48 protein-coding genes and 3 tRNA genes (1 of these 51 running past the window's edge) are annotated in these 57,671 nt (G+C 58.6%); 25 read left to right on the top strand and 26 right to left on the bottom strand.

Annotated features, from left to right (window positions below):
• Positions 1-460 carry the start of a proline--tRNA ligase gene (locus tag WG899_RS19630; protein WP_339597348.1) on the bottom strand. The gene continues 1,286 nt to the left of window position 1, outside the view, so only the first 460 of its 1,746 coding nucleotides appear in the window; its start codon is at positions 458-460; its stop codon lies beyond the left edge, outside the window.
• Between the two features lie 122 nt (positions 461-582).
• Between WG899_RS19630 and WG899_RS19625 the strand changes: the two genes are divergently transcribed.
• A complete protein-coding gene (locus WG899_RS19625) occupies positions 583-1,230 on the top strand; it encodes an RNA pyrophosphohydrolase (RefSeq protein WP_339597372.1) in 648 nt (215 codons plus the stop codon).
• A 51-nt stretch (positions 1,231-1,281) separates the two neighbouring features.
• On the opposite strand, the gene proB is transcribed toward WG899_RS19625, so the two are convergent.
• From proB to rplU, 4 genes are all read right to left on the bottom strand, one after another.
• Positions 1,282-2,400 (bottom strand): glutamate 5-kinase, encoded by a 1,119-nt coding sequence (gene proB / locus WG899_RS19620; RefSeq protein WP_339597347.1) that lies wholly within the window; start codon positions 2,398-2,400, stop codon positions 1,282-1,284.
• Positions 2,397-3,485, bottom strand: a complete 1,089-nt coding sequence (gene obgE, locus WG899_RS19615; RefSeq protein ID WP_339597346.1) for a GTPase ObgE — start codon at positions 3,483-3,485, stop codon at positions 2,397-2,399. Before obgE ends, proB begins: the two co-directional genes overlap by 4 nt.
• A gap of 173 nt (positions 3,486-3,658) precedes the next feature.
• Complete coding sequence (rpmA, locus tag WG899_RS19610) at positions 3,659-3,916, bottom strand: 50S ribosomal protein L27 (RefSeq protein WP_339597345.1); 258 nt, start codon at positions 3,914-3,916, stop codon at positions 3,659-3,661.
• A gap of 42 nt (positions 3,917-3,958) precedes the next feature.
• A complete protein-coding gene (rplU, locus tag WG899_RS19605) occupies positions 3,959-4,270 on the bottom strand; it encodes a 50S ribosomal protein L21 (RefSeq protein WP_263537902.1) in 312 nt (103 codons plus the stop codon).
• 271 nt (positions 4,271-4,541) lie between these two features.
• On the opposite strand from rplU, the gene ispB reads away from it, so the two are divergent.
• The 3 genes from ispB (at position 4,542) to WG899_RS19590 (ending at position 7,567) form a co-directional block, all read left to right on the top strand.
• Positions 4,542-5,546, top strand: coding sequence for an octaprenyl diphosphate synthase (ispB, locus tag WG899_RS19600; protein WP_339597344.1), 1,005 nt, complete (start codon positions 4,542-4,544; stop codon positions 5,544-5,546).
• A 97-nt stretch (positions 5,547-5,643) separates the two neighbouring features.
• Positions 5,644-5,720, top strand: a tRNA-Pro gene (locus tag WG899_RS19595).
• A gap of 497 nt (positions 5,721-6,217) precedes the next feature.
• The gene (locus WG899_RS19590; RefSeq protein ID WP_339597343.1) at positions 6,218-7,567 is read left to right on the top strand and encodes a tyrosine-type recombinase/integrase; all 1,350 of its coding nucleotides are present in this window, start codon (positions 6,218-6,220) and stop codon (positions 7,565-7,567) included.
• A gap of 257 nt (positions 7,568-7,824) precedes the next feature.
• Here the strand turns inward: WG899_RS19590 and WG899_RS19585 are convergent, their stop codons facing one another.
• Positions 7,825-8,520: a YuaM family protein gene (locus WG899_RS19585; RefSeq protein ID WP_339597342.1), complete on the bottom strand. Its 696-nt coding sequence runs from the start codon at positions 8,518-8,520 to the stop codon at positions 7,825-7,827.
• A 555-nt stretch (positions 8,521-9,075) separates the two neighbouring features.
• Between WG899_RS19585 and WG899_RS19580 the strand changes: the two genes are divergently transcribed.
• From WG899_RS19580 to WG899_RS19570, 3 genes are all read left to right on the top strand, one after another.
• Complete coding sequence (locus WG899_RS19580) at positions 9,076-10,917, top strand: ATP-dependent nuclease (RefSeq protein WP_339597341.1); 1,842 nt, start codon at positions 9,076-9,078, stop codon at positions 10,915-10,917.
• On the top strand, positions 10,914-12,677 hold the full coding sequence (locus tag WG899_RS19575; protein ID WP_339597340.1) for an ATP-dependent helicase: 1,764 nt from the start codon (positions 10,914-10,916) through the stop codon (positions 12,675-12,677). The genes WG899_RS19580 and WG899_RS19575 overlap by 4 nt, the downstream gene beginning before the upstream one ends.
• Before the next feature lie 70 nt (positions 12,678-12,747).
• Positions 12,748-13,656, top strand: a complete 909-nt coding sequence (locus tag WG899_RS19570) for an AbiJ-NTD4 domain-containing protein (RefSeq protein ID WP_339597339.1) — start codon at positions 12,748-12,750, stop codon at positions 13,654-13,656.
• 117 nt (positions 13,657-13,773) lie between these two features.
• Here the strand turns inward: WG899_RS19570 and WG899_RS19565 are convergent, their stop codons facing one another.
• From WG899_RS19565 to WG899_RS19535, 7 genes are read right to left on the bottom strand one after another with little or no spacing between them, the layout of a single operon-like run.
• Positions 13,774-14,601 carry a DUF3037 domain-containing protein gene (locus WG899_RS19565; protein ID WP_339597338.1) on the bottom strand — a complete coding sequence of 276 codons (828 nt, stop codon included), beginning with the start codon at positions 14,599-14,601 and terminating at the stop codon, positions 13,774-13,776.
• Positions 14,598-15,320 (bottom strand): HipA family kinase, encoded by a 723-nt coding sequence (locus WG899_RS19560; RefSeq protein WP_273598405.1) that lies wholly within the window; start codon positions 15,318-15,320, stop codon positions 14,598-14,600. The genes WG899_RS19565 and WG899_RS19560 overlap by 4 nt, the downstream gene beginning before the upstream one ends.
• Positions 15,321-15,355: 35 nt before the next feature.
• Positions 15,356-18,343, bottom strand: a complete 2,988-nt coding sequence (locus WG899_RS19555) for a type I restriction endonuclease subunit R (RefSeq protein ID WP_339597337.1) — start codon at positions 18,341-18,343, stop codon at positions 15,356-15,358.
• Positions 18,340-19,503: a restriction endonuclease subunit S gene (locus tag WG899_RS19550; protein ID WP_339597336.1), complete on the bottom strand. Its 1,164-nt coding sequence runs from the start codon at positions 19,501-19,503 to the stop codon at positions 18,340-18,342. The genes WG899_RS19555 and WG899_RS19550 overlap by 4 nt, the downstream gene beginning before the upstream one ends.
• Complete coding sequence (locus tag WG899_RS19545; RefSeq protein ID WP_339597335.1) at positions 19,496-21,010, bottom strand: type I restriction-modification system subunit M; 1,515 nt, start codon at positions 21,008-21,010, stop codon at positions 19,496-19,498. The genes WG899_RS19550 and WG899_RS19545 overlap by 8 nt, the downstream gene beginning before the upstream one ends.
• Positions 21,007-21,492, bottom strand: a complete 486-nt coding sequence (locus WG899_RS19540; protein ID WP_339597334.1) for a hypothetical protein — start codon at positions 21,490-21,492, stop codon at positions 21,007-21,009. Before WG899_RS19540 ends, WG899_RS19545 begins: the two co-directional genes overlap by 4 nt.
• On the bottom strand, positions 21,489-22,985 hold the full coding sequence (locus tag WG899_RS19535) for a type I restriction-modification system subunit M (protein WP_339597333.1): 1,497 nt from the start codon (positions 22,983-22,985) through the stop codon (positions 21,489-21,491). Before WG899_RS19535 ends, WG899_RS19540 begins: the two co-directional genes overlap by 4 nt.
• A 519-nt stretch (positions 22,986-23,504) precedes the next feature.
• Here WG899_RS19535 and WG899_RS19530 point away from each other — a divergent pair.
• From WG899_RS19530 to WG899_RS19515, 4 genes are all read left to right on the top strand, one after another.
• Positions 23,505-23,654, top strand: a complete 150-nt coding sequence (locus WG899_RS19530; RefSeq protein ID WP_295078332.1) for a hypothetical protein — start codon at positions 23,505-23,507, stop codon at positions 23,652-23,654.
• 483 nt (positions 23,655-24,137) lie between these two features.
• Positions 24,138-25,106 (top strand): DUF932 domain-containing protein, encoded by a 969-nt coding sequence (locus tag WG899_RS19525; protein WP_339597332.1) that lies wholly within the window; start codon positions 24,138-24,140, stop codon positions 25,104-25,106.
• Between the two features lie 118 nt (positions 25,107-25,224).
• Positions 25,225-26,226 (top strand): YqaJ viral recombinase family nuclease, encoded by a 1,002-nt coding sequence (locus WG899_RS19520; protein WP_339597371.1) that lies wholly within the window; start codon positions 25,225-25,227, stop codon positions 26,224-26,226.
• A 31-nt stretch (positions 26,227-26,257) separates the two neighbouring features.
• Positions 26,258-27,172 (top strand): recombination directionality factor, encoded by a 915-nt coding sequence (locus WG899_RS19515; RefSeq protein WP_339597331.1) that lies wholly within the window; start codon positions 26,258-26,260, stop codon positions 27,170-27,172.
• A 4-nt stretch (positions 27,173-27,176) separates the two neighbouring features.
• On the opposite strand, the gene WG899_RS19510 is transcribed toward WG899_RS19515, so the two are convergent.
• Positions 27,177-27,494 carry a helix-turn-helix domain-containing protein gene (locus WG899_RS19510; RefSeq protein ID WP_339597330.1) on the bottom strand — a complete coding sequence of 106 codons (318 nt, stop codon included), beginning with the start codon at positions 27,492-27,494 and terminating at the stop codon, positions 27,177-27,179.
• 168 nt (positions 27,495-27,662) lie between these two features.
• On the opposite strand from WG899_RS19510, the gene WG899_RS19505 reads away from it, so the two are divergent.
• From WG899_RS19505 to WG899_RS19495, 3 genes are all read left to right on the top strand, one after another.
• Entirely contained in the window at positions 27,663-28,439 is a 777-nt protein-coding gene (locus WG899_RS19505; RefSeq protein WP_339597329.1) for a DUF4339 domain-containing protein, read from the top strand.
• A gap of 69 nt (positions 28,440-28,508) precedes the next feature.
• Positions 28,509-29,489 (top strand): hypothetical protein, encoded by a 981-nt coding sequence (locus WG899_RS19500; RefSeq protein ID WP_339597328.1) that lies wholly within the window; start codon positions 28,509-28,511, stop codon positions 29,487-29,489.
• Positions 29,490-29,866: 377 nt separating this feature from the next.
• Positions 29,867-32,245, top strand: coding sequence for an AAA family ATPase (locus WG899_RS19495; RefSeq protein ID WP_339597327.1), 2,379 nt, complete (start codon positions 29,867-29,869; stop codon positions 32,243-32,245).
• A 120-nt stretch (positions 32,246-32,365) separates the two neighbouring features.
• On the opposite strand, the gene WG899_RS19490 is transcribed toward WG899_RS19495, so the two are convergent.
• Together WG899_RS19490 and WG899_RS19485 are read right to left on the bottom strand one after the other, a co-directional pair.
• Positions 32,366-34,486: a peptidase domain-containing ABC transporter gene (locus WG899_RS19490; protein WP_339597326.1), complete on the bottom strand. Its 2,121-nt coding sequence runs from the start codon at positions 34,484-34,486 to the stop codon at positions 32,366-32,368.
• 996 nt (positions 34,487-35,482) lie between these two features.
• Positions 35,483-36,652: an HlyD family secretion protein gene (locus WG899_RS19485; protein WP_339597325.1), complete on the bottom strand. Its 1,170-nt coding sequence runs from the start codon at positions 36,650-36,652 to the stop codon at positions 35,483-35,485.
• A gap of 769 nt (positions 36,653-37,421) precedes the next feature.
• On the opposite strand from WG899_RS19485, the gene WG899_RS19480 reads away from it, so the two are divergent.
• Positions 37,422-37,571, top strand: a complete 150-nt coding sequence (locus WG899_RS19480; RefSeq protein ID WP_339597324.1) for an IS3 family transposase — start codon at positions 37,422-37,424, stop codon at positions 37,569-37,571.
• Between the two features lie 165 nt (positions 37,572-37,736).
• Here WG899_RS19480 and WG899_RS19475 read toward each other — a convergent pair whose 3' ends face one another.
• From WG899_RS19475 to WG899_RS19455, 5 genes are all read right to left on the bottom strand, one after another.
• Positions 37,737-39,002 (bottom strand): rolling circle replication-associated protein, encoded by a 1,266-nt coding sequence (locus WG899_RS19475; protein ID WP_339597323.1) that lies wholly within the window; start codon positions 39,000-39,002, stop codon positions 37,737-37,739.
• Positions 39,003-39,471: 469 nt separating this feature from the next.
• Positions 39,472-40,527, bottom strand: a complete 1,056-nt coding sequence (locus tag WG899_RS19470; protein ID WP_339597322.1) for a hypothetical protein — start codon at positions 40,525-40,527, stop codon at positions 39,472-39,474.
• Positions 40,524-41,834: a hypothetical protein gene (locus tag WG899_RS19465; RefSeq protein ID WP_339597321.1), complete on the bottom strand. Its 1,311-nt coding sequence runs from the start codon at positions 41,832-41,834 to the stop codon at positions 40,524-40,526. Before WG899_RS19465 ends, WG899_RS19470 begins: the two co-directional genes overlap by 4 nt.
• A 174-nt stretch (positions 41,835-42,008) precedes the next feature.
• Positions 42,009-43,400 carry a DUF3987 domain-containing protein gene (locus WG899_RS19460; RefSeq protein ID WP_339597320.1) on the bottom strand — a complete coding sequence of 464 codons (1,392 nt, stop codon included), beginning with the start codon at positions 43,398-43,400 and terminating at the stop codon, positions 42,009-42,011.
• A 45-nt stretch (positions 43,401-43,445) separates the two neighbouring features.
• Positions 43,446-43,718 carry a hypothetical protein gene (locus WG899_RS19455; protein ID WP_339597319.1) on the bottom strand — a complete coding sequence of 91 codons (273 nt, stop codon included), beginning with the start codon at positions 43,716-43,718 and terminating at the stop codon, positions 43,446-43,448.
• Between the two features lie 94 nt (positions 43,719-43,812).
• On the opposite strand from WG899_RS19455, the gene WG899_RS19450 reads away from it, so the two are divergent.
• Positions 43,813-44,862, top strand: coding sequence for a hypothetical protein (locus WG899_RS19450; RefSeq protein ID WP_339597318.1), 1,050 nt, complete (start codon positions 43,813-43,815; stop codon positions 44,860-44,862).
• A gap of 122 nt (positions 44,863-44,984) precedes the next feature.
• Here the strand turns inward: WG899_RS19450 and WG899_RS19445 are convergent.
• Positions 44,985-45,061: transfer RNA gene (locus WG899_RS19445), tRNA-Ile, on the bottom strand.
• A gap of 65 nt (positions 45,062-45,126) precedes the next feature.
• Positions 45,127-46,146, bottom strand: a complete 1,020-nt coding sequence (hrcA, locus tag WG899_RS19440; protein WP_339597370.1) for a heat-inducible transcriptional repressor HrcA — start codon at positions 46,144-46,146, stop codon at positions 45,127-45,129.
• An 81-nt stretch (positions 46,147-46,227) separates the two neighbouring features.
• On the opposite strand from hrcA, the gene WG899_RS19435 reads away from it, so the two are divergent.
• The 3 genes from WG899_RS19435 to rapZ are packed head-to-tail and all read left to right on the top strand — an operon-like array spanning position 46,228 to position 49,771.
• Positions 46,228-47,103, top strand: coding sequence for an NAD kinase (locus WG899_RS19435; RefSeq protein ID WP_339597317.1), 876 nt, complete (start codon positions 46,228-46,230; stop codon positions 47,101-47,103).
• Complete coding sequence (recN, locus tag WG899_RS19430; protein ID WP_339597316.1) at positions 47,103-48,833, top strand: DNA repair protein RecN; 1,731 nt, start codon at positions 47,103-47,105, stop codon at positions 48,831-48,833. Before WG899_RS19435 ends, recN begins: the two co-directional genes overlap by 1 nt.
• Positions 48,830-49,771 (top strand): RNase adapter RapZ, encoded by a 942-nt coding sequence (gene rapZ, locus WG899_RS19425; RefSeq protein ID WP_339597315.1) that lies wholly within the window; start codon positions 48,830-48,832, stop codon positions 49,769-49,771. The genes recN and rapZ overlap by 4 nt, the downstream gene beginning before the upstream one ends.
• A gap of 65 nt (positions 49,772-49,836) precedes the next feature.
• On the opposite strand, the gene WG899_RS19420 is transcribed toward rapZ, so the two are convergent.
• From WG899_RS19420 to mutM, 3 genes are read right to left on the bottom strand one after another with little or no spacing between them, the layout of a single operon-like run.
• On the bottom strand, positions 49,837-50,145 hold the full coding sequence (locus WG899_RS19420) for a hypothetical protein (RefSeq protein WP_339597314.1): 309 nt from the start codon (positions 50,143-50,145) through the stop codon (positions 49,837-49,839).
• Positions 50,146-50,170: 25 nt separating this feature from the next.
• Positions 50,171-51,202, bottom strand: a complete 1,032-nt coding sequence (gene mutY / locus WG899_RS19415) for an A/G-specific adenine glycosylase (protein ID WP_339597313.1) — start codon at positions 51,200-51,202, stop codon at positions 50,171-50,173.
• Positions 51,187-52,020: a bifunctional DNA-formamidopyrimidine glycosylase/DNA-(apurinic or apyrimidinic site) lyase gene (gene mutM / locus WG899_RS19410; RefSeq protein ID WP_339597312.1), complete on the bottom strand. Its 834-nt coding sequence runs from the start codon at positions 52,018-52,020 to the stop codon at positions 51,187-51,189. Before mutM ends, mutY begins: the two co-directional genes overlap by 16 nt.
• A gap of 78 nt (positions 52,021-52,098) precedes the next feature.
• Between mutM and WG899_RS19405 the strand changes: the two genes are divergently transcribed.
• The 6 genes from WG899_RS19405 (at position 52,099) to WG899_RS19380 (ending at position 57,434) form a co-directional block, all read left to right on the top strand.
• Positions 52,099-53,907 carry a tetratricopeptide repeat protein gene (locus WG899_RS19405; protein WP_339597311.1) on the top strand — a complete coding sequence of 603 codons (1,809 nt, stop codon included), beginning with the start codon at positions 52,099-52,101 and terminating at the stop codon, positions 53,905-53,907.
• Positions 53,904-54,461: an outer membrane lipoprotein LolB gene (locus WG899_RS19400; RefSeq protein WP_339597310.1), complete on the top strand. Its 558-nt coding sequence runs from the start codon at positions 53,904-53,906 to the stop codon at positions 54,459-54,461. Before WG899_RS19405 ends, WG899_RS19400 begins: the two co-directional genes overlap by 4 nt.
• Before the next feature lie 26 nt (positions 54,462-54,487).
• Entirely contained in the window at positions 54,488-55,501 is a 1,014-nt protein-coding gene (ispE, locus tag WG899_RS19395) for a 4-(cytidine 5'-diphospho)-2-C-methyl-D-erythritol kinase (RefSeq protein WP_339597309.1), read from the top strand.
• A gap of 83 nt (positions 55,502-55,584) precedes the next feature.
• A tRNA-Gln gene (locus WG899_RS19390) sits at positions 55,585-55,661 on the top strand.
• A gap of 85 nt (positions 55,662-55,746) precedes the next feature.
• Positions 55,747-56,709, top strand: a complete 963-nt coding sequence (locus tag WG899_RS19385; RefSeq protein WP_318013463.1) for a ribose-phosphate pyrophosphokinase — start codon at positions 55,747-55,749, stop codon at positions 56,707-56,709.
• A gap of 98 nt (positions 56,710-56,807) precedes the next feature.
• Positions 56,808-57,434: a 50S ribosomal protein L25/general stress protein Ctc gene (locus WG899_RS19380; protein ID WP_339597308.1), complete on the top strand. Its 627-nt coding sequence runs from the start codon at positions 56,808-56,810 to the stop codon at positions 57,432-57,434.
• The last annotated feature ends 237 nt before the right edge of the window (positions 57,435-57,671 follow it).

Below are 57,671 nucleotides of genomic sequence, written 5' to 3'. Positions count from 1 at the left end.
CACGACCACGCATCACGCCAAAGCGCGGACGACGCTCGTCACGGAACTTGGTCTGGATGTGGAAGAAATTCTTCGGCAGCTGCTTGTAGCTGCGCAGCTCTTGGCGGGCGATGTCGGTCATCACCTCTTCAGAGGTGGGCTGGATGATGAAGTCGCGGCCATGGCGGTCCTTCACGCGCATCAACTCCGGGCCCATCTTGTCGAAGCGGCCGGTTTCTTGCCACAGTTCGGCCGGCTGAACCACCGGCATCAACAACTCCACCGCACCGGCACGGGTCATTTCCTCGCGGATGATGGCCTCGACCTTGCGGATCACCCGCAGGCCCATCGGCATGTAGTTGTAGATGCCGGCGCCGATCCGTTTGATCATGCCGGCCCGCATCATGAGCTTGTGGCTGACCACTTCGGCGTCGGCGGGGGCTTCCTTGAGGGTGGAGACGAAAAACTGGCTGGCTTTCATGGCGCTTCGCAAGGCTCGGCCGTCAAGGCCAAGCAGGGTTCGGGGTCTGAGGGTTAGCGAGGACGATGCCAGAGCGGCATCCCAATGCAATAATTGATCTAACTAAAGATTCGAGGTTGATTATGCTCGACCGTGACGGCTTCCGGCCCAACGTCGGCATCATCCTGCTCAACCACAGGAATGAAGTGTTTTGGGGTAAGCGTATCCGCACCCATTCCTGGCAGTTCCCGCAAGGGGGCATTAACTATGGTGAAACGCCCGAGCAGGCGATGTTTCGTGAGCTCCATGAAGAAGTGGGGCTTGTTCCTGACCATGTGCAGATCATCGCGCGCACGCGTGATTGGCTGCGCTATGAGGTGCCCGACCACTTCATCAGGCGTGATGCGCGCGGCCACTACCGCGGCCAAAAGCAAATCTGGTTCTTGCTTCAGTTGTTGGGGCGTGATTCCGATATGAATCTGCGCGCCACCAACCACCCGGAGTTCGATGCTTGGCGCTGGAACGATTACTGGGTGCCGCTGGAGGCCGTGATCGAGTTCAAGCGCGGGGTCTACGAGAACGCGCTGACCGAGTTGGCCCGCTACCTGCCGCGCATCAACCATCACAACCGCTATCTGCGCGGCGGCATGCGGCCACAGCAGCATCGGGGTGATCATGGCAACCATCCGCAAGGCGAACGGCAAGTTGACCAGCAGCCGAAGCCTACGATGGAAGCCGCGCAAAACCTGGCCCCATCCGACCTGCCAACCGAGCCGCCAAACAAGGACTGATTGAACTCGGAGTCACGGCCGCAACAAACACGGCGGCGACTCCGACTCAATTCAACTCAGCACCATATTGTCCCGGTGGATCAACTCGGGCTCGGCGGTGTAGCCGAGCACGCGCTCGAATTCACCGGAAGGCTTGCGGGCGATCAAGCGCGCCTCGGTGCTCGAGTAGTTGGTCAGGCCTCGCGCCATCTCTCGGCCAGAAGCGTCGCGCACCGCGATCACATCACCACGATGGAAGTCGCCCTGCACCTCGACCACGCCGATGGGCAGCAGGCTCTTGCCCTCGCCCTGTAACTTGGCCGCTGCGCCGGCATCGACGACGACGGAACCGCGCAACTGCAGATGATCGGCCATCCATTGCTTGCGCGCCGCAAGCTTTGGCGTGGACGCCATCAAGGCGGTGCCAATGGCCTCGCCGGCCGCCAAACGCAACAAGACATCGGGCTCGCGGCCCCAGGCAATCACCGTATTGGCGCCACTGCCGGCGGCGCGCTTGGCCGCCAATATCTTGGTGATCATGCCGCCGCGCCCCAAAGAGGAGCCGGCGCCACCCGCCATCTGCTCCAACTCGGGCGTGCCGGCCACGGCCTCATCGATGAATCGCGCATTCGGATCCCGGCGCGGGTCGGCCGAGTACAGCCCACGCTGATCGGTCAGGATGATCAGTGCATCGGCTTCGATCAGATTGGCGACCAGGGCACCCAAGGTGTCGTTGTCGCCGAACTTGATTTCGTCATTGACGACGGTGTCGTTCTCATTGATGACCGGCAGCACGCGATGTTGCAGCAGGGTCAGCAAGGTGGAGCGGGCATTCAGGTAGCGCTCGCGATCGGCAAGGTCGGCATGGGTCAGCAGCACCTGGGCACTGCCCATGCCCTGCTCACGCAGCTTGCTTTCATACATCTGCGCCAGGCCCATCTGCCCCACAGCAGCGGCGGCCTGCAGCTCATGCAACTCCTTGGGCCGAGTGGCCCAGCCCAGGCGCTTCATGCCTTCGGCAATTGCGCCACTGGAGACCATCACCAACTCGCGCCCATCGGCGGCCAAGGCCGCAAGCTGGCGGCACCAATTGCCAATGGCATCGGCATCAACGCCTCGGCCCTCGTTGGTAACCAGGCTCGAGCCGACCTTGACGACGATGCGCTTCGCGCCCTGGAGCGCCGCGCTCATTCCGCGTCGTCGGCCGCTGCCGCTGAGACAGGCTTACCCTCCGGGAAGCGCGGGTCAACCTCAACCAAGACCTTGTGCGCTGTGGCTACGTGGTCGTAGATGGCGTGAATCAAGGGCTGGCAACCATCGCGGGTCAGCGCCGAGATCTCGAAGACCGGGCCCTTCCACTTATAGCGCTTGACGAAGTCTTTGACGCGCTTAGCGCGCTCTTCCTCGGGCACCATGTCCAGCTTGTTCAAGACCAGCCAGCGAGGCTTGTCATACAACTCTTGGTCGTACTTCTTCAACTCGTTGACGATGGCCTTGGCTTCGGCAACCGGGTCGACTGCCGGATCAAAAGGCGCCAGATCGACCACATGCAAGAGCAGGCGGGTGCGCTGCAAGTGACGCAGGAACTGGTGACCCAAACCCGCACCTTCTGCGGCGCCTTCGATCAAGCCCGGAATGTCGGCGACGACAAAGCTCTTCTCGGGCCCAACGCGCACCACACCCAGATTCGGATGCAAGGTGGTGAAGGGGTAATCCGCGATCTTGGGTCGTGCATTCGACACGGCCGTGATCAATGTGGACTTGCCGGCATTGGGCTGACCCAACAAGCCGACGTCTGCCAACACGCGCAACTCCAGCTTGACCTTCTTGGCCTCACCCGGCCAGCCAGGCGTTTTTTGACGCGGCGCACGGTTGGTGCTGGTCTTGAAATGCAGATTACCGAAACCGCCATCGCCACCCTTGGCCAGCATGATTTTCTCGCCTGGCTCCAGCAACTCGGCGATCACCGTATCGGTTTCCAGATCGCGCACGATGGTGCCGACCGGCATGCGCAAGATGACGTCATCGGAAGCGGCACCGTAGCAGTCAGAGCCACGGCCGGCCTCACCATTGCGAGCCTCATGGCGGCGCGCATAGCGGTAGTCGATCAGGGTATTGAGGTTGCTGTCTGCAACAGCAAAGACGCTGCCACCGCGGCCACCGTCGCCGCCATCCGGTCCACCGAAGGGGATGAATTTTTCGCGGCGGAAACTGGCACAGCCGGCACCACCATTGCCGGCCACAATGTCGATGGTGGCTTCGTCGATGAATTTCATATTGCTACGCGCCTTTTGAGGCTGATGTTAAGGCAAAGCCCTCGGTCAGCCCAAACGGGAACGACCAGCTTTGCTGCAGCCTGAAAAAGCAAAAGCCCCAGCGAGCCGGGGCTTTTTGTTCACCTATTGCAGGCGGTCGGCTGCTGCCCTCCGCCTGCGGTGTACATCGGCGATCAGATCGCGGTCACGAAGACCGTCTGACGGCTCTTTTCACCCTTGACGGCGAACGACACTTGGCCGTCAACCAGGGCGAACAGCGTGTGGTCCTTGCCGATACCGACATTGGTGCCGGGATGGAACTTGGTACCGCGCTGGCGCACGATGATGGAACCTGCAGAGATGGTCTGGCCGCCGAAGGCCTTCACACCGAGCATCTTAGGTTTGGAGTCGCGGCCGTTTCGTGTTGAACCGCCGCCCTTTTTCTGTGCCATGGATTATCTCCTTGAACTGTTGGCGAAGAAGCCGACTCTCGATCAGCCGTTCACCGTGCTGATCAACAGCTCGGTATACGTCTGGCGATGGCCTTGACTCTTCTTGTAGTGCTTACGACGACGCAACTTGAAGATGCGCACTTTGTCGTGCTTACCGTGAGCCACAACAGTGGCATTGACGCTTGCGCCAGCAACCAAGGGAGTGCCAACCTTCAGATCAGCGCCGCTACCAACGGCGAGAACTTGGTCGATCACAATCTCTTGGCCAACATCCGCAGCAATCTGTTCTATCTTGATCTTTTCGCCAGCAGCAACTTTGTATTGCTTGCCGCCGGTTTTTATGACCGCGTACATATCAGCCCTTTCAATTAAACCAACCCGTTCAGTCCACCGAAACTCTCGCGGCTCCTTGACGAAGCTCTCAATAGTCTCGGCCAAAACGGGCCTCAACTCCGCAGCAGTAGAGCGCAGAGCCCGCGATGTTAGCATGCCTACTGGAAAACGCCAAGTCCCGGGCATCCACTTGAGACAGAGCGCTACACCGCCGCAGCTTCACCCCTGAGCCGATCGCTTAGGCTAGCGGGCTATTCCTATAATCAACGCTTCGTTCAAAAGAGAGCCGAGAGTGCACGCCGCTTCTGCTTCGCCCCCCTCTACCCAGTCCAGCGTCAGCGAGGCCCTTGCCCAGCTTTCAGCAGAAATGCTTGAAGTCGACGCCGTCATTGCCCGTCGCCTCAAGTCGGATGTTGCCCTGATCAATCAGATCGCCGGCTACATCGTGCATGCGGGCGGCAAGCGCATGCGCCCCAAGCTGGTGCTCTTGTTTGCCAACGCACTCGAATTCAAGGGCGAGCAGCGCTTTGAACTGGCCGCCGTTGTCGAATTCATCCACACCGCCACCCTGCTGCACGACGATGTCGTGGACGAGTCCTCACTCCGTCGCGGCAAGCAAACGGCCAATGCCTTGTTTGGCAATGCAGCCAGCGTGCTGGTCGGCGACTTCCTGTATTCGCGCGCCTTCCAGATGATGGTGTCCGTGAATCGCATGCGAGTGCTTGAAGTGTTGGCCGAAGCCACCAATGTGATCGCCGAGGGCGAGGTGCTGCAGCTGATGAATATGCGCGACCCAGACATCTCGGTCGACAGCTATTTGCGCGTGATTCGCTTCAAGACCGCCAAGCTCTTTGAAGCCAGCGCCCGCCTAGGCGCCGTGCTCGCCAACAGCACGACCGAAGTCGAAGAAGCTTGCGCTGGCTATGGTCGCGCCATGGGTACCGCTTTCCAACTGATCGACGACGTTCTGGACTACGAAGGCGATAGCCACGCGCTAGGCAAAAACGTCGGCGATGACCTGCGTGAAGGCAAAACCACGCTTCCCTTGTTGATCGCCATGGAACGAGGCACTAACGAGCAACGTCTACTGATACGGCACGCGATTGAACATGGCGAACTTGAGCGTCTGAATGAAATCGTTGAAATCGTTCGCGCGACCGGCGCCCTTGAGGCCACACGCGAAGCTGCTCGCGCCGAAGCACAACTTGCCAAAGACTGCCTGAAGCTCCTGCCTCCCAGCAAGTGGCGCGAATCTCTGCTAGAATTTGCGGCTCAGTCGGTTGAGCGCTCCTTCTAAGAGGCGGTCAGCGGCAACGGATGTAGTCAGCAACGGTAGCGCCAAGTTACCTAACTGCACAAGCCGAGCTAAGCCATCAACGGCTTAGCTCGATATTCGGGGTGTAGCGTAGTCTGGTAGCGCGCCACGTTCGGGACGTGGAGGCCGGAGGTTCGAATCCTCTCACCCCGACCAGAAATTCCCTTGCAATGCAAAAGCAAAACGAAGCCCCATGCACTGGGGCTTTGTCGTTTCTGAGCCCAGCATCGACCGATGCGTGGCAGGCCATGAATTCGGGGTACTCCCGTGACCGAATAGTCTTCTAGGTTCGGCAATCCAGAAAATACTGGCACCCAACTGGCACCCGATCAAAACAGCCAAGTCCAACGCCCCACGGAGAAGACGGGAAGCGACTGAAACCCACATGGATACTTGGTTTGTTTGGTAGGCCGTATAGGACTTGAACCTATGACCAAAGGATTATGAGTCCCAACAACCAGCTCATTGATCCATGTTGATTGGAACAGAACCATATTTCTAAGTTGTTGATTTTAAATATTTTCCCATGACAAGCACCAAGTTTTGTCATTGACCCGGATGGATCCAGACTCCTACAATTTGCCTACATGTCGCCTACATGCCGCCTACATGTCGCCTACACACGCCTCATAGGACGTCCGGGAAAGAGATAGATGACGAAGCAAGGATTTACGGTCGCACGTGTCGCGACCTTCACATGTGAACCGGGTAAGCAACAAACCATCTACTGGGACGCCAAGACACCTGGTTTCGGCGCCCGCGTCACCTCTTCGGGTGTATGTGCCTACATCTTTGAAGCCAGGCTCTTCGGCAAGACGGTTCGGACGACTATCGGCAACACCAGGACGTGGGACCTCGGCAAAGCTCGTACTGAAGCAAATCGACTCCGGGGCCTTATTGATAACGGCATCGACCCGCGCGAGCAACGAGCTGAGCTCCAGGCTGCGCACGTAGCCCGACAGGCCGAAGCCAAACGCCGCGACGCCACCTTCGGCGAAACCTGGGACGAGTATGTAGAAGCTCGCAAGCCGGTCTGGAGCGACTTGCACTACCGTGACCACAAGCGTCATGCTGACAACGGCGGCCAACCCAAGAAGCGAGGAACGGGGTTGACACAGCCTGGGCCGCTAGCGGAGCTGCGCCCGCTCAAGCTCTCGGAGCTGACAAGCGAGCGCGTCAGTGTTTGGCTGACTGGGGAAGCAGCCGACCGGCCAACTATGGCGGCACTGTCGTACCGCTTGCTGCGGGCGTTCGTGCGCTGGTGCGCTGACACGCCTGCCTACAAAGGTGTCATTCCTGATGATGCCTACAAGGCACGAGACGTCAGGGACGCTGTCCCTCGGGTCCGAGCCAAGGAAGGGGACTCCCTTCAGCGAGAGCAACTGGCTTCATGGTTCTCAGCCGTGCGCAATATTTCGAACGTGGTGCACTCGGTCTATCTGCAGGGGCTGCTGATTACTGGAGCGCGGCGCGAGGAGTGGGCGGCCGTACGTTGGGAGGATGTTGATCTGAAGTGGCGTAGCGTCACACTGGACGACAAAGTCGAGGGTACAGGTGGCAGAACCATCCCGATCCCCCCCTATCTTTCGAGTCTCCTCGTACAGTTGAAGCAAGAAAACGGCACTCCGCCGACCAAGCGTAGGCTGGCCAAACTTGCTAAACGTGGCATCGACTGGACACCTTCACCTTGGGTATTTCCGAGCCTAACCTCGGCCGACGGCAAGATCGCCGAGCCTCGAATTGCTCACGTGAAGGCACTGGACGAAGCTGGTTTGCCCCACATTACGCTGCATGGTTTGCGCCGCTCTTTCGGCACGCTGTCCGAATGGTGCGAGGTACCGGTAGGGGTCGTCGCACAGATCCAGGGGCACAAACCCTCGGCGATTGCAGAGAAACACTACCGCCGGCGCCCACTGGATCTACTGCGCAAATGGCATGATCAGATTGAAAGCTGGATGCTTGAACAAGCAGTTATCTTGCCGGCACAGAACAATCACCAATAAGCTGTCCAAGCCGTCATCCCCATCCGTGGCACAAGATGTCCAAGCCGATGGCCCGACGAGCATCCTGGCACGAAGGGCGCCGCGCACAAACTAACTGTGAGAAGTTGCGGAGCAACCCCCTGGCACGCGCACTCGAAAGCGAGGCCTAAGCCAATGGGCTGCTTCCAGCGCATCCGGAGGATCCTCGCGATAAGCCAAAGGTGGAGTTCGGCGTCAACAATCCTGTTGGATATGTATAGGCGAAAGAGCTGGATTGTTCAGTTCGCAAGTCTCTTTGCAAGCGCAATGACTTCGCGTTGGTAGGCAAGGCGGTCTGCAATCATTCGAAGCCCTACCCCTCCAATAGTCATACCTGCAAGCACAGCCAATCCATACACAACGAGGGTTGGAATGGATGCAATGGTTGAACTCGACAGAACTTCTTTTCTGACCGTCCAGCAGATGCCTACGAGGGCAAACAAAGCGACCTTGTCTGCTCCGCCAAAAAAGAACGAAAGACGTCGCTCGATTCTTCGAATCTTCTGGGCTAACCAATCGTCAGCAATATCAAGCGCATCTACAGGTACGTTCGCAATAGTTATTGCATTGGCCGCGTCATGCGCAAACTGGGTTGTTCGAAGCTTAGGCGCTCCGCGGCGATATAGAACAGCGAATGCAAGGACCGAAAGCACTTGCAACACAACAGCAACAACTGCCGACGCCAGAACAATCCCACTCAGGATCAGGACTGCCCACTTACCCCAATTCGGCAGCACTTGGCCGGATTGCAAGGTCAGGCCGACGAGGCAAAGTAAGAGGAAGAAGCTCCCCGAAAAAATCAGTAGCCGACTCGACGCTAAATTACACACTTGCTCAAAACGGCTGGAAGTCGAATCAGCGTGCTTGCATTTGAGGCGCTCTAGTTGATCAATCGCATCGGAAGCTTGCTTCTGAAGGGCCGTGCTGGTTTTCATAGATGCGCTGTAGTTGATGACGCGCGTAGTCTGTCGCGCAGATAGCTCATAGCGTGAGCCACAACCAACTCAAATGGCAGTGGCTAAAAATTGCAACAACCTTGGTTTCCTGCGCGATGGGCGGCTACCTGTGATTTTGCGGCCCGTCATCTCTCCTCGATTGAAGCTACTTTCAGCCCCATATCACTGACCTGGACAGGCGCGACAAGCTTCACCGGCTTGCAGCATGCCCACCAATGCTCTCCCTCACACGCAGAGGCCCGGCTGATCGAAAGATCAGACCGGGCCTTATGCCATCAGCCAGCAGAACACCGCGTGAACCAGCTCACCAGCAAAAAACCAAGGAGGGTTCACCGGCATCCAAATCCCCCCCCCCGCATATGACGACCGTCGACAGACGTCAAACTGGCACTTTCTGGACCGAGCACCAGAAGTCATCAGTCATTTTTGCTACTTCACGTATCCGCCGTTCGTCCAGCACCCGCCAGCTACACTCTGTTTCAACTAACACTCGATCCTCTCTAGGGAGCGACGGGGAAACATGGGGGGATCACCGTGCGATTAAGCCGGATCATTGTCAAGAACTTCAGGAACTTCAAATCCCTCGACGTTGCACTCGGGCAGCATGCGGTCATGCTGGGCGAAAACAAAGTCGGCAAGACCAACCTGTTGTTCGCCCTGAGGCTTATCCTGGACCCTTCGGTGCCGGACGCGGCCCGAAGGCTGCGTCTAGACGATTTTTGGGATGGCCTGCCCCGCCCACTGAAGACAGAGGACGTAATCGAAGTATCGATCGAGCTCAGCGACTTTGAGAGCCAAGAGGAACTGCTGGCCGTACTCGCGGATCACCTCGTGCAGCCGGACCCGATGGTGGCTCGAATCACATATCGTTACCAACCGGTCGCCGGACTCGAACGTGCACCGCGTAGCGAAGCGGACTACGAGTTCATTCTGTTCGGCGGCGAACGCCCGGACAACACGATTGGCTACGATGTACGGCGCTGGATGCCGATGGATCTATTCCCCGCGCTACGCGATGCTGAGTCGGATCTCGCACGTTGGACGCGCTCCCCTCTGCGGCCATTGCTCGACCGAGCGGCCAAGACCGTGGACGAGGATGCCCTAAGCGAGATCGCAGGAGAAGCCCACGCAACGACATCGAAGATTGCGGCGCTTCCTGAGCTTGCCGAAGTCGTGGCACAGGTCAACGGGCAACTCAAATTAATGGTTGGTCCCCAGCACGCAATCGAGACTGCCCTGGGCTTCTCCCCGACCGATCCCGAGCGGATGCTTCGGGCATTGCAGATGATGATAGACGGCGGCAAACGGGGTGTCGCGGAAGCAAGCCTAGGTTCAGCCAACGTGCTGTACCTTGCTCTGAAGCATCTCGAACTCCAGTTTCTTGTCGACGAGGGAGAGCGGCAACACACCTTTCTCGCCATAGAGGAGCCTGAGGCCCATCTGCATCCGCATTTGCAACGCCTGATCTATCGCAACTACCTGAAGGTGCGCGATGAAGCGAACGACGACACAGAGGCCCGGAGCATCCTGCTGACCACTCATTCGCCCAACGTGGCCAGCGTGGCACGGCTGTCGGACATCGTGGTGCTTCGCCATGTCGCAGGCGAGGGCCATACCGTCGCACGATCGCTCAAGCGCATCAGGCTCGCGGACGCTGACCGTGAGGACCTGGAGCGCTATCTCGATGTCACCCGCGGGGAGTTGTTCTTCTCCAAGGGCGTCATCCTTGTTGAGGGCGACGCAGAGCGTTTCCTTTTACCGACGCTAGCCAACTTATACGACAAGACCATCGACCTGGACGCGCTTGGAATTTCCGTGTGCGCAATTGCCGGCACGAACTTCGCGCCTTATGTGAAGTTGCTTGGCCCCAAGGGGCTGGGCATCCCCTTCGTCGTGCTGACCGACTATGACCCGAAGGGCGCCGAGGTGAGCCAGGAGGACGACGATCCCGAATCGGTGGGTGTGGATGACAGCTACGGCAAGAATCGCGTCGTCAATCAAATCATGAAGCATTTGCTTCCAAAAGAGCTCAGGGACAAGAGCAGCTTCGAGGAGATACTGGCCTTGGCTCCCGCCCATGGAATCTTCCTCAACAATTTCACTTTCGAGATTGATCTGTTCAAGGCAGGTTCGGAGAATCAGTTCTCCAAGGCAATCAAGACCCTGACGACGAACAAGGCCATGCACAAGCGCTTCGCCGCGCTTGCAGCGGATCCAGCTACTCTGAAGTCAAAGCCGTTCCTCAAGGACATCGACTCGATCGGTAAAGGACGCGTTGCTCAGCGGCTGGCAGCCACGCTGGTGGCGGACAAAATAGACGTGTGTCCTCCTTACATCCGTTCTGCGCTGAAATATCTGCAGGGCAAGCTGAAATGAGCGCTGCCACTCCGCCTTATGCGGCGGCCGCAGAGGATCTTCGCGACAACCCGGACCAGTGGGCTGCCTACGCAGCCACCGGTAATTGCGCCATTCTCGCGGGCCCCGGCAGCGGAAAGACCAAGACCGTTACGGTCAAGATCGCCCAATTGTTAGCCGAGGATGTCCATCGACCCCGGCGAATTGCTTGCATCACCTACAGCAATGCCTGCGTAGGGGAACTGCGGGCCAGACTAAATCGGCTCGGCATCGACGACGGCGACCGACTGCAACTCTCGACCGTCCATTCGTTCTGCCTAACGGAGCTGGTTCTGCCGTATGCCGGAATGGCCGGTATGGACGCGCCGGATCCCTTGGTGGTGGCGTCGCCCGCTCAGGCCCGCCAGCTCTTCACCGAGGCCTACCGATCGAAGCTCGCAAGTAACCCGCCCAACTGGTTTCGCACGGCGTCGGACAAGCTGCGCCGCACCGTTCCGGACCGAGCCAGCGATGAATGGCGCAACTGGCCAGGCGGGGAAACAGCGGTCATCGAAGCCTACGAAGCATTGCTGAAAGACAACGGTCTGATCGACTTCGACGGATTGGTTCTCGCAGGCCTAGCCCTGGTCGAAACGCATGAATGGGTGCGCCGGGCCATCCGGGCAAAGTATCCGGTCGTCGTCGTCGATGAGTATCAGGACCTGGGCCTGCCGCTTCACCGCATCGTACTGGCACTGATTCGGGCGGGAGTGCGCGTCATCGCCGTGGGAGATCCCGACCAGTCGATCTACGGCTTCACTGGCGCCAAGCCAGCGTTGCTAAAAGCACTGGCCCGTATGCGCGGCATGCAAGCTATCACGCTCAAGCTGAATTACCGATGTGCAGACAAAATCATTGCTGCCTCGAAAAGCTTGCTGCCCGATCCCTCGGACTTCCGTTCGCATGACGGCCGTAAGGGTGAGATCCACATCCACCCCCTAAAGCGCAACTTGCAGGGCCAGGCAGAGTTCGCATTGGGCCAACTGGTGCCCTCGTTGCTAAAGGCCAATCCAGCCTGGGCGGCGGGAGAAATTGCACTGTTGTACCGATCCATGAAAGAAGGCACACCAATCGCGCAAGTTGCAGATCGTCTGGGCATGCGGTATTTCCGTTTGGACAATGGCTCGCCGATCAAGCGCACGCGACTAACTGAGTGGCTGACTTCGACCGCGCAATGGTGCGCCGGCGGATGGGAAAGCGGAGAGGTGCAGCTCTCCAAGTTGCTTAAAGATTGGCGTCGGATGCGCCGCTCTCTTCGCATCACATCTGAGCAGTTTGCTGAGCGCAAGCTACTGATTTCGGCTCTGTTCGGCCTAAGAGACGGAGCCCTGCCACTACACGAGTGGCTTCAATCCCTGCGTGAAGCTGTACTCGACGAGGTGCTCCTCGCAGAGCCGGGGCTGGCCGACGAAATGGACAATCTCGATGATCTCTGTAAGGCAGCGGCACGCGGCGGACCGTTGCACTCCTTCACCGTGGAAATCTTTGGCAACCAGGGCAGAAGTCCTGATCAGATAAACCTCATGACGCTGCATAGCTCCAAGGGTCTGGAGTTCCAAGCGGTCATCATGATGGGGTTGGAGGCCGGCGTGTTCCCAAGCACCTACGACAATACAGAAGAGCAACTCGATGAAGCCGCGCGTTTGTTCTATGTCGGGGTCACGCGCGCTAAAACCCAGGTACACCTGATGTTCGACTCGAACGAGTCGCCTCTGATCACGGCAATTCGGGAGGCCACCTAGATGAACCGCCATTGGACGACCGACTGGCGGATGTCTACAACAAACCGCAGTCTGCGACGGAATCACGTCCATGCATGACTACTTCAGCGACCGAGAGAATGGACCGCGTGCTCGCACCGAGACGACAATCTCTCCAGTTGTATGGGCGGGCATCGTGGCCCTTGTGCAGGGCATGCTGAACAGTGGTGCGTTCGGGTTTCGCTTTCCCGAACGCTGCCCGGACGGACAGGCGATCTGCGGCTGTGACACGACCTCGCTCACGGCAACCGTTGCGGCTGAGATGCCCGGACTGGCTTGGCCGCTCGAAACGACTCGCCGCAATGACAAGGGCGGGTTCTTTGCGCAGCAGGAACCTTTCGCTCCTGAAACCCTGCTAATCCTAGATTTCATTGAGTTTGTCTACGCGGCGGCAGCGAAGCCTCTTCCGGGTAAGTTCCATGAGTACTTCGGCCACCACCACCTAAGCTTTGATCAGGCGGCTGGCCAGGAAGACTTCCGGGCGACGGTCAACCGATTGTTCGCTCGAAACGGTGTGGCCTATGAGATGCTCATTAACGGACACTTTGTGCGCGTAATGCCGCCCGTACTTGGCGAGGCGTTAACCCGCGCCGCCTTTGACAGCGGCGATCGGACCTTAGACAACATGCTCGAGGAGTGCCGCACGAAATTCGCCGATCCCAGCCCACTGGTGCGCCGAGAAGCGCTAGAGCGCCTTTGGGATGCATGGGAACGTCTAAAGTCGTTGGCGGACCCGAACGACAAAAAGCGCTCTGTGAAGATATCACTGGATGCAATGGCTAGCGAGTCGCCATTGCGAGCAAGACTGGAGGTAGAAGCCCTTGAACTCACCTCCATCGGAAATAGCCACCTGATTCGCCACTCTGAGGTAAACCAAGTGCCGGTGATCGATACGGATCAGGTCGACTACCTTTTCCACCGCCTGTTCGCAATGATTCAACTCATGCTCAAGAAAGCATAGTAAGCAGTCTGCGGGAAGAGATGGTGAGTCAACCGGGGGTCCGCCTGCTTGAAGACATGGCGAACAGCTTGCTCAATGCCACCCGGCGCATTGACCAGCTATGGCCAGCCCTTGCAATCAACGCGCAGCGAAATCCAAAATGACGGATTCAGCGCCCTGCTCTACGACCTGCACATCCTCCATACGCAATTCGCCACAGATTTCTTGATAGGCCGAGAAGCGTTTGGTGTCAGCGACAGGTGGTACCGCAACCGCAAACAGCACGTCACGCGGCAGCAATTGCCGCTTGCGCAATCGACGGATTTTTTGCAACCAGGCATCACCATGATCGAAGATTCCGTTGGCTTCGCTCTGAGCCAGGTTGAAAGGCTTGATCACCTTGGCAACCTGGTCATGCTGACGCTGTACCAGCGGGAAATTGGCGTGAATCTGATCGTCACCGATGCGTTCAGCCTTGAACGGCGCGCTCAAGTGCAGGCCAGCAATCAGACCATGCAGGCGCTTGGCAATGCTGTGCTCGACGTACTCCGGTGTCGCAAATGAACGATCTACGTAGTACTCGAACAACTTGCCCAGCTCTGCCTGCGGATCATCCGTGAGCACAGGGCGTATTGCGCCGAACCGCACAATGGCTTCGCGAGGATGTGCAAGCCCGTCTAGCAAAGCTCGGATTTGGTCTGCACGGTGCGGCCCGCTGGGCTGTTCACGAACCAAGCCGCGAACGCGTGTCAGCTCCCCCTCCATCAACTTCATCGCAGTGCGATAGACATCAGCGGGTAGCTCGTCGAAGAATCCGGTAACACGCCCGTACTTGCGAATCTCCAGCTTGAATTCGAAGAAGCCAGTGGTTGGACAAGTCAACACCAAGCCGACATTGGCAAATTCACCTGTCTCGCTGTAGGGCAGGAACTGAACGATGGCATAGCGGCAAGCAAACTTTTTCATACCGTCCTCCATAGTTCAGGGCTCGCACAACGAGCTAAGGTTGCGAAGATGTTTTCTAAGTCAAAGTTGGCGCGAAGATCCATTTCTGGGTTCATCCACCCCCACTCGGGAGGTGCATTCTCGCAGGCTGGAGCAGCCAGTTCCAAGGCCGCACTCAAACGCGTGGAATATTCTGCCTGCAGCACCAAGTCTGCGCTGATTTGAGCCCATTGCGGCGCAAAGATGTGTTGTTCTATGAAGTCTGCCGCTGAAAAGTCAGGGTCAAAAGCCAAATTGTGGTCAATCACGACGAGCTTCTTGGCCCCGGCATCCCAGAGAAGATTTGTATTCCCAATTTGGCGGTCGCAATTTCGCACCCACCAATCAAACACAAGAACATCACGCTGCGAGGCAATCGGCACGTTGGCCGCCATGCTGGGCTCCAGCCAGGCCGCGCTGGCATGAAGCATTGAGCCAAAGGCCGGCCCTTCGCCTATCTCCCGCCAGCCCAAAGGCGTCTCGGCAAGCAGTTCAGGGCTGACGTCGAGAATGCCAAAAGGAGGCACGGCTAAGCCAAAAGCTTGAGCCAAATGGGCGCATATCCACTCGTTCCATAGGCTGGAGCGGTTTGTTTGCCTGCCCTTGACGAAGTAGATTTCACCGTCTTCTGCGCGACAACGGTAGGGGCGACTTCTCCCTTGATCACTAGGACCGATGATTTCAACGATCTGTATGGCCATCTTGTCTGAGTCCCTGAGTTCTCGTGCGTGGCCGATCAGTAATACTGCTTGATGTACTGATACGCCTTCTCAAACAGCTCCTCATCCGCGTGCAGCTTGTACTTAAAGAGTGCCTTGCGCAGCGCCTTCTTCACCTCGCGCTCGCCGGCCTGCGTGCTCTGCCACCCGGGGAAACGGACCAGACGCACGATCTCGTCGATGTCCGCCACCACGCGCTCAACCATGATCGGCACTTCGGCCGTTTTGACCTCATTAAACAGCTCGGTCAGCGCCGACTTGCCGCGATCTTCATCTTCTTCGGGCGGTATCTCTTTTTCGGCCTGCAGCGTCTCCTTGGCGATCTCCAGCAAAGTCTTCAAAAACTCCACGCTATTGATCTGCCCCGACTCAAACCGGTCCTTCAGCGCGTCCAGCCGCTCAGACAGCTTCTTGAACTTGGGATTGCCGCCATGCCCGCGCAGCCGGCGCTTGAGCTTGATTTCGATTTCCTTGGCCTTCTTCGGATCAGGGTTCGAAAGAACTGCCTCCAGCAGGTCGGCATCCAGCACCAAGGTGTCGAGGTCATCGCGAACCGCGTCCACATGCACGTTCTGGTGAATCAGCTCAATCGTCTTGGCGCCGAGCGAATGCCAGATCAGCTTGCCGTGGCCACTGGAGGGCTGCACCGATTGATACACCTGTGACAGCCACTTGTAATCCTTCTCAAAGGGTCCAAGCACCGTGTCTGGTGACAAGGCTTCCCATATTTTGTTCAGTAGGCTGAACTCGGTGGCAAAGTTGTCGCGCACCTCGTTGTTGGGCAGGCACTGTTGCGCGGCAATGAGGCCTTCATAGCCTTGTTGGGCGCGGTCACAACCGTGGAAGAAGGCCAGGCACTTTTGCATCGCCTCTGGCAGCTTGTCCTTCAACTCTTGGATGTTGCTGACCACCTGCCTGACGCTTTCGTCATCAAACTCCAACGCTGCCGCCACGTCATCGAAGATGCCGAGGTAGTCGACGATCAAACCATGGGTTTTCTGCTCGGAATAGGTGCGATTCACCCGGCAGATGGCTTGCAGCAGCGTGTGGTCACGCAGCGGCTTGTCCAAGTACATGGCCTGCAAAATGGGCGCGTCAAAGCCGGTCAGCAGCTTAGCGGTGACGATGATCAGCTTCAGCGGGTCAGCCGGGTCGCGAAAGCGGTCCAACAGCCGCTCTTCCGCATCTCGTGAACGTTCAAAGACCGAATACTCAGGATGCTCTTTCTTATCGGATGCCTGCACCGACATCACAATGTCCGAGGCTTCCGGCGGCAACAGCTTGTCCAGTTCGGCCTTGAACAACAAGCAGGACTGGCGATCAAAAGTGACGATCTGCCCTTTGAAACCGTTGGGCTCCACCTTGGTCGTGAAGTGCTGGACGATGTCTTCACACACCTTGCGCACCCGCTCGGGTGTCTTCACCAGCACGGCCATTTTGGCGGCGGTCTTGGCTAAGTTGTCCTTGTCCAGGTCTGACAGGCCACCGGTCAAATCCTTGTAGGCGGCATCCAGCGCGACCTTGTCGATGTGCAAATCGATCAAGCGCGGCTCGAAGTGCAGCTTCAAGGTGGCGCCGTCACGGATCGACTCCTCGAAGCCGTATCGGCTCATGTAACCTTTTTCGTCCTCGTCGGCACCAAAAGCATAAAAGGTGTTGCGGTCGGCGCGGTTGATCGGCGTGCCCGTCAGGCCAAACAAAAACGCATTCGGTAAGGCCTCGCGCATCTTGCGGCCCAAGTCGCCTTCCTGCGTGCGGTGGGCTTCATCCACCAGGGCGATGATGTTGCTGCGGTCGTTCAGGCAGCCCGTGGCCTCGCCAAACTTGAAGATCGTCGTGATGATGATCTTGCGCACATCTTGCGCCAGCAGTTGCTGCAGCTTCTCGCGGCTGTCGGCCTTTTCCAGATTGGGAATATCCGCCCCGGTGAAGGTGCCGGTAATCTGGCTGTCGAGATCAATGCGGTCCACCACAATCAGCACCGTAGGGTTCTTCAGGCCGGCATGCATGCGCAGCTTCTGCGCAGCAAACACCATCAGCAGCGACTTGCCCGAACCTTGGAAGTGCCAGATCAGACCCTTCTTGGGGTAGCCCGCCAGCACGCGTTCCACCAGCTTGTTGGCCGCCTCATATTGCTGATAGCGGCAGATGATCTTGATACGGCGCTTTTTCTTGTCCGTGGCGAACAAGGTGAAGCTGCCGAGGATGTCTAACACCACATTTGGGCGCAACATGCTCTCGGCCGAAAGCTTGAGCGACTTCAGCGGATGATGCTGTGCATCGCCACCATCCAGATGCCACGGTCCCCAATCCTTGACCGGCAGGCCGATGGACCCGTAGTGGTAAGCCTTGCCTTCGGTGGCCACCGAGAACACGTTGCAGACGAACAGCTCCGGTACGAACTTCTCGTAGTCGTCGTGCACCTGCACCGCGCCATCGACCCAGCTGATGCATTTCTTGACCGGCGTCTTGGCCTCGATCAGCACCAGCGGCAGGCCGTTGACCAACAGCACCAGGTCGGCACGGCGCTCGGTGGGGCCGGCGCGGTAGATGAACTGTTGGGTGACGATGTACTGGTTCTGTGTCAAGTCGTCCAGGTCGATCAACCGCACCGGCACATGCTCGTTGTTCAGGCCGAAGGGCATCGAGCGCTCGCCACGCATCCAGGCGGTCATTTCCTCGTTGGCGCGGATCAGACCATCCGAGCGCACCGACAGCACGATGGCGCGCAACTTGTAGAGCACTTCATCGGCGCGGTCGGGCTGAGAGGCAATCTCCGGGTTCAGCCGAATCAGCGCATCGCGCAGCCACGGCTCGACCAGCACTTCCTGAATCTGGCGCCGCACCTCAGACGGAGCAGCGTAGCGCCAGCCGATGCCTTTGGGGCTGGGACCGTAGCTGGCTTGAGGTTCCTGGACGGTGCTGGCAGGGACGGCCTCAATGGGACCGGCGAGCAGGTCACGCACGTAGGCTTCGACGGTATTTGATTCGTTGAAAGAGCTCACTCTGCTTCCCCCGCAATTTCTGCCAGCAACTGCTTCTTGATCCCCTCTGCGGAAGAGCGGCGCACCATCGCTGCTCTTTCCGCGGACTTCGCGCACGCAATCTCCTCCAGCAGCTGCTTCTGCACCTCCAAGGGCGGCAAAGGCAGACGAACACGGAGTAAGTTACTGGCGTTCACGTTCGCCTGGCTTACCGCTTTCGTCGCGTATGCAAGAACTTGTCGACGCCCGAAATCAGAGTTCAGGTAAAGCGTGAGGAACTTCGGCTCCAGCTTTTCAGGGGCCGTCTTGATCCGCACAAGGTACGAAGCAAAGACGTGATCGCCCTTGAGTTCGTACACCCCTGTTCGACCAACCAATTCATAGCTATTGGTCCGGTTGAAAAGCACATCTCCGTCGACCAGCCGATAGGTTTCGAAGTCTTTCTCGCTGAGGTCTACATACTTGATGTCATTTTCGACGCAGAGCCCATCTTCGATATTCATCATTCGCAGCATCGGATACTGACCGTCCGATCCGGCGTTGATTGAAAGGCCGTACTGGGTCCCCTGAACGACTGAGCCAAGGTCGACAACTGGCCACTCTCGGCTCATTACGTCAGCAAGTAATGCACGAACAAGCTGGTCGGAAAATCCGCCAACCTCCTGATGCGACTCACTGGTTAGCTCGACTGCTCGAAGCAGGCTAACAAGCCTTAACTGTTCATCAATCGGCGGTAGCAGGAACTCCTGAACTGCCATTGTTTTCCAGTTAATCGTGGGCGACAGTGAGCCAACCGATATTTCCACCGCTCGTTGCATAAACAGATCACTCTGCATAAAGAACGGTAGAAATTCTGGAAGCACGACTTCAGGCTTGGCGCGCAGCACCATCGCATGGGCCGAGCAAATGCCATCAAACTCGGCAACACCGAGTTTGCGCTGGTAAGCCCGACGGCGCCCAAAAATGATGTCTCCTTTCTTGAACATCAGCTTGGTGGCTTCCACGTCGTCCGGCGTACCCCAGCGGCGGATCTTCAGCGAATCGGTATCCAGGTGTTCGAGACCAACGTAGTGCTCCATGCCCGACTCGGACGGGTTGTCGATACGGACATTGACGTTCGTCGCCATCTGATCGAAGCGCCAGACCTTCCAGCCTGGCTTCAAATTCTTGCTATCAGACACGCTCGATGTCCTCCTTAATAAGTCTATCCAGCGTTTCCACCAGCGCGTCCATCTGTTGCCAGAACGCGCGGCCATCGGTTTGCCATTGGTCCCAGGTAGAGCGCAGCGATACCGCGTCGCCATTGCTGTCGGTGGCGATGGCGGCGGCAATGCGCTTCACGTACAGCGGGATCGAGAGGTTGCCCACATTGGCGCCGATTTCGTCCAGAGTGGCGACCTTGGCGAAACCAGGCGCATCCGCAAAGGTCTTGTAGGCGGTCAAGATGCGCTGTTGATGCTCGGGCTTCAGAAAGCTCTGCGCCCGTTCCCGGGTGACCTCGTTCACCGCGTCGATGAAGATCACCTTGCCCTTGCGAGCGGCGGCCTTCTTGCGGTTGCAGATAACGATGCACGACTCCATCGGGGAGTTGTAGAACAGGTTGGGGCCCAAGCCAATGACAGCCTCGACCCAGTCCTGCTCAACCATCTTGGCGCGCATGGCCTGTTCTTCATTACGGAACAGCACACCGTGGGGCCAGAGCGCGGCACTACGCCCCTTGGCGGTGAGGCTAGTCAGGATGTGCTGCTGGAAGGCGTAGTCGGCACGGCCCTGCGGCGGCGTACCCAGTTCATTGCGGCCCCACTTGTCGCTGCTCCAGGCCTCGCGATCCCACTGCTTGATGGAGTACGGAGGGTTGGCCAGGATCACATCGAACCGGCGCAGGCGGTCTCCTTCGATGTGCTTGGGTTCGGCCAGGGTGTCGCCTCGGCTGATGTCAAAGTCTTCCACGCCATGCAGGAACAAATTCATTCGAGCGATAGATGAGGTGATGAGGTTGCGCTCCTGCCCGTAAAGCTTGAGCGTTCGGTACTCGCCGCCGGAGCGTTTCACCTCGTCCAATGCCGAGATCAGCATGCCGCCGGTGCCGCAGGTAGGGTCGTAGATTGACTCGCCGGCCTGGGGGCTGAGCAGTTGCGTCATCAAGTGCACGACGGTGCGGTTGGTATAGAACTCGGCGGCTGTATGGCCGGAGTCGTCGGCAAATTTCTTGATCAGGTATTCGTAGGCATTGCCGAGTTCGTCCTCGGGTACATTGGCCACCGAAAGTGTCTGGGTCGAGAAATGTTCGATCAGGTCTTTCAGCGTTTCATCGGGCAGCCGATCGCGGTTGGTCCAGGCCGCGTCGCCGAAGATGCCATCGAGCATGCCCGGGTTGGCTGTTTCGATCGCTCGCATGGCCCTCTGAATGGCTGCACCGACGTTTTTTGGGGTCTGGCGCACATCGTTCCAATGCGCACCGTCAGGGATCTGAAAACGATGATTCTCGGCGAACTGCGCGTAGGAGAGATCGCCTCTGGAGTCGCCCAGCGCTGCTTGGTATTCCTCCTCCCACACGTCCGCGACGCGCTTGTAGAACAGCAGCGGGAAGATGAATTGCTTGTAGTCCCCCGCATCAATGAGGCCGCGTAGCAGCACGGCGGCGCCCCAGAGGTAGCTTTCGAGTTCTTGTTGGGTGATGCGGCTCATGGCTTGTCGTACGTCTGTGCGTATTCCAGGTAGTCATTGATCGGCGGCTCATCGGCTGCGCCCGGCGTCGAGTAGTCTGCGACGGTCAGTTGGTCCGCCTCTTCCATCGCCTCATCAAAGGCGTCCAATCGAAGCTTTGCGGCCGCGATCTTCATCTCGCCCACTAGGGTCGCAAGCCCCTCAATGCAGTGCGAGGAGCCAGCGAAGTACTGGATGCGGAACTCGGTGTGCCCGTCTTCTGTGTAGCTGACGAAGCCGCAGTGCTCAGAATCGATCTGAAACTGGCACTGGCCGGCGGAGATCGAAATGTTTAGATCGGGAATCAGCATCGGCAATCGCTGCAGACCAAAGAGTGCCCGCATCAGCGTTTGCCGCCGTGCTGGCACATCGCTGCCCTGTACGAGTCGCTTTGCCAAGATTCGGCTGATTCGGGCAATGACACAGGCGTCCTCCGGCGGGATGAGGATCAAGGTCGTGCTCATCGCAGCCAACCGCCTTCTTCCATGACTCGCGCTAGGTGGTCTTCCGCCTCGCGGCAACGGCTAAGCGCGTCCTTGAACGCGGCTATGGCCTCAGGCAAAGGCGGGATGTCTTCTTGCAGCGGCGGCAAAACGTAACGCGAGATGTTCAGCGTCCAGTCTTCAGACTTGATTTCATCAAGCGTGACCAACCGCGCGGCATCTTGGACATCGGCAAAGCCACGATAGAAGCCCAAGATCTCGGCAGCATGCTCAAGTTCCATGTAGTTCTGTGCTCGGCCTCGGCGAAAAAGGCGCGAAGCATCCACGATCAACACCTTCTTCTTGTGCTTGGCCGGCTTGCGTTTGCGCAGGACCAAGATGCAGGCCGCCAAGCCGGTGCCATAAAACAGGTTGGGCGCCAGGCCGATCACGGCCTCCACCAAATCCATCTCTAGCAACTTCTGCCGAATGCTGCCCTCGGCACCCTTGCGGAACAAGGCGCCTTGGGGCAACACCACGGCCATCCGGCCGCTCACCTCGGCCATGGACTTGACCATGTGCTGCACCCAGGCGAAGTCTCCGCTGGACGATGGAGGCAGGCCGGCGAAGTTGCGGCCGAACGCATCGTGGACCCATTGCTCTTCACCCCACTTTTCCAGCGAAAACGGCGGATTGGCGAGCACGCAGTCAAAGGTGGCGAGCCTGTCGCCTTCAAAGAACGCGGGGTTACGTAAGGTGTCACCACGCACGACCTGAAAGTCCTCAATGCCGTGCAGGAACAAGTTCATTCGGGCGATGGCGGATGTGGTCAGGTTTTTCTCTTGACCAAAAAGCTTGCCCCACAAGCGCTTGGTGTCACCGTGCTGCTCTTTGACGTGTTGCACAGCAGACAACAACATGCCGCCGGTGCCGCAAGCCGGGTCGTAGATGGTGTCGGCCTCTTTAGGGTCGAGCATGTCGATCATCAAGCGCACGACGCTGCGAGGCGTATAGAACTCGCCGGCCTTTTTGTTAGTCGCGTCCGCGAACTTCTTGATCAGGTATTCGTAGGCGTCACCGAGCAGATCAGAGGTAACGTTTTGGTTGCCGAACGGCAGCTTGGAGAAGTGCTCGATCAAGTCCTTGAGCAGCGCATCGGACAGCCGGTCTTTGTTTGACCACTGTGCATCACCAAACACGCCATACAAGGAATCCGGATTGGCCTTCTCAATCTCACGCATGGCCCGCTGCAAGGCTGCGCCAACATTGCTCGCCTTGCTGCGAACGTCGTTCCAGTGGCAGTCTTCTGGGATCTGGAAGCGGTGCGACTCAGGGAACCAAGCCAGTTGCTCGTCACCGGTCTCGTCGACGATCTCCTGGTATTCCTCGTCCCAGACATCGCAAATGCGCTTGAAAAACAGCAAGGGGAAGATGTAGGTCTTGAAGTCGGCCGCGTCCACCGGGCCGCGCAGGATATTGGCTGATTCCCAGAGGTGGCCTTCAAGAATGGAGAGAGTGACTGGGAATTGGCTCATGGACCTGGGTATCGTGGCTTGAATCGGGCAAGGAGGAGCATTTCATGCTGGAGCGGCTTGCGAAAAACATCCCGCATGGTCCGCGCCCGGGGGAGGAGTCTACAGGCGCGTTGACCGTTAGGACGGGTCTGGCGGATTGAAGCAGCGAAGGATGGGCTTGCTGGCCCCCCTTGGGCCTTTCGCGGGCCCTGTTTGACCTTTCCCATGTGCGTTGGATAGCTTGGAACAAGCACTATGTCTGAATAACTTCTTGACTTGAATGCAGTTCTTTTCAGGCACATATCACTGACCTAGAAGAACGCTAGATGCTTCATCGCCGCGCAGCGCTCGGTGCCATGTTTGCTTGCTACTTCTAAGCCCTAAACCAAAGGCCCAGCTGATCGAAAGATCAGACCGGGCCTTATGCCGTCAGCACGCAGTGCATCAGCTGAATCTGCTCACCTGCACCAAGCCAAGGAGGCTTCACCGGAATCCAAATCCACAACCCCACTCTCGCACTAACTACCTCATGGAGCCAACATGAAATTCAACGATTCCCCGCTGGACTACCTCGCTGCATTCGCCATCGCTTTCGCGTCCGGCGCACTTTCAGCTGTTGGGATGTTCCAGTACATCACCACCCTCAAATCGAAATGGCCGACACATGAAAAACGTATGCCCCCGCTGTAGTTCGGCATCGTGCTGCCGGCGCGATCTCGGCAAGTGGGCCGCTGGTTCGATTGGCGCAGCAGCTGGCGCGGCCCGTGGCGCTTCTCAAGCCTGGAGCGGCGCCAAACTGGGCGCATCGCTAGGCATCAAAGCGTCGCCTCAAGCCGCTGCCGTCGGCGCCATCTCAGGAGCGATTCTGGGCGGCCTATTGGGCGGGGTCTCAGGTTGCACCATTGGCCACGCGCTGGGCTCAGCACTGGACGAGCATGTGTTCGACGCCTACCGCTGCCTTGACTGCGGATTCACATTCAACCCGGTACCAAGTCCTGCGCCATCCGCATCGACCGACTGAAGTCGCCCCTCCAGGGCTCGACGCCCTGCATGCCGATCGCGGCTGCACATTCCTTCCCCTTCAACCACCCGTGACTGACCTATGCCTGCAGGCCCTGAGCCGCAGGCCACCTTGGCTCGTCTGAGCTTTTTCAACCTCACAAGGAAATTCAAATGGCACACCTTCTCGAAACCATGGCCTATGTTGGCGAAACACCCTGGCACGAACTCGGCAGCAAACTGCCACCTAAACAGCCCATCGAAGTCTGGGCAGACAAAGCAGGCATGAACTGGGACATCTGCTCGACGCCGGTCCGGTACATGACCGAGCAAGCCGGGACGCTGGGCGCCGTCATGTCATTCGCCGATCAGATGGTGCTTTACCGCAGCGACACCAAAGCGCCGCTGTCCGTCGTCAGCGACCGGTATCAGGTGGTGCAGCCGCGCGAGGTGCTGGAGTTCTACCGAGACCTGACTGAAGTCTCCGGCTTCGAGCTGGAGACGGCAGGCGTTCTCAAAGCTGGCAAAAAGTTCTGGGCCTTGGCCAAGACAGGCAAAGAATCCGTGCTCAAGGGCAGTGATGTCGTCAAAGGCTACTTGCTGCTGGCCACATCGTGCGACGGAACGCTGGCCACCACAGCCACGCCGACCACGGTTCGGGTGGTTTGCAACAACACCCTAACCATCGCACTGAATGGCGCCAGCAGCGCGATTAAGGTGCCGCATCGCACGAGCTTTGATGCTCTAGCCGTGAAGAAGCAGTTGGGCATCGCGGTGTCGCAGTGGGACAGCTTTATGTACCGAATGAAGACCCTTTCCGAGCGTAAGGTCAAAAGCCATGAAGCAATGAACTACTTCCTCAAGGTGATTTGCCAATCGGATTTTCAGGGCGACAGTTCGACAAGGTTGAACAATGAGCGTGCCTTGAAGAAGGTACAGGCGTTGTTTGATGGCACCGGCCGGGGTGCGGAGCTGGCTGCAGCCAAAGGCACAGCCTGGGGCTTGCTCAATGCCGTCACCGAGTTCGTCGACCACGAGCGCAAGGCTCGCAACCAAGAGTATCGGCTGGACAGCGCTTGGTTCGGCCAAGGCGCCAACCTCAAGCAGCGCGCGCTGGATCAAGCGTTGCAGTTGATCTCTTGAGGCTACATCGGCAACTTCGCCTCAATCGTCAAACCCAACGGCATAAGCCCCGACCCACCTCGTGTGGGCCGGGGCTTTATTTCATCTGAGTCCAAACCATTCGCAAGAAGGAGCTTTCATGGCACTCGCACAATCCTCAGCCCAAACCGCATCACGCAAGCCAGCATTGAGGCTTGTCAAAACAACCAGCCTGGATCGCGACCAGTGGCTCGAAGTCCGCAAAGGTGGCATCGGCAGCTCGGATGCCGGCGCCGCTGTCGGCCTGAACCCATACAAATCTCAGCTGCAGCTCTGGATGGAGAAGACCGGGCGGGATGCCAACCTGCCCAAAACCGACCCCAACGACGAAACAAGTCCGATGTACTGGGGCACTTTGTTGGAGCCCATCGTCGCAGCGCATTACACCCGCCAAACCGGCAACCGGGTGCGGCGCATCAACGCCGTACTGCAGCATCCGGACGAGCCTTGGATGCTGGCCAACATCGACCGGGAAGTCACTGGCGCAGCCGATGTTCAGATTCTTGAATGCAAAACGGCAGGCATCAACGGCGCCAGGCTTTGGAAGGACGGTGTTCCAGAGTACGTGCAATTGCAGGTCATGCATCAGTTGGCAGTGACCGGCAAGCAGGCCGCTGACGTCGCTGTGCTCTTGGGTGGGCAGGACTTTCAGATCCACCGTATCGAGCGAGATGAAGTCCTGATCCAACGCCTCATCGAATTGGAAAGGAAGTTCTGGCGCTATGTCGTGGACGACGTGGCCCCACCCGCCGATGGATCAGATTCCGCTGACACCGCCTTACGGGCGCTCTACCCGCAGGACTCAGGGCAAACGCTGGACCTGTCTGCAGACTTTGCAATGTCTAGCGTGTTCTCAGACTTGCTGGCCGTGCGGCAGATGCTGGACCAGCAAAGCCAACTCGAAGCTCAACTCAAGCAGCGCATTCAGCAGCACATGGGCGACGCCACAAAGGCCATCTTTGAAACCGGCGAAGTGACCTGGAAGCGAAGCAAGGATTCTCAAGTGCTAGACGCAGCCCGGCTTTGCAAAGACGAACCCGAACTGGCTCGCTGCTTCATGACTACAAGGCCCGGATCGCGCCGATTCGTAGTGACCGGCTGAAACCATCAAACTCAACAAGGACGACATCATCATGCTCAAAGGACTGGCTCTAACGCCGCCCATCATCGGGCGGATCTCCATCGGCAAGGTTGTCGAGAAAAATGGCAAGCGATTACCCGAGAAGGACGACGAATTCACCCTGACCAGCCAAGTGCAAAACAAGGACGGCTGGGTGCCTCACCCGCTGAACGAAACACTGCGCCAGGCCAACACCAAACTGCGCCAGATCCCGGTGCGGCTGCTGTTCGATGATCCAGATCTGAACATGCGCGCCAGCTACAGCCTATTTGAACGGAAGACCGGACGGCCGACATGTGTCGGGAATGGCGAATCTTGCAAGCGCTCGACCCATGCTGGCGTCCAAGCCCTACCCTGTCCAGCTCCGGAAGGCTGCGAGTTCGCTGAAGGTCAGTGCAAGCCGGTCGGCCGTCTCAACGTGAGAGTGGGTGACGAAGACGAACTCGGCAGCTTCATCTTCAGGACAACAGGCTTCAACAGCATCCGAACGTTGAACACTCGGCTGCGCTATTTCGCAGCCGTCTCTGGCGGGCGCCTCTCGACCCTGCCGCTGGAGCTGAGGCTGCGCGGCAAGTCAACCACGCAATCGCACCGCACGGCGATCTACTACGTGGACCTGACCTTGCGCTCGGGACTGAGCCTGGCTGAGGGCATACAGCAGGCCAGAACCGAGTGGGAGAACAGGCACGCAGCGGGATTCGATCAGTTGGCGCTGGATCAAGCCGCACGCGAGAGCCTAGCCCTGGGTGCTTTTGAGGAATCGATGGAGGATTCAGAGGCGATTGTCGAGGAGTTCTATCCAGAAACAGGTTCGCACCACGTTGAACAGGAACAGCCTCCTAACGCGATGGCCACGCGCCCAGGCTCTAGCGGACTTGCCGGGAAGCTCGCCAGCAAGCTTGATGGCATGTCAACAATCCGGCCTTAACGAATCAAGCCGAGGGACCCATGCCCATCGGCGCGAGCAGCACCCGCGCGTCAACACCGAGCGCATCTGAAATGCGCTGGATATTGCGAATGCTCAAGTTGCGACGCTTGCGTTCAATGCCAGAGATATAGGTGCGATCCAGGTCGCAGAGATCGCCTAAGGCCTCTTGGGACAACTGCCGCTCGATACGCAGACTGCGCATGTTCTCGGCAAAGAGTTTAAGCAGGCGATCTTCATCAGCGGGCGCTGGGACAGCGCCTCGCCCGCGAGGGCTCAGAGGCTTGCGGCGGGCCGAACTGGTGGAATCTGCGACGGTCTTCACGTCGCTGATCCTCAAGAAAAGTGGACAATAAGACTACGGACTATGAGTCACACTCACTAATCAAGCCGGCGCTTGACCGAATTTATTAGTCGAAACGATGCCCGTGCGGCATCTTGTACTTCGCACACAAATGAGACTCAAAGTCTACAAACAAGCAAGGGAGTATCCATGACCGAAAACAACGCAACACGAGAGACCCTCTGGTACTACGAGCAATCAGGCCAGCACATCGGGCCAGCCCCAACCAGCGTCATCCAGGCGCTTGTTCTCAACAGCACCGTGTCTGCCAGCACTTTGGTGTGGCGAAGCGGCTGGGCGGACTGGACACCCATGGGCCGCACAGAACTGGGAGCGCTTTTGTCTGGCGCCTCAGCTGCGGCGACATCCAAGGACACGTCTGACACCAAGACCTGGCACTACGAGCAGTCTGGTCAGCGCAAAGGCCCAGTTACTCAGGCCGAGATGCACGCAATGATTGAGAAGGGCCACTTGACACATGGCTCCCTGGTCTGGAGGGCCGGCATGCCGGCCTGGTCACTGGTCGAGGACACAGAGCTGCGTTCGCAGCTATTGCAGGGTACCCCTCCCCCACTGTCCGGTGAGGCGATCAACAACAGCGTTGTCTGGCTGCTGGCCTTGTCGCCAGTACTGATCGAACTGCTGCGCTACTTCATCGCGCTGATCGCCACGGGAGGCAACGAAGCACGGGCCGACCGTCTGGTATCGCAAGACGCCTTTTGGGTGGTCGGGCCGGTGATCAGCATCGCCCTGTCCTACTGGGACGTCTCTGTTCTCAAGAAGGCCGGCGTGAATACCCAGTTGCTGGGCCAAGCTTGGCTCGTACCGGTCTATCTCTTCAAGCGGTCCAAAGCGCTGACACAAAGCCCTGCCTATGCATGTGTCTGGATCGGGCTCTTTGTGCTTAGCCTGTTTGCGGGCGCCTGAGTTCAGGCCGATGTGCGCCTTGACCAGCAGCACTGGGGCTTCCCAATTTTTGAACTATTCAAATCAACCATGAACGATCACAAGAACGCTCCTAGCGGCACATCGACCGACCTGCCGCCGCCCCTGCCACCTCAACGGCCGGGCACCAGTGCATCGGCCCCGTCGCACAACGAGCGGCCGCCCGCACCCTTTAAGTCTGTATCGACTCGCCCAAACGAGCCGTTGCCTATTGTTATCAAGGGCTGGTGCTGGGGTGGCTTCTTGCTCAACTGGGTCTGGGCGATCCGCTTCCGTGTTTGGTGGGGTTTGCTCGTCCTGGTGCCATTTGTTGGCCTGGCTGTGCCGATCTGGCTCGGCATCAAGGGGCGTGAACTGGCCTGGCGCCGAGGCGAATGGACGAGCGTGCAAGCGTTCAACGACGAGCAACGCAAGTGGTCCATCGGCGGTGCGGTGGTCACCGCTCTGGCTTGCCTAGTCTACGGCGGAAGCTTCGCTTACGAAAGGCGGCAGGCGCATCAAGCCGAAGCGGCCGCATCAGGTCCGGGCATGACGCCGGAGCAAATGGCCAAGATCATCTCCGCGCCTGTAGATCTCAAGAAGCTGGGGGTGGCGACCAGCGTGGACTTGAGCGTATTCGAAGGCGCACAGGCTGGTACCTTGCTGAAGGACGCCTACTGGGGGCCGAAGATCGCCGCGATCACGCCAGGTGCTGGCCGACAATGCGTGGACCAGACGCTGCCAGAGCTGCCGCCGATGCGTCTGACCAGTGAGCGGCTCGTCGTCAGTGCGGCCCATGGCTCGCATGCTGAGAACTGGGTCGCGGGCTTGCTGCAGCTCGGCGCCGACGGTCAGGTGGAATTGGCCTTGGTTTGCGACATGGCCAGCGACCACATCCTGCTTATGACGTCGCGAGATGTCAGCGCTGCGGTGTCGCCGGGCGTGAAGAGTTGGCTCGGAGAACAGGGTAGCGCAGACACGAAGGTCACGGTCTTCGATGGCAAGAAGGCCCTTGAAACAACCGTCGGCGCCTTGCTCGGCACATCAAACTAACGAGCCAACTAGCTCACACAAACCACTGACGGAAAGCACCTATCCGAGCAACGAGTAGCTGACCAACGAAGTAACGCGTCAGCATTACTTACCAGCGGCGCAGAAGCGACATAGGCCACCCCATCAAACAGCGATGGGGTGGCTTTTTTGTGCCAGTATTTTTTTGCGACGCCGTCGCATTGCACAGTCTGTCCAGGCCACGAGCCTATCGTTGCGAAATCCGAAAAGGCTCCGCGCGCCGTCACGAGCCCCAAATCCAAGTGCATCAGGGCGCCGCCCGCCCGTCGCAGATCGGCTCCGAAAATTTTGAAGCGCCCTTGCCCAGGCGATATGCAGGGTACTGGATACTTGGAGCCGAAAAACCATTTCCTCCGTCTATGGCCAGATTCTTTCCAACACTCGAAAAAGCTGAATTTCGCAGCGAAGGGGAATTCACCCTGTTTCAGGATCTGGCGGCACTTGACGATAAGTTCACCGTCATCCACTCGTTGCCTTGGCTGCGAGGAAGGACCAGGCGGGTGTACTCGCAGGAGTTGAAGGAGTACCTGCAGGTCGCCTTGAGCAGGAAGCATCTTTCCGGTGAGGTGGACTTCGTGATCCTGCACGCGGAGCTAGGCATGCTTTGCATCGAGACGAAGTCGGGGCAGTACAAGCCTTCTGGCGTTCGGTTCATCCACGAACGTGATGGCTACGAAATCGATCCGCTGAATCAGGTCAAGGACAACACCTTCGCCCTCGTCGAGATGCTGAAGTCATGGAAGATGACATGTCCGGTCGGCTACGCGGTGCATTTTCCGGACTTCGATCTCGAGAGCTCGCAGATTGCCAGCGCCTACCTGCCGCTCGACAGACCGCTCCCTGACGGCATCTTGATTATGCGAAAACATCATCTGGACATGCCCTCGCGCATCTCGCAACTGATGGTGCATTGGAAGGCTGCATTGGGCTACAGCCACCAGGCCGACTTCAAAGGCGAGATTGATCGATTCCTCGACGCAGTCTGGCCGCAAGAAGCGCAGGCCGGACTTCTCGGACGCAAGATCGTCGCGGACGGCGAGTTGTGGCTTCGATTGGACGACAAGCAGGCGAGTCAGGTGTCTTTGTGCCTCAACAGCGACCGAAGGCTGATCGCTGGGTTCTCGGGCAGTGGCAAGACGCTCATTGCGCGCTCCCTTGCCGAGCAGTTCGCGGGCCGGGGCCTCAACGTGATCTTCCTTCTGAAGAACCGGCAGATTACGCAGAAAGTAGCCGCTCAATTGAGCCATCTGGGCCGGGCAGTCACGGTCCAGACCTTTCATTCCTATTGTGAGTCGCTCGGCGCGCGGAACAAGGACAGTACGCCCAGTGAACCCAATTACGACAAGCATTACCAGGCCCTGCAGGGGAAGCAGGATCGCCAGTACGCGGTGCTGATTGTCGATGAGGCCCAAGCCCTAAACGAGGCCGATCACCTGGCCCTAAGCGACCATTTTTCCAACTCGCGCAAGTTCATCTTTGCCGATGAGCTTCAGGTGCTACCCGGTATCGAGAAGGGCTGCTCATACCAGTTCCTGGAAGACACATATGGCGACCGATTCTTTTACCTCGCAACGGTCTATCGGAATCCAGGCGGCATCACTCAAACGATGATGCAAATGCGACCGCCACGACATGAGGTGCACTGCCCTCGCCCGATCTCCAGCGAGGACTTATCGAGAAGCATCAGCTGGGACGTCTCCAAGCGTATCCAGACCCTGATGGCGGATCTGTCGTCGTCAGGTGTCAAGACGCAGGACGTGATCGTACTCTGCCAGTTCGCTTGGTCGCTTGAAGGGATCGATGCACCGCGATCCACGATCTCGGCGTATCGCGGCATGGAGAAGCCAGTTGTCATCGTCGTGGCCGGGTTCGATATGGACGACATCACATTGGCTTGCGCGCTCGGGCGGGCCACCACGCGCGCCCACATCATCGTACCTATCGAACTGCTCGTAGGCTTACGTGACGTGAAGTCGGAGTTCCTGCGCAAGGGCTTGGAAAAGATCGATCGAGCGAGGGTGCTAGATCAGGATGCCAATGATTCGGCTCCGCGATTTATCGTCAATAAAGTTCGCAAATACGCTGCTCTAGTTGCAAGGCACGAAATCTTCGGCGAAGGTTTCGTCTACGCCAGTCGATGGAGGCGATGGATTTATGAAGGCGGCGCCAGGTGGAGCAACCGCAGAGTTCAGCTCTGGGGTGGGTGGCTCTCGCTTTCGACAAACCTTCCCATCTCCGGGATCGACTTGGTGCGCAACGAGCTCACTGATTGTTGCCTCCTCCCCTGCATCGAATGCGGCACGACAACTCCGCATGACGTGTTCCGCACGTGCCTGACTTGCCAAGCATCCCCAATAGACGAGGCGACAACCTCCGCGATCGTCCGGCAGGCGAGTGAAATTGGCAACGCGCGATCAAGCATGCGAGGGCAATCCTTGATCAAAGTAGCGGCACTGGTAGGGGATTTCAAATTCCCGCGTTCAAATGACACTGTGCGTGGGATGACCGAAATGCCAGCCCTGCTCCTCGCCACCACGATCGTTGAGTTTCATTTGCGCAGCGGAGCAACAGTTGCCACCAAATTCCAGATGGAGCAATGGCTGCGAGAAGTGCTGGTAGCCCGCGAGTTGGATGACTCCATCGAGCGCCTTGTGGGCCGCACGATCAGCAGCCTCTGTGCCAAGAAGTTGCTGGTAAAGATCGACACAGGCCGATACCAATTGACGAACACTGAATAGCCCCGAGATGCCCGATCTGATCGCAGCCTCAAGCCTTCGATAGCCATTGCCGCAGCCGAATTCGCTTACCAGACCGTGCCCCCAATGAACTTTCTAAAATTTCAAAGTCCGGTTTCTCAACTACGCTTGCTCACCTTCAGCAAAGGCGGGTACGGCTCTGGCGAGTTCCATCACTTGCCCGTCACGCACAATCACCACCCGCTGAGCGCCGGCTATCGTCTCGGGTCGGTGGGCGATGATCAATCGAGTCAATGGCAAGTTGCTCAAAGCCGCAGTCACGGCGCGTTCGTTTTGTAAATCCAAATGACTCGTCGCTTCGTCCAAGGCCAAGATGCGCGGCATCTTGTACAAGGCCCGCGCCAGCAGGAGCCGCTGCTTCTGCCCACCCGATAGCCCTGAACCTAGATCGCCCACCAAGGTTTGGTAACCCATGGGCATGCGGCAAATATCAGCGTGTAGTTGCGCCAACTCTGCACAGGCTTGGATCCGCGCTTGATCGGCCTGCACGTCGAAGAAGGCAATGTTGTCGCTCAGAGACCCCGTCAGCAAAGCATCCTCCTGCATCACAGTTCCAACCTGCCGTCGGAAGTTCTGCAAGCCCAATTGACGGACAGGCATGCCGCCGAACAAGACCTCACCCTCACTGGGTTTAAGCAGGCCCAGCGCAATCTTTAACAGCGTTGTTTTGCCGGCGCCCGAGGGGCCGGTAACGGCCACACTCTCACCCGCGTCCACGCGGAAGTTGGCGTTGCGCAGAATCCAGGGCTCACCCTCGCCGTAACGGAAGCTGACGTCTTTGAGTTCGATGCTGGGAACGAGGTGCCGCAAATCGTTGGCAGGCGCGTCGTCCTTCTCGGGCGGCTCCAACGCAATGTCGGCAAGGCGCTCCGCATGCAAGCCCAGCATCTTGAGTTCTACGGCGTAATTGATAAGGGCCGAGACACGGCCTGTGAACTGGCCCTTGTAGCTGAGGTAAGCGAACAGCATGCCCACCGTCATCGTCACTGCGCCGGCTTGCTGCCCCGTCATGATGAGCTTGGCACCCAGCCACAGCACCAGCAAGTTCTCTATACCGAAGATGAAAGTGTTGGCCGTGGTGAAGCCAATGCTCATCTTGGCCGTGCGCACATCGCGGTTTTGCACATCCACGATCAGGTTCTGCCAGCGAGCACGGCGTTCTTCTTCTCGGCCGAACAGCTTTAGCGGCGCAATGGCGCGCAGGGTTTCCAGGAAATGGGTGTTTTCTTTGGCCGCCACCACCAGGCGTTCAGCGGCCGCATCGCGGAAGGGGCGGTAAGCCACCCAGCGCAGGAGGCCGTAGGCCGCGACTGCGGTCACAGTCACTGCACAAAGAGTAGGCGCATAAATCAGCATCATCACCAGGGCGGCAACCGCCATCAGGCCATCCAACACAGCTTCGATGGCTGCAGTGGTCAAGGTCTTTTGAATGGCGTTGACGGCGCCGAAGCGCGAGGTGATGTCGCCCAAGTGGCGTTTCTCAAAAAAGTCCACCGGCAAAAGTACCAGATGAGCAAACACATTGCTCATCCATTGCAGCGACAGCGTTTGGCCCAGCACCATCACCATCCAGGAGCGGGCCAGGCCGATAGATGTTTGCACGACCAGGAGCAGGCCAAAGCCAATCACCAGCACGGCCAGAAGGTCGCGGTCGCCTGAGGCCAGCACATCGTCCACCACCATCTGGTTGAACAAGGGGGCCACGATGGCGAACATCTCCAACACCACGGCCACGGCAAAGATTTGCAGCAGCGAGCGCTTGAGGCCCATCAACCTGCCGGTCAAGGCTCGCAAAGACACGCGGGCCGCCGGCGCTTGGGACTTGAACTCCGCATTGGGGCTCAACTCCAAAGCCACGCCGGTGAAGTGGCGGGAGATTTCGCTCATGGATAAGCGCCGCTCGCCCACAGCAGGGTCGAGAATCAGGGCAGATCTGCCGCCTCGCACCCGTTTTTTAAGGACGACGAAGTGGTTGAGGTCCCAGTGGAGGATGCAAGGGGTCTGTAATTCCCCAAGTTCGTCCAGGTCCAGGCGTAAAGGCCGAGATGAAAAGCCCAGGGCAGCCGCATGCGAGATCAACTGCTGCAGAGACGCACCCTTGAGGCTGACGGGGAAGCGGCGTCGCAGATCGGCAATGTCTTGATGCAGGCCGTGAGCGCTGCAGATCATCACGAGGCTGGCGAGGGCGCATTCACTCGATTCTGATTGGAGCTGCAGCCTCATACTCTCCCATTTACCCTCAAATAGTTTTCCAGTGCCAAATTTTGACAAAATAACTTCTGACGAAATTTATTCGAATCGCATCGATCATTTTTATGGATACATCCAGTTTCCGATCGTAATTTTTATCCGCAGCGGGATGCTGCGTCAGATACTTGGCTGGCTTCAATTCTACGTGTGAAATTATATATTTTTGGCAATATTTTTTAATTGATTGCGCAAAATTCATTCTTTGCGCTCATTTTTTTGAAAAATTGCGATTATTTTTTTAATGATCAAAAAAATTACCCATAAAATAGTGCCCACAGGAATAATGAATGCCAACAAAACATTAACGGCATTAGCGACGTGGTCCATGCATTTGGCCTCAATTCTACTCAGTGATGGGCTTCGATAAAATCTTAAATAAATATAATTAAAGCCATCACAATTCAGTTACTTCTGAAATTCACTAAATGGATGAGGAAATTTTTTAATTTCAATTCCTCATCGTTCTTGGTCTATTGAAATTACATTGCCACCTGTGCCCGTGGTGGATCCGGGGTGTAGCCGGTTATCCCACCAAGAGCACCCAAAAGTGCGCTGCTATCATAGCTGCCTCCTGAGTATTCTGAACTCCAGCTAGTGGTTATCTGGCCGCTCGAGTCATAACTAGTCTTAACAACTGTAACATTTCCAGTTGCAATTTGACAGGTTATATTAACGCCAGCTGCTCCTATCTTGTACACCAAGGGATTAAGGGTAAGAAGCCCAGCTGTGCCGCCCAATCCTTCGCCTAGTAGAAAGCAGCCCAGGGATCCCCCAATGCCGTTGTTGCCAATTCTCAAAGTGTATTGGCCGAAGGTAAAATCCGCTCCGCCAGATACTTCCGATAATTCTTGACTTGCAAGTTCTCTCATATTAAAAAATCTCAAATTTATAGAGTTAATAGCCAATTAAAAACTGAATGCGGATAAATGTACTCCTTTCGTTTTAATTTCGTTTTTTAAGTGGATTTAACTAATAATGTATTTTTGATGCTGATAATACTGGCTCCAACATCCACTCGCAAATTGCCCTGCGGTCCTGCATGATGTCGGCATCCAGTGCCATGCCCGCCTTCAGCAATTGCGTGTTGCCATAGGTGTTGATGGCCTGCTTTTTTAACTTCACGTTGACTCGGTATAGGGGTTCATTGGCCTGGGCCGCTGCGAGCAGGGCTTGTCCTTGCCCCCCGGGCAAGTCCTGCGCAGCTATGGGCGTCTGGCTGATGCTTTGCACTTCACCTTCAGCCATGCCGAATTTCTGATAGGGGTAGGCCGCATAACGCAACCAAACGGCTTGGCCGGGTTTGATGAAACCGGCGGTGCGGCTGGGGGCATAAAGTTGGGCTTCCAGCTCTGAATTTATTTGCCCCTTACTTTCTGGCACCAAGCTCAGCAAGGTTTGCCCGACTTGAATCGCCTGGCCAGGATGAATATCGAGTGCAGTGACCCGGCCCGCCTGCGCTGCTCTTAAGGTTAGGCCGCCACGGGCGTCGTTTTCAGTCGATTCCTGGCTCAAACTCGCCAGCCCGCGGTCGACCTGGGCTAGGTTGGTGCGGCTTGCAGTTTCGTTGTTGAGCATTTCGGCGCGGGTTGCTTGAATGTCTCTTTGCAAGGCCGCCAGGCTTCGCTCGGCATTGCGCTCCCGCAATTGCACATCAAGCAATTCCTCCTGCTTTTGCTGCAACTGCACTGCGGAGACGAAGCTGTCTTTTTCCAGCTCGGTGTAGCGGGCCAAGCTCTTGGCGGCCAAGCCGGCGCGCAGGCGGTTGGCGTCCAACTCGCCTTGCGCTTGACGTTCCTCAGCGGCCAAGCTGCGCAGGCGGTCGTTCAGGGCGTCTTGGCGCTGGCGTTGCTGCTGTTGGGTCAAAAAACGTTCGGTGTCTAGGCTGGCGCGGCGCTGCGCCAGGGCTTGGGCGTTGAGGGTGGCGGCATCGCCCAAGGCGGTGTTGCGTTCGCTTTTTAATCGCATCAGCACTTGGCCGGCTTGCACCACATCGCCCTCATGCACCAGCAGTTCCGTCAAAACGCCGGCTTGCGGTGCGCTCACGGTCAACAGGCCGGCCGTGGGCATCAGCAGCCCGGGCAGTTTGGCCTTGCGGGTGACTTCGCCCCAAATGGCAAAGGTGACCAAGGTCAAAGCCATAAATAATGAGAGGCCGGTCACCCAAGCAAAGCTGGGTGGACGCCCAATGCGGATACTGCCAAGCCACTGCATTTGAGCGGCTTGCATTACCTCGGCCCTGAACAGTGATGCGTTCCTGCTGTCATTACTCACTAACCCTCCTCGAATCGCATGGCTCTTTAGCCTGCTGAGGCAAAGTATGCCAATTCGACACAAAAATTCATTCACCCTCTCTTGGGGGGCGTTGAATGTGGCCGAAGCGTTTAGGGGCATACCAATTTGCTGCGCGCGATTAGCAAATCGGGCGCCCACTGTCATCTGTAAGAGTTAGCAGGTTCTACGGCTAAGGAAAATCGATCCGGCGTGGTGCCGGCGCGACGATTGACCTGAGCCTCTCCGCCCGTACCAACGCAAAGGTGCCAGAGCTCGTACCTCCAGATATTGACGGACATGACAAAGTGCAAGTACGCAAACACACGGGGCCTTGGGATCCTCAAACGGACTGAGACCGGGATAGCTATGGGAGAGATTCACCACAATTGGCGTGCCTAGTAAGGAGGTATGCCGGCTAAAGTGCAAAGCGGCTGCAACAACATGAATGCGAGAACGCCAAGCTCAAGCTACGGATTGAGGCCAACCTCGACATCCAAGCGCTACAGGAAGTCTTCGGCGTAAAGCCCTAGCCACGCAGGGCGGCGCGGGGCTGCGATCAAGAGATTGCCCAGGATCACTTGTTCGAAAGCCTAGCCGCCTGGTGGGGCTCTCTAGGGACAGCCATGGCAACCGGCCCATGGTGGTTGAGACCACGCAGAAACTCAGCGCGAAAATCGTCGAGATCGCGCAAGTGCGGCAGCGTTTCGGCTATCGCCGCATCCGTGACCTACTGGGTCCGCATTTTCTGAGCGCGAGCCGCAAACGCATCTATCGTCTGTACAACTAGGCGCAGTTGGCTGTTCGCATCCAGCGTATGCGCGCCGTTGACGGCATCTTGCGCAAGTGCTTTATCTGCGTGTCTTTATGTTTGCTAGCCAAAATTGCTCGGCATCACGACAGGCCAAGGCCGATTGAGCGTTCTTGGCCTCTTTGCTGCCTTTATGCCCAAACCTCAAAGGCCAGCCGGATACGGAGCCCTGCCCGCTTCAGTTCGCGGTCTACCTGCTACCTTCTTTTTTGGCGGTTGGCTCATTCCGAACGTTCGATATTTCGGGCCGTTCTTGCGCTTGAGTTGCTGTTCACTCTTGGTCAGATACTTGATGTTGGTTCGCAGGGCCTGGCGGCGAGCAAAGTCGACAGCATTGATTTGACCAGTCCCCTCGCCATGTCCTTTTTCGCGATGCATCTGACGATCACTGTTGCTGTTTCGGTAGGAGCCCTGCCCTTCCGTGATCACGTCACGCCAGTATTCACCGATGCTTCTGGCAATGTTTACATCGGCCTTCCTTTTGGTTGAGTACGCGATCAAGATGTGGACATGGAGTCCACTTTTTTTGCCGTCTTCGATCTTCCAGATGTAGCCAGTGATACCTGAAAGCAAACGATTCGCTCGTCGGTTGTTGAGCAAACGCTGGAGATGTCGCTGAACATCTTCAGGCCGGATGTGGTGACGCACACTCGTCTTGTAGTTCAGGCACAGCATCAAAAATAGGTGCCTTGAGCGCCACTCAAACATCTCTCTCTCCCACATCAGCGCTCGACCTAGACGCCGGTTCGCGTTGCGCTCATGCTGGCGAAGACGCGCCTTGAACCGGGATTTCTCACATTGATCTCTGATGCATGAGATCAACTCGTTGAAGAGATCGGCATACCGCCACCTTGACGCAGCGTCAAAGTGCAGCGGATCTCCGAACGAGAAGTCCTCCGAAAGCAGCTTCAGTTCTTTGGCTGCGTCAAAGAAGACGTCGACGCGCGGGCTGTAGTCGTACTGATCTGAATAGCTCGCCAACACTGACTTCACCGCAACGTAGTAGCGCTCCAGGCTCTTCTGAATGAGCAATATCCGACCTCGGTCATCAAACGTTACTTCAAAAGCCAACTCCTTCGTAGCGCGGATTTCTTCGACCATCAACTCAATTTGTGCCAGGGGCATTAACTTGCCGTAGTCTTCATGAACAACAAGGCTTGATCTCTCCCCTTCCGTCTTTCCTTCTGTGTGGTGGTCAAAATCGAGATCCTGGTAGGTCTCGAAAACTCCATTCCGAACAAGCTTGTTTAGAGCTGGAGCCGCTGCAGCAGGAATACAGGCAGTTTGTATTGGACGGCGAGACGGTGTGATCACCGTCCCCGCCTGACGCACGAAGGGACGATGGCGAGACAAGTGATGATGGTCAGTGCTGGTTGGAACAGGGTGCGCTACGGATTGGATGTTGTTCATGATTGCTCGTCTTTCAATCGGCTGTTGATGTTGCCGAGTAGACCGATGACTGAACAAGTTAGGCATGGATCCAAGTTGGATGTGAATATGGATTCCATAGATAGATTTCCGTGGATAGATCGTGGATAGCGTCGATAGATTCCATGGGTATGGATTTCATCGATGAATTCCATACCTTCATCGATTTCATCGATTCCATAGGAATTCCATAGGAAGCAGAAGTCTTCAGTAAAAAGTCACTCGTGACTGCCGCGTGTTTTTGACCAACACCTACGAGCCGGCTGTGAGTTCTTGACCCCGATGAGCATGCAGACTTGTGACATCACCAAAGCAGATGTTCATGGCCAGATGCAACGGGACGCGGGAGTCCAAGTCGTCTCGGCGCAAGGATTCTGGGGATACCAGGGCACCTCAGTCACGCAAGTCACCCGTAACGCGCGGTACGTTGGCCCCGGAACGCAAGCGGGCGTCACAGGGCTCGCCGAACCTCAGCTGCCATAGCGCGCGCGCATTCCAAGTACTCACGAATCTCGGTCACTGTGGGCTTAACGCGCCCGGCCTTAATCTCCGGCAGGACTCGATCAACCAGCAGACGTACCTTGCTCTGCTTTGAATCGATCACACCTTCCACAGGCATGACCGGCTCGCACACCTGTTCGACAAGTGCGGTACTGACCGGTACCTCTGGCGTGACTGGCGAAATGACAGGCGGTACCGGCACCGCGCCCGACGGCATCACCGTGACCGGATCATCAGTCTTCGTCGGCGCGGATACTGCGGCCGCCAAGTCGATCCGCTGCAACACGAAGAACCAGCACAAGCAGGCAGTACCCTCCAGGATCAAGGCAAACAGAACTCCAATGGTCAATCCCATCGCACCACTGGTCACACCCAGAAGGCCAACAAGGCGTTCGGTCACCGGGTCGTCCTTCACCGCGGCCTTGCGGGCCTCCAACCGCTCCTGATTCTGTTGCCAGCGCCGAACCTCATCAGCCTCGGCTTCCAGCGCTGCAATGCGAGCCCTCAGGACCGCCTCGCGGGCATCGAGGCGTGAACAGTCGGCAAGGCAGCGCCTAGACCGCAACTGAGCCAGGTCTGCCTTGACTTCAGCCAATTCCATCAGAATCAACGAAGCAACGCGCCTGGGTGATCTTGCATGCGCGCTGAGGGATGCCTCCGTGGACACTGCGGCAGCCATACGCTGTGCACCGGCCTGCGCCTGTGCCGACAAAAAGTAGCTGGTTTGGCCGTACACGATGTATACGATGCACGCCGCCGAAATGGCGATGGCCCCTAGCCGGGGTAAGGCCGATACCTGGCGAAATATTGGCATCAGCAAATGTGCACCGAGTACAGCAACGATCCCCACGCCAGCGTGGAACAGCCGCTCATTCGGACTGCTACCGAGCAGACGCCCGGCCTCGACCGCAATACACAAGGAAATGCCACTTGCCAGTAGGGCGAGGGCCAGGCTAAGCGCCCAAGGAACGTCAAAGTTCACCACTTGAGGGATTGCGCGCTTCATGGATGAACTCCGTGCTGCAGTTCAGAGCTACCGTTTTCTGCCACGAGGAGCGGCATATGCACCGGAACTGCCACTCCAACCACCGACTGAGCAATTTCTGCTTGATGCGGCCAAGTGCTTTTCGCACCAAACGAATGACGATTTCGGATGCGCGCTGCGCTGCCTGCGCCCCTGGTTGGTTTGACTGGCCGGCGCACACCCTCCTGGTGTGCAGCGCTTCGGCGATGGACCAAGCCGGTGGCAAACAGATTGCACCCTGGGTAGGGCAAACACTGCACAGCCAGCAGCACACCACCCATGCGGTCCATCAATTCCTGCCGCAACGTTTTCCGCTCGACCTTGGCGTTATCGGCAAGTGCTGTGATCCGTCGGGCGGTATCGATCGCCGGCCAAGGTTCCAGCACTCGGAAGCAACCTTGACCGCGTGTGATCGACTGCCAGTAGCTGCCGATTTCGCCCCCCAGGCCAGCAGGGTCCATCTGCATACCGTCAAAGATCAAAGAAAGCCGCAAGCCATAACCAGCTACCGGGGTGAACTGGACTCGCCAGACATACCCTTGCAGTTCTTTGAAGAGCGTTGTCTTGCCTTTCATGTTCGCGAAGAGATGCTTGCGATCGCTTTGGACTTTGGCGAACGGTACTTTGACTTGGGCGGGCTCAGTTTGGTCCAGACTACGGCCACCCCAGTACGCGTCGGCTTCGGCCCGTTCGACGTCGTTCAAGGTCTCAATGAGTTCCGAAACTTCTTTGGGCGTAAGCCTCGACGCAAGATAGTCCAGTTCGAGTTCAACCAACGTGAAGCGCTGTACATGCTTGCTGACCCTCCCCATCAGTTCAATCAGCCGATCGGCGTTTCTCTCGTACTTCCCTTGCCAATCTGCAGCCCGCTTCCTAAGGCGACATTTCTTAGCCTCGGCACGCATTTGTAATACGAAGTCCTCGAGAACTTCCTCGACAGTGGGGCCAGTCACGGTGCGGGTACTCAAAGAGAAGCCTTCTAGGTGCCGGATTGCGTGTTCGCGGTAAGTGCGAAGGAAGAGCACCACGTAGGGGTGAAACGTGTACTGACGGCTGAACAGCCGCCAGTAGCCATGCAGCCAAGCTAGGTGTTGTGCAAGCACAGTGAACAGTTCTCTGGCTGGCCAACTGCGTCGTTGGCTGGTCACACGGACATTCATATCGCCCTCAACAACCAGGCGCATAAAGCTCAAGCAAAGACCAAGGCTTTCAAGATGGTTGCTGTTGAGCCTGTACCGACGCCCGGTTAGGTCAGCAAGTTCGTAGTCATGTGTAGTGCAATTCATCATGGTTTACTCCCGAAAAGCAATGGGCCACCCGGGCATTTGAGCGATGCGCAGTTGCAGGCATCGGCACGACAGTCAGGGTCGAACCAGTTGTTTGCTTTTTGATTTGCGCCCACGCCCCTGGGCACCACCACAGCCAGCGGGCTGTGGTGGTTTCTTGATCCGCCGTTCGGTGATTCAGTGGCCCAAGGAAAGGGGCTGATGAACACAAAGGAGATCCTTGCGTCCTTGCAGGAAGATCGATACACGGCCCTGACCGCAAAGCTCAGCCAGCGCTCGGTCAAAGCGCGCCTTGGACAGGCCGACGTTGAACGACTGACGGCGTACTGAGGTCAACTCATGGGCCCAACTACCCGTGACGGCGCAGTGTCGATGCAGGGCCTCACCCAGACGCTGTACGTCCACTTCGGCCTGGCTCGGCTTGACTGGGACGTCGGTCATGCGCTCGTACTGCTCAATGCTCCAGCGCCCAATGACATCAGCGGCCTGCATCACATCGAGTTGGATCTCGCCGTCAGTTCCGAATTCAAAAACATGCAGGACGCCGGCCAGGCGCAGGATGCGCTCGGAGTGGCGGGCGACGTAAGCATTCAAGGTCTGCCCACGCGAATGACCCCAGTAACGATTGCGCAGCTCTTCACCGCTGGCGATCAGGAACTCGCTGGCGTCTTTGGAGAGGCGCAATACGGGGCGATCCAAGCCCGATGTCACTTGCTTAATGCTGGCCTCGATCAGTGTTTTGACGCGCTTTTCGTAGGCTTCGCGGACCTCATTGCTGAAGGTCACACCGTGAAATGCCTTCGGGATTTGGGCGGAGCAAGCCTGAGCCACAAAAAGGCGATTCACCAAGCCGACACCGGCGTTGCTGCCGGCCAGCAACTGGTGACCGACGCCGTCGATACCCGGCTGTTCGGCCAACAGCATATTGAAGCGATGACCAGTGAGCGCAATGCGGCCGTCCTTGACTCGGGCGTGATTGATGTCGTCGCCATCGTTCAGTTTCGCGAGCGTCGGCGAGGCAGCCTTGACCAACTGCTTGCACTGTCCAGCATCGTCGGAGAAGAGTCCAACCCATTTCCACTCACGCAAGTGCAAGATCAAGCCCTCGCGAGTGATGTCCTCGGCGAAGAGTGCCGGGGCGATTTTCTTCTCCGCGTTCCCAAGGGTCCAGGCGCGTACTTCGCGATCAATTGGATCGCGCAGTTGTTTGTACGGAACAGACTTGCCTGCACTGGAGGCGACCTGGAGGTAGGCACTGAAGCCAATCGACGCATGCTGGCCGTTCGGCCAAGCTATGTCGGCGAGGGACTGGACCAGCAAGGAAGCGAAGGCCGGAAGCTGCGTTCCAGCGATTGCCGAATCGAGGCCGCCATAAGTTAGATTGCATGACATGCGACCTAAAAGACCGGGCAGATTGTTCGTCGGCGCGTTGGTCGTGTGGGGTCGCCAGGTTTGGTTTGTCTTTTGGCCGGGATAACCCAAAGACATCGGTAGCTGGACTGGGCCAGCACTGACAGTGGCGGCAAAGAGACCCCGGCCAGGGGTCAGCGGATTCATTTTGTACGGCATGGTGTTCCTTGCTGTTTGGGCTCTATGTGACAAAGTCAAAGTGGGTCAGTTCTTGATCAGTTGCTCGATGGCATCTGCTGGCCACAAGAGGCGACGATTCGGCAGCTTCAAGGGTTTAACCGTGAAATACGAGCCCGTTTGGGCGTAGCGTTTTCGCAAGGTTTGGGGACTTAGGCCTAGCTGGGTGGCGAGTTCATCGGTGGTCCAGCACCGGCTTTCGCGTGACAGGTCGCCAGGCGGCGAGCACTTCAGGCCATTCGCCTCTAAAAGTCTGCACGGTGTATCAGTCGGAAGCTCCATATCGGCATTGACATTCATCGAGGTTCTCCTATGTGTGATGGAACGTCGTTGATGGTAGGGATGCAGAGGCAAGGTGAGAATTACTGATGGGAGCCGCTTTTTGGTAACGCACATGACCAACAAAAAGATCGACAACACGCTTTACATACACCTCGCTAACGTCATAAACCAGGCGCTGCCACTTGAGTACGCCATCCGCGCAGCCCGCCAAGCGAACCCTCGCGAGATGGAGCAACTGGCGGAGATCGCAGAGCAAATCAAGCAGTACTGGCTGGCCCTTGGCGCCAGCGAGCAAGAGATTCAGCACGACCGTCTGGTCGACCTCGTGTGGGATGTGCTTCAGGTCGGGTTGCCGATGAGTCGGCGGCATGACCGTGTATTCACCGATCGCGCTTTTGTAGAGTTGATCAACAAGGGGCTGGCCGGAGCGAGGGCCTCGTTTGGTGAAGCGGTGCAGCCATTGCGCTTGCCTGCCACGGACTACTTTCGGATCTGCGACCTACTCAACGGCAACGACATTGCCAAATTACTCACCGTCGTAGCTCGACGTCTCTATGAGTCTCGGGACTACCAGCCTCAGGACGACATCGCGTTGGAGAAGTTCGTGCATGGCGTACGCGAGCCGATACGGCTGCATCCGGGCTTGGAGTTCGTCACGAAACACCGATCGGACAGCCACCGTGGGGTCGAACGCTTCGGCATCGTTTTGGACACCGAGATGGAGTTCGACACAGCCGATTTGCAACGACTCGTCCGAGAGTTCCTGTATCAGTTCGCCCAACGTAGGAAGGCCCTGCGTGCGCCGACCGCCGTGGATCCGACATCGGAGGAGTTGATTCAGGCATTCCTGACGGACGATCTTCTTGGTCGAGTCACTCCGCATAAGGCCGACCGCATGAATAGTCTTCTAGGCCCCCTAGCGGGGCTGCAATGCTGGGACTTGGTGGAGCAGTACAGGCAGGAAGAGAAGGCGTCTCCAGTCGACGACGCCGTAGCGGCAGTCCTTGCGATACTTCATCCGAAGGACAAGGACCTGACAGGCCATGCCGGCATGAAGAAGAATTTCTACACGGCCAGAACGGCGATCAATAGCCTGCCATTTAGCGGGGCGGCGCCCGTTAGCCGCGCCAAGCGCAAATTACCACCGAAAGCGAGCACATGAGGTGTACATCGCTTGGGCTCGAGGTTGATCGAGAGCGATCCAGTTTGCCTACATGACGCCTACATGAAGTCAGAAAACAATAAAGCGAATTCCGAAAAACTAGCTTAAGTGCTTGATTTAATTGGTAGGCCGTGCAGGACTTGAACCTGCGACCAAAGGATTATGAGTCCTCTGCTCTAACCAACTGAGCTAACGGCCCCCGAGGGGTTTCCAAACTTCCGGCGTTGCACCGGAAGCGCGCGATTGTATAGGGCTTGTGCAACGCTATTTCTGCGACAGCGCTTGACTGATCATTCTTGAGGTGATGTCAACGATTTGAATCATCCGGTCATAGGCCATGCGCGTGGGGCCGATCACGCCCAGGGTACCCACCACTTGGCCGTTGACCTCATAGGGCGCAGAGACAATCGACAATTCCTCAAACGGAACGACCTGGCTCTCGCCGCCGATATAAATGCGCACGCCTTCGGCTCGGCTCGACACGTCCAACAAACGCATCAGCTGCGTTTTCTGCTCAAACATATCGAACAAGCGCCGCAAGCTGCCCATGTCGTTACTGAAATCCTGCACGGTGAGCAAATTGCGCTCGCCCGAGATGACCACGCGCTCCTGTTCGTCCACCATCGCCTCGGTGCCCGCCTGAACGGCCGCACTCATCAGGCCGGCGATTTCGCCGCGCAAGGCGTCGACCTCATGCTTGAGTCGCTCGCGCACCGACTCCAGGCTCAAGCCTGCGTAATGCGCATTGAGTCGATTGCTGGCCTCGGCCAATTCGGTCTGACTCAGGTCCTGCGCGGTGAAGATAACGCGGTTTTGCACATCACCATCGGGCGAGACCATGATGACCAAGACGCGCCGCTCGCCCAAGCGAAGAAATTCGATGTGATGAAAAACGCTGGGCTTGCGCGGCGCGGTCACCACGCCAACAAAGTTAGAAAGACTAGACAGCAGATGCGCGGCGCTGGCAATCACGCGCTGCGGCTGGTCGGGCTGCAGCTGCGTTTCGATCGGCCGCGAGTCCGCCCCCAGCAGGCCAGGCTGAGCGGTCAGCATGGTGTCGACAAAGAGCCGGTAACCGCGAGCGGTCGGAATGCGGCCGGCACTGGTGTGTGGGCTGGCGATCAAACCGAGCTCTTCCAGATCGGCCATCACATTGCGGATCGTGGCCGGACTGAGCTCCAGCCCGGAGGCCTTGGAAAGCGTGCGGGAACCGACAGGCTGGCCGTCCGCGATATAGCGTTCAACCAGAGTCTTCAGAAGGGATTTAGATCGCTCGTCGAGCATGCGCACATTGTAAGTTCCAGTCACGGGGCCGGCACCGCAACTTCAACGGACTGCCATATCCCTGTGGTGTAATTCTTCTCCATGGCCAAACGTTTCCAGCATGTGGCAATTGTGGGCAAGCATCAGGCCCGCGGCATACGCCCGCTCCTTGAAGAAATTGCCGAGTTCGTCACGCGGCAAGGACTCGATGTTTCCTTTGAGCGCGAAACCGCGCTCAACACCGGCATCACGACTTTTGATGCGCTGGCGAATGATGCTTTGGGGGCTCATTGCGACCTCGCCATCGTGGTCGGCGGTGACGGCACGATGTTGGGCTTCGCCCGTGAGATGGCTCGCTTCGGCGTGCCGCTGGTCGGCATCAACCAAGGGCGACTCGGCTTCATCACCGACATCTCGATCGAAAAATTCCGTGAGGCCTTGGCGCCAATCTTGGCGGGTGACTTCGAGATGGAACAGCGCCCGATGCTGGAAGGCGCAGTCTGGCGCGACGGCGAAAGCATCTTCGAGGGACTGGCGCTGAACGATGTGGTGGTCAGCCGCGGCGCCACCGCCAGCATGGTCGAGTTGCGCATCGATGTCGGCGACGAGTTCGTGGCCAATATGCGCGCGGACGGCGTGATCGTTGCCTCGCCCACTGGCTCCACCGCCTACTCGCTGTCGGCCGGCGGCCCCATCATGCACCCCAGCATCGCCGGCTGGCTGCTGGTGCCGATTGCCTCACACACGCTGTCCAACCGGCCTATCGTGCTGCCCGATATTGGTGAAGTCCGAATGGAAATCGTTGCCGGCCGCGACGCCAGCGTCAATTTCGATATGCAAAGCCTGGCCAGTCTGCTGCATGGCGACCGCATCACCGTGCGCCGCTCTGCGCACAAGGTGTGCTTCTTGCACCCCAAGGGCTGGAGCTATTACGCCACGCTGCGGCGCAAACTGCGTTGGTACGAGGGAGTCAGCTGATGTTGCGGCGCATGAATCTGCGCGATTTCGTGATCGTGACCGAGTTGGAACTGGATTTCGGCCCCGGCTTTGCCGTGTTGACCGGGGAAACCGGTGCAGGCAAATCGATTCTGGTTGATGCCTTGCAGTTGGCGCTGGGCAGCCGCGGCGATGCCGGCGTGGTGCGCGAAGGCGCCGCGCGCGCCGAAATTTCTGCGGAATTTGACCGCCCGCTGCATCTGACCACTTGGCTGGACGAAGCAGGCTTTGACCACGCCGGAGGCACCTTGCTGCTGCGCCGCGTGATCGACACGCAAGGCAAGAGCCGCGCCTGGATCAACGGCAGCCCGGCCACCGTGACCCAGTTGCGCGACTTGGCCGACAGCTTGTTGGACATCCATGGTCAACATGCCTGGCAGGGCCTGACCCGACCGGCCGCCGTGCGCGCCCTGCTGGACAGTTATGCCGACGTGGACACCCAAGCGCTGACCCAGGCCTTCGGCAACTGGAAAACGGCCGGAGACCAGCTGAACGCAGCCGAGAGTCGCCAAGCCGAACTCTCGCGCGAACGCGATCGACTCGCCTGGCAAATTGGTGAAGTCGCACGCCTGAGCCCCGCGCAAGATGAGTGGGACGAGCTGAATGCCGAACATCAGCGGCTGTCGCACGCGCAGTCCTTGCTGGATGCCGTTCAAGGCGCCCTGCAGGCCTTGAGTGAGGCCGAACCCAGCGCCGAATCGCAGACCGACAGTGCCCTCAATCAGTTGGACAAGGTGCTGAGCTACGACGCCAGGCTCGAGCCCGCCGTCGAGGCGCTGCGCGGCGCCCAGAGCCAGATTCAGGACGCCAGCCACGCGCTCAGCACCTATCTGCATGGCACCGAGTTGGAGCCCGCCAGGCTGCAAGAATTGGACGAGCGCCTGTCCGCCTGGCTGGGGCTGGCGCGGCGCTACCGATGTGCTCCAGCCGGGCTACCCGCCTTGCTCTCGCAATGGCAAGCCGAGTTGCAGCAATTGGACGCCGCCACCGACTTGGATGCCCTGAACAAAGCCTTGACTGCGGCCCGAGCGGCTTTCGACCAAGAAGCCCGGCGCATCAGCGTCGCACGCGGCGCGGCCGCGCCCAAATTGGCCGTGGCGGTAACGCAGGCCATGCAACAACTAGGCATGGCAGGCGGCCAGTTCGAGATCGCCCTGTTGCCACAGGATCAGCCGCAAAGCTTCGGCCTGGAGTCGGCCGAATTCCTGGTGGCCGGTCATGCCGGCAGCACGCCTCGCCCCTTGGCCAAGGTCGCATCTGGCGGAGAGTTGTCCCGCATCGCCCTGGCCATTGCGGTCACGACATGTCAGCAAGAACAAGCCAACGCTGCAACCAGCGTCGGCACACTGATCTTTGATGAGATCGATGCCGGCGTCGGCGGCGCCGTGGCCGAAACCGTCGGGCGACTGATGAAGCAACTCGGCCGCGAGCGCCAAGTTCTGGCCGTGACCCATCTACCTCAGGTCGCGGCCTGCGCCGACCATCATTTCCTGGTCGCCAAGGCTGCCCGCAATGGCCAGACCTGCAGCGATGTGAGCCCCGTGCAGGGTGAAGCCCGGGTGGCTGAAATCGCCCGCATGCTGGGGGGCGAACGACTGTCCTCGACCAGCTTGGCTCACGCCCAGGAAATGCTCAGCCTTTCCTCAGCCCCCTCCTCCCTGCCCTCTTCCTCGCCCGCCTCCCCCTCGAGGACAAAAAAGGCCAAATCATGACGAACGAAGCGGTGGTCCAGCCGATTCCGGCGCCGCAAGGCTCATCTACCCAAGAAGCACCGGAAAGCCGGGTTGTGCTGGTCACCGGCATGTCCGGAGGCGGCAAATCGGTCGCCATGCATGCCCTCGAAGACGCCGGCTTTTTTTGCGTCGACAACCTGCCCGCCGATCTGCTGCTTGATTTTTTGCGGCTGGAGCAACAGCGCGGCGCCCGCCGCGTGGCCATCGCCGTGGACGTGCGCAGCGCCGGCTCGCTGCCACTCTTGTTGCCGCTGATCAAGCAACTGCGCACCGAAGGGGTTTCAATCCGCTCGATTTTTCTCGATGCCAGCACCGATGCCTTGATGCGGCGTTTTTCCGAAACGCGCCGCCCCCACCCGCTGCGCCAGGACTTGTCCACGCCAGGTAGCAGCGACGACAGCCACCGAGCGCTGCTTGAGGCGATCGCCCTGGAGCGCGAATTGCTGGCCGCCCTACGGGTTGAGTCCACCGTGCTCGACACCAGCCAATTGCGGCCCGCGCAGTTGCGAGCCTGGGTGCGTGACCTGGTGGTGGTGAAGGGCAACTCGCTGACCTTGGTGTTTGAATCTTTTGCCTTCAAGCATGGCGTGCCCAGCGATGCCGACTTCGTTTTCGATGTACGGGTGCTACCTAACCCCTATTACGACCGCGAACTGCGCCCCTTGAACGGACGCGATGCGCCGGTGGCCGCTTACCTGAAGGCGCAGCCGGAAGTGAGCTTGATGCTGGCGCAGATCAGCGAGTTCCTCAGCCGTTGGCTGCCCAATTTCGCCGCCGATCAACGCAGTTACTTGACCGTGGCCATCGGCTGCACCGGCGGCCAGCATCGCTCGGTCTATCTGGTGGAAACCTTGGCGGAACAATTTGGCCACCACGGCCAGGTGCTGAAACGCCACCGCGAGTTGGACGCCAAATAGGCGAGGCGACCTGGCCGGCGAAGCTCCCGGCCAATCAGGCCGTCAATCCATCATGCAGGTCAAACTCAGACCTGCGCCCGCGGATCATCTCCGGCCGACAACAAGGCCAGCAGAGCCACGGTGCCCAGCGGGCACAAAAACACCAGGGCCAGCATCCAGGGCAGTAATCCGCGGCCGCTGCGCCGCAGCGCCAGTGCCATAAAGACCCAATGCGCCATCAAGGCCGCGGCCAAACCGAGCGCCAAAAACGTCATCAGTGCCGGCGATGGCTCCCCGTCCACATGGGCCGCCGAGATCAAGAACCACAGGCAGCACGCCGCCGCCAGCAAGGCGACCAGGGCGGACTCGACGACATTCTTGACGGAGGTATTCATGGACTTAGGTGCAGGTGAAGTGAGTTCAGCAGACGATCATTTTCTTCAGCGGCGCGGGCAATGCGTATTCGGCTAAACGCTCCTTGGCCACCCAGGAGCCTGCCGTCATTGGCTCTTGATTCGAGACCAGTTCGGCGCGCCGGGTGTGCAGTATCCAATCAAAATGCGTCAACGCATGCTGGATGCGCGGCATGACCTCGAGCTGGGCCCCCAAACGCTGCGCCTCTTGCTGCAATGAGGCCTCATCGTCAAACAGAGGCAAGCTCCACAGGCCGGCCCAAACACCGGTGGCCGGCCGCTGCTGAAGCAAGACCTGACCCTCTTGCTCCAACCACAACCACCAGCTTTCGCGCCGGCTGCGCTTGAGCTTGCGGGTCTTGATAGGAAAGCGCGTCGGCTCCCCCTGCATGCGTCCCACACACAGCTCGGCCACCGGGCACAGCAAACATTGCGGCGAACGCGCCGTGCAGACGGTCGCACCCAAATCCATCAGGCCCTGCGTGTAGGCCTCGATTCCGGAGTCGGGAAGCAATTCACTGGCCATGCCCCACAAACGCTTCTCCTCGGCGCTGCTGGCCAGATCACCATCAAAAGCCAGCAAGCGCCCCAGCACACGCTTGACGTTGCCATCCAAGATTGCCACCCGCTCACCAAAACAAAAGGCCGCCACGGCCGCGGCGGTGGAGCGGCCTATGCCCGGTAGGCTTTGCAAGGCGAGCGCGCTGCGCGGGAATTCGCCACCATGCTGGGTCGCCACCGCCACCGCGCAGGCATGCAGATTGCGCGCACGGCTGTAATAGCCCAGGCCGGCCCACAAGGTCAGCACCTCGTCCAACGAGGCTGCGGCCAAGGCCGTCACTGTCGGGAAGCGCTCAAGAAAACGCTGGTAGTAGCCCAACACCGTGGCGACCTGGGTCTGCTGCAACATGATTTCAGACAGCCAGACCCGATAAGGGTCGCGCGTGTTCTGCCAAGGCAACGCATGGCGACCATGACGGCGCTGCCAAGCGATCAGCGTGCGGGCAAACTGCAAAGGCAGCTCTATCTCTTTTGACATTGGGGACAGAAAAATGTGGCCCGTTGGCCCTGAACAATGCGCCGAACGAGGCTGCCGCAGCTGAAGCAAGCTTGGCCCTCGCGGCCATAAACACGCGCTTGCATCTGAAAGCTGCCGGCCACGCCATGCGCATCCTTGAAGTCGCGTAGCGTGCTGCCGCCCGCATCCAGTGCCTGGGCGAGCACCCCCCGCACCGCCTGCGCCAGCCGCTCGGCGCGCGGACGACTGAGCTTGCCGGCCTGCAAACGTGGGTCAATGCCGGCTAGGTACAAGGCCTCGCAGGCATAAATATTGCCGGCGCCCACCACGATGTCACCCGCTAGCAAGGCCTGTTTGATGGCCACACGCCGGCCGCTCAGACCGGCATGTAAATGGGCGCCATCAAAGCGCGCATCAAAGGGTTCCAAGCCCAGCCCGGCCAGCAATTTAGCGGCCGCGGGCGAATCCAAGGCCTCGGCCCACACCACCGCGCCGAAGCGCCGCGGGTCGGTCAGTCGCAACAACCCGCGATCCGTCAACAGGTCGAAATGATCATGTTGCGCCGCCTCGGGCGCCACACCCGGCGCCGTGAAAGCCAAGGAGCCAGACATCCCCAAATGCAGCAGTAAACCACCGCTGGCCACCGGGCGAGACAAGGGCAGCCACAGGTATTTACCGCGGCGGGCGACCGCGCCGACGCGGCCACCGGTCAAACAATCGGGCGCCAAGCCCAAGGGCCAACGCAAGGGCTTGCCCAGGCGCGTTTGCAGCACCGTGGCACCCTCGATGGCATCGGCAAAGGAGCGGCGGGTGACTTCAACTTCGGGGAGCTCGGGCATGGCCGGATGATATCGGGGCAGAATGCCCACTCGCCCCGCAAGCATTCGGCGGGCGCAAGTATTGATGCAGGAGCTTTCATGCCCGAGTTTTCCCGTCGCAGCCCACCGTTGACGATTGCCATGCTAGCTGCGGCCTTGATCAGCAACGCCGCCTTGGCCGCCCCCGCGCCTGCGGTGCCCGCCAGCGCCGCGTCCGCCGCAGCGTCGACGCCGGCTGCAGCCGCAGAACCGCTGCGCAATTCGGCCATGGACGCCCCGCTGTTCTACCAGTTGCTGGTCGGCGAGATGGAGCTGCGCAGCGGCCAACCCGGCGTGGCCTTCCAGGTCCTGCTCGACGCGGCGCGGCGCACCGGTGATGACGAGTTGTTTCAGCGGGTCATCAATATCGCTCTGCAGGCTCGTGCCGGTGATCAAGCACTGATCGCCGCCAAGGCTTGGCGCGACGCCAAACCCAAGTCGCAGGCAGCACATCAAATGGTGATGCAGCTATTGGCCCTGCTGAATCGTCCGGCCGAGGTCCCCGACGTGCTGCGCTCCTTGCTGGAGATCAGCCCAGCGGAGCAGCGGCCCGGCGTGCTGGCCTCACTGCCGCGCCTGTTCCAGCGCGCGGCCGAACCCAAGCAAGTGCTGCGTGCCTTAGAGCCGGTATTGCGCACCAGCGCGCAGCGCGCCGACACGCGTGAGATTGCCCAGGTCGTGCTGGGCCGGTTCTACTTGGCCGCCGGTGAAACCAAGCGCGCACTAGAGCTGGCGCGTGAACTGGTGAAGCAAACGCCCGAGTCGGACGATGCCATGCAACTGGCGCTGGACCTGATGCCGAACGAGGCGGACGCCGAGGCCTTGGTGCAGGCCCGACTGAGCGCCAGCCCGAACAACCATCTGCTGCGCCTCGCCTATGGGCGCGCGCTGGCACGCAGCCAACGCCCGGCCGAGGCCGCACGCGAATTCCGCACCGTCACCGAAGGCTCACCCAACACCGGCTCGGCCTGGTTTGCTCTAGGCTCGCTGGAGTTGGAGCTGAAGCATGCAGACGCGGCCGACAAGGCCTTGCGCGAATACCTGCGACTGCTGGGTGAATCGCCCGCAACCGCCGCAGAGACCGAGGGCTCCATCACCTCCGAGGCGCACCAACAAGCTTGGCTGATGCTGGCTCAAGCTGCAGAAATGCGCGGAGACTTGAAGGGTGCAGAGGCTTGGCTGGTCAAGGTCGATGCTCCGCAGCGGCAGTTGGAAGCCGGCTACCGCCGCGCCTCGCTGATGGCCCGCCAAGGCAAGCTGAACGAGGCCCGAAAGCTGCTGCAAGCGCTGCCCGAATCGAACCAAGAGGAACTGCGCGCCAAGCTGATGGCGGAATCTCAATTGCTGCGCGATATGCAGCAATGGAAGGCTGCGCACGAAGTACTGGAGCGTGCCAACGAGCGCCTGCCCGACGACCCGGACCTGATTTACGAGCAATCGATGATGGCCGAGAAGCTCGGCCGCCTGGATGAAATGGAGACCCTGCTCAAGCGGGTCATTGCCATCAAGCCGGATCACCACCACGCCTACAACGCGCTGGGCTACTCGTTGGCCGAGCGCAATATCCGTCTGCCGGAAGCGCGCGAATTGATCGCCAAGGCGCTCGGCTTTGTGCCTTCGGAGCCCTTCATCCTCGACAGCATGGGCTGGGTCGAATACCGGCTCGGCAATCTTCCCGACTCGCTGCGCTTCTTGCGCCAGGCCTATGCCGCCAGGCCGGACGCAGAAATCGCCGCTCACCTCGGCGAGGTCCTGTGGGTCAGCGGTGAACAGGCCGAAGCCAAACGCATCTGGCAGGAAGGTATCGCCCGCGAACCAAAGAACGAAGCGCTGCGAGAAACACTCAAACGCCTGAAGGCGACGCCATGACTTGGCACATTCCCCTTCCCGCTCGCTTGCTGGCCCTGTGTGCCGCATTGAGTCTGGCGGCTTGCGCCAGCCTAGCGCCAACGCCCGCACCCTCGCTGACCGAAGGTGACATCCGCCTGAATGGGCGGCTCAGCGTGCAAGTGGCTGGCAGCAGCGGCCGAGCCTCGGGTGGTAACGCCGGCTTTGAGCTGATCGGCAGCCCGACCGCCGGGCAACTGGAGCTGAGCACCCCCTTGGGCAGCTTGGTCGCACGCGCCAGCTGGCGCGACGGCGAGGTGAGTCTGCAAACGCCCGATGCCGAGCGCAGCTACGCCAATTTGGACGAGTTGACGCGCGAATTGCTGGGCGAAGCAATCCCGGTTGCAGCCCTGTTTGACTGGCTGCGCGGACGGCCATGGCCGCAGGCGCCCAGCCAAGCTCTGACCCAAGGCCCAGGCTTTGAGCAATTGGGCTGGCGCATCGACCTGTCAAAGCTCGACGAAGGCTTAATCCTGGCGCACCGTCCAGCCGAGCCGGCCGTGACGCTGCGAGCCCGGATCGAATCTTCCAACTGAAACTCTTTTCTGCACCTAAAGCCGCAATGCTTGCGATTTACGACGTCCCGGCCCCGGCCAAGCTGAATTTGTTTTTGCATGTGGTGGGCAAGCGCCCTGACGGCTACCACCTCCTGCAATCGATCTTTGCCCTGATCGACTGGGCCGACACCTTGCACTTCGAGCGCCGCAGCGATGGCACACTGGCCCGCCATGACCAAGGCGACGCCTTGCCTCCCGATGATTTGTGCCTGCGCGCCGCCAAGCTCTTGCAAAGCGAAAGCGGCTGCAACTTCGGCGCCGACATCCACATCGAGAAGCGCCTGCCTGCGGGCGCCGGCATGGGCGGCGGCTCGTCCGATGCCGCCTCCACCTTGCTGGCCCTGAACCGCCTGTGGCAATTGAACTGGCCGCTCTCACGGCTCTTGCCGCTGGGCTTGAAGCTGGGCGCCGACGTGCCGTTCTTCTTGGGTGGCAGCCACGCCTTCGTCGAAGGCATCGGCGAAATCTTGCATCCGATCGCGCTGCCCGAGCTGACCTTGGCGGTGCTCAAACCGAGCGAAAGCATTGCCACGCAGAAAATATTTTCGAGCCCCCTCTTGGCAAGATCAAATTCTGTGGCTATAGTAGCGGGCTTTCCTGCACACAAATCAATTCGCAGCAACGCTCACAAAAACGAGCAAGACAAAGCAGACAATGCTGAGTCAAACAAAGTTGAAGCAATTAGTTTGGATGCCGAAGGGATCGCAAGACTTGTTGAAAGCGATGAAGGAATTTGGGGTCGTAACGATCTTCAAAAACCTGCCGAAGCAAGCTGCCCTGAGGTAGTGCAAGCACTGCAAATGTTAGAGAACGCATTTGGCAATAGCCGAATGACAGGATCAGGCAGCGCGGTGTTTGCCCGAGTAAATACTCGATATCGTGAAGGAAAAAATTTAGGTGGTTCGCACCAGTCAATAGTCGCACAAACGACGTTGCCCTTCGAAATTCCGACGGGTTGGACTGGTAGAATATGCCGCAGTTTGGACAGGCACCCGCTCCAGGGCTGGGCCACAAACTGAGTCAGCAATGACACGCAAGGAATAACGCGTCAGTCAATGACACGTGAAGTTATAGGGTGCTGCAGCTCTGCAGTGTCCTGTGTAGGGGAGTCGCCAAGTTGGTTAAGGCACTGGATTTTGATTCCAGCATGCGAAGGTTCGAATCCTTCTTCCCCTGCCAAAATTTCTCGAATAGTTTTTCGTCGTAAGACATCACCCGGACACGCTGGCTGGCCACGGGTCCTTCTCAGATAAAGGGATGGCCCGTGCTGCTCAATACCGTCCTGTTCACCGGCAACTCCAATCCGGTTCTCTCCCAAGAAATCGCTACGCACCTGGGTCTCGACCTGGGCAAGGCTGTGGTCGGTCGTTTCTCCGATGGTGAAGTCACCGTCGAGATTCAACAAAACGTCCGCGCTCGCGATGTCTTCGTGGTCCAGCCCACTTGCGCGCCGACCAACGAGAACCTGATGGAACTGTTGATCATGGTTGATGCCCTGAAGCGCGCCAGCGCTCGCCGCATCACCGCCGTGATCCCTTACTACGGTTACGCCCGCCAAGACCGCCGCCCCCGCTCCACCCGTGTGCCTATTTCGGCCAAGGTCGTTGCCGATCTGCTGGAAAAAGTCGGCGTCGAGCGCGTGCTGACCATGGACTTGCACGCTGACCAGATCCAAGGCTTCTTCAACATCCCGGTCGACAACATCTACGCCTCACCGGTGTTGCTGTCGGACCTGAAGGCCCGCAACTATTCCAATCTGGTGGTGGTGAGCCCCGACGTCGGCGGTGTGGTGCGCGCACGCGCCCTGGCCAAGCAACTCGGTTGCGATCTGGCCATCATCGACAAGCGTCGTCCGGCCGCCAACGTTTCTGAAGTGATGCACGTCATCGGTGAAATCGATGGCCGCAACTGCGTCATCATGGACGACATGATCGACACCGCTGGCACCCTGGTGAAAGCCGCTGAAGTGCTGAAGGATCGTGGCGCCAAGAGCGTGTTCGCTTATTGCACCCACCCGATTCTGTCGGGCCCGGCGATTGAGCGTATTTCCAAGTCGCAACTCGACGAAGTGGTGATCACCAACACCATTCCTTTGAGCGACGCTGCCAAGGCCTGCGGCAAGATCCGCCAGCTGTCGGTGGCCTTCTTGTTCGCCGAGACGATCCGCCGGATTTCCGATGGTGAATCGGTCACTTCGCTCTTCTCTGAGCAGAACAACAATTTTTAAAATTTGCGATCGCAAGATCGCAATTCACCGAGCAGCCTGGTCGCGGGCGCTCAAATCCATGAACAGCCGCAAGGCTGTTCAGCCTTTCTGGAGTCACTATGAAATTCACAGCTTTTGACCGCAAGTTGCAGGGGACCGGAGCGAGCCGCCGCCTGCGCATTGCTGGCCGCGTTCCTGCCGTCGTGTTCGGCGCAGGCGAGCCCGCCAATATCGAACTGGACCACAACGCCCTGTTCTACGCGCTGAAGAAGGAAGCCTTCCACAGCACCATCCTCGAGATGGAACTGAACGGCGCGGTCTCGCAAGTTCTGTTGCGCGACTTCCAACTGCACCCCTACAAGCCGCAAGTTCTGCACGCTGACTTCCAGCGCGTCGACGGCACCACCAAGATCACCAAGAAGGTGCCTTTGCACTTCAAGGGTGAAGAGACTTCGGTCGCCGTCAAGACCGACTCTTGCACGGTCAACCACGTCATCACCGAACTGCTGATCACCTGCCTGGCCCAGCAACTGCCTGAGTTCATCGAAGTGGACCTGAGCGGCCTGACCAAGGGTCACTCGGTGCACGTGAACGACCTGAAGCTGCCTGCCGGCATCAAGGTTGTGACTCACGGCAAGCCGAACCCCGTGGTTGCCACCCCGGTTGAGCCCGTCGCTGAAGAAGTGATCGTGGCCGCTGCCGCTCCTGCTGATGACGGCAAGGGCAAGAAGAAGGGCAAGAAGTAAATCTTCTGCTCCTCTCTGAGCTACGCGACGGCGTGGCCCGGAACAAGAAGGCCCTGCGATGCGGGGCCTTTTTTTATGCTTTGCCGCAAATGTGGAAAAGACGGCAAGCGGCACATTGCGGACATCCGACTTGGAACGACTGCTTGCCGGCCTTAGCGAACGAGCAAAGGCTTTGGTTGAGCAGGCCGACTGGGCACTCTGCCCCGCTCCTGTCCCCCGCCCCGGGCTTGCGCCCGT

Source organism: Paucibacter hankyongi, from assembly GCF_037482915.1.
Lineage (GTDB): Bacteria > Pseudomonadota > Gammaproteobacteria > Burkholderiales > Burkholderiaceae_C > Paucibacter_A > Paucibacter_A hankyongi.
The sequence above is the reverse complement of the archived record's forward strand: the minus strand, read 5'-3'. Positions and strand labels throughout refer to the sequence as shown.

Bases quoted from the DNA above. Each gene is read 5' to 3' on its own strand.
- WG899_RS19625 (WP_339597372.1), top strand. From the start codon at position 583: ATGCTCGACCGTGACGGCTTCCGGCCCAACGTCGGCATCATCCTGCTC.
- proB (WP_339597347.1), bottom strand. From the start codon at position 2,400: ATGAGCGCGGCGCTCCAGGGCGCGAAGCGCATCGTCGTCAAGGTCGGC.
- obgE (WP_339597346.1), bottom strand. From the start codon at position 3,485: ATGAAATTCATCGACGAAGCCACCATCGACATTGTGGCCGGCAATGGT.
- rpmA (WP_339597345.1), bottom strand. From the start codon at position 3,916: ATGGCACAGAAAAAGGGCGGCGGTTCAACACGAAACGGCCGCGACTCC.
- rplU (WP_263537902.1), bottom strand. From the start codon at position 4,270: ATGTACGCGGTCATAAAAACCGGCGGCAAGCAATACAAAGTTGCTGCT.
- WG899_RS19590 (WP_339597343.1), top strand. From the start codon at position 6,218: ATGACGAAGCAAGGATTTACGGTCGCACGTGTCGCGACCTTCACATGT.
- WG899_RS19585 (WP_339597342.1), bottom strand. From the start codon at position 8,520: ATGAAAACCAGCACGGCCCTTCAGAAGCAAGCTTCCGATGCGATTGAT.
- WG899_RS19575 (WP_339597340.1), top strand. From the start codon at position 10,914: ATGAGCGCTGCCACTCCGCCTTATGCGGCGGCCGCAGAGGATCTTCGC.
- WG899_RS19570 (WP_339597339.1), top strand. From the start codon at position 12,748: ATGCATGACTACTTCAGCGACCGAGAGAATGGACCGCGTGCTCGCACC.
- WG899_RS19565 (WP_339597338.1), bottom strand. From the start codon at position 14,601: ATGAAAAAGTTTGCTTGCCGCTATGCCATCGTTCAGTTCCTGCCCTAC.
- WG899_RS19560 (WP_273598405.1), bottom strand. From the start codon at position 15,320: ATGGCCATACAGATCGTTGAAATCATCGGTCCTAGTGATCAAGGGAGA.
- WG899_RS19545 (WP_339597335.1), bottom strand. From the start codon at position 21,010: ATGAGCCGCATCACCCAACAAGAACTCGAAAGCTACCTCTGGGGCGCC.
- WG899_RS19540 (WP_339597334.1), bottom strand. From the start codon at position 21,492: ATGAGCACGACCTTGATCCTCATCCCGCCGGAGGACGCCTGTGTCATT.
- WG899_RS19535 (WP_339597333.1), bottom strand. From the start codon at position 22,985: ATGAGCCAATTCCCAGTCACTCTCTCCATTCTTGAAGGCCACCTCTGG.
- WG899_RS19530 (WP_295078332.1), top strand. From the start codon at position 23,505: ATGAAATTCAACGATTCCCCGCTGGACTACCTCGCTGCATTCGCCATC.
- WG899_RS19525 (WP_339597332.1), top strand. From the start codon at position 24,138: ATGGCACACCTTCTCGAAACCATGGCCTATGTTGGCGAAACACCCTGG.
- WG899_RS19520 (WP_339597371.1), top strand. From the start codon at position 25,225: ATGGCACTCGCACAATCCTCAGCCCAAACCGCATCACGCAAGCCAGCA.
- WG899_RS19515 (WP_339597331.1), top strand. From the start codon at position 26,258: ATGCTCAAAGGACTGGCTCTAACGCCGCCCATCATCGGGCGGATCTCC.
- WG899_RS19505 (WP_339597329.1), top strand. From the start codon at position 27,663: ATGACCGAAAACAACGCAACACGAGAGACCCTCTGGTACTACGAGCAA.
- WG899_RS19500 (WP_339597328.1), top strand. From the start codon at position 28,509: ATGAACGATCACAAGAACGCTCCTAGCGGCACATCGACCGACCTGCCG.
- WG899_RS19495 (WP_339597327.1), top strand. From the start codon at position 29,867: ATGGCCAGATTCTTTCCAACACTCGAAAAAGCTGAATTTCGCAGCGAA.
- WG899_RS19490 (WP_339597326.1), bottom strand. From the start codon at position 34,486: ATGAGGCTGCAGCTCCAATCAGAATCGAGTGAATGCGCCCTCGCCAGC.
- WG899_RS19485 (WP_339597325.1), bottom strand. From the start codon at position 36,652: ATGGCTTTGACCTTGGTCACCTTTGCCATTTGGGGCGAAGTCACCCGC.
- WG899_RS19480 (WP_339597324.1), top strand. From the start codon at position 37,422: ATGGTGGTTGAGACCACGCAGAAACTCAGCGCGAAAATCGTCGAGATC.
- WG899_RS19475 (WP_339597323.1), bottom strand. From the start codon at position 39,002: ATGAACAACATCCAATCCGTAGCGCACCCTGTTCCAACCAGCACTGAC.
- WG899_RS19470 (WP_339597322.1), bottom strand. From the start codon at position 40,527: ATGAAGCGCGCAATCCCTCAAGTGGTGAACTTTGACGTTCCTTGGGCG.
- WG899_RS19465 (WP_339597321.1), bottom strand. From the start codon at position 41,834: ATGATGAATTGCACTACACATGACTACGAACTTGCTGACCTAACCGGG.
- WG899_RS19460 (WP_339597320.1), bottom strand. From the start codon at position 43,400: ATGCCGTACAAAATGAATCCGCTGACCCCTGGCCGGGGTCTCTTTGCC.
- WG899_RS19455 (WP_339597319.1), bottom strand. From the start codon at position 43,718: ATGAATGTCAATGCCGATATGGAGCTTCCGACTGATACACCGTGCAGA.
- WG899_RS19450 (WP_339597318.1), top strand. From the start codon at position 43,813: ATGACCAACAAAAAGATCGACAACACGCTTTACATACACCTCGCTAAC.
- hrcA (WP_339597370.1), bottom strand. From the start codon at position 46,146: ATGCTCGACGAGCGATCTAAATCCCTTCTGAAGACTCTGGTTGAACGC.
- WG899_RS19435 (WP_339597317.1), top strand. From the start codon at position 46,228: ATGGCCAAACGTTTCCAGCATGTGGCAATTGTGGGCAAGCATCAGGCC.
- recN (WP_339597316.1), top strand. From the start codon at position 47,103: ATGTTGCGGCGCATGAATCTGCGCGATTTCGTGATCGTGACCGAGTTG.
- rapZ (WP_339597315.1), top strand. From the start codon at position 48,830: ATGACGAACGAAGCGGTGGTCCAGCCGATTCCGGCGCCGCAAGGCTCA.
- WG899_RS19420 (WP_339597314.1), bottom strand. From the start codon at position 50,145: ATGAATACCTCCGTCAAGAATGTCGTCGAGTCCGCCCTGGTCGCCTTG.
- mutY (WP_339597313.1), bottom strand. From the start codon at position 51,202: ATGTCAAAAGAGATAGAGCTGCCTTTGCAGTTTGCCCGCACGCTGATC.
- mutM (WP_339597312.1), bottom strand. From the start codon at position 52,020: ATGCCCGAGCTCCCCGAAGTTGAAGTCACCCGCCGCTCCTTTGCCGAT.
- WG899_RS19405 (WP_339597311.1), top strand. From the start codon at position 52,099: ATGCCCGAGTTTTCCCGTCGCAGCCCACCGTTGACGATTGCCATGCTA.
- WG899_RS19400 (WP_339597310.1), top strand. From the start codon at position 53,904: ATGACTTGGCACATTCCCCTTCCCGCTCGCTTGCTGGCCCTGTGTGCC.
- ispE (WP_339597309.1), top strand. From the start codon at position 54,488: ATGCTTGCGATTTACGACGTCCCGGCCCCGGCCAAGCTGAATTTGTTT.
- WG899_RS19380 (WP_339597308.1), top strand. From the start codon at position 56,808: ATGAAATTCACAGCTTTTGACCGCAAGTTGCAGGGGACCGGAGCGAGC.